The following is a 57,671-nucleotide window of genomic DNA, read 5'->3' on the forward strand; positions in this document are numbered from 1 at the left end:
CCCGCGGTCTGCCCCCGCAGCTCGGTGTCGCCGTGAACCCCGGCGGGGCCGTCGGGGTGCCGCTGCCGCCGGCCGCCGTCGCCGAGCTCTGCCGGGCCGGGCGCACCCCGCTGGACGGCCCCGCGAGCGGCGGGAGGGTGCGGCTGTACGAGCCGGACTGGAAGGAGGACCCCGTCGACTTCCTCTCCGCGGTGTCCGCCGAGTTCCAGGGCACCGGCGTGGTGGACACCGCGCGCCGGACGCTGGCCAGCATCGAGGGCGACAGCCCCGTCCTCATCGTCGGCGTCGAGGCCGCCGTGCGGGACGCTGCGGCGCAGAGTGCCCCGATGGACGCCCTGGGCCGCGCCCTGGGCCGGGTCCAGGTGCCCTGGCCGGTCAATCTCGTCCTGCTCGACCTGACCCAGGACCCGGTCGCCGACTGGATGCTGGAGAAGGTGCGCCCCTTCTACCGGCGCGACGCGTACTGAGAGCCGGGACCCCTGGCGCCACGTGGCGTCAAGCCGGTGTCAGGGGCGGCGCATAAGCTGGTTGGATGACGAGGCCGCCCCGTGTGCCCGGGAGTGGCGCCACAGCACCGCGCGGCATGCGGGAACAGCGGAACGAAGAGGGGCGGGACCCAGTGAGTGCGTCAGGCACCGCGGCGGCCGGGCAGGTCGAGCACATGCTTCGCCAAGTGACCCCCGGGCGCCTCGACGCGTACGAGGCGCTGCTGCGCTCCCTGGCGGACGGCCAGGTCTGGATGCTGCTCTGGCACGGCACGGCGGGCTCCCCCGACGCCCAGTACGGCAACATGGAGGTCGGCGGGACGGGTTACGCCCCGTGCGTGACCTCCGCCCAGGAGCTCTCGGCCAGCGGCTGGAACAGGGCCCACGAGGTGACCACGGGCCGGGACATCGCCCGTTCCCTCTTCCCCGACCGCTGGGGGATCTGGCTCAACCCGCACGCCCCCGGCGGCGGCGTCGGCATCCCGTGGCTGGATCTGCGGCGCATCGCCACCGGCCTCGACCGGATGCCCGCGGGGCCGCTGCGGCTCACCGAACCCGCCATCGAGCTCCCGCAGTTCTACGCCCTGCTGTCGCAGAACGCCCACCGCACCTCCGCCGTCCGCGCGCTGCGCCGTGCCTGGGTGCAGCCCGCGCTGGGCGCGCCGTACCTCGCGATCGGGCTCGACCTCTACGACAACGGCCGGCCGGCCGTCGACGCGGCCCGCGCGATGATGCAGCAGTCGATCGGCGTGGTCCCCGACGGGCTGCCCGTCTCCACGGTCTCGCTGTCCGACGAGTACGACCCCGTCGCGATGTGGCTCAACGCCAACGCCCGGCCGTTCTACGACCGCGAGGCGCACGCCCCGGCCCCCGCCGTCCCGGGGTACGGCTACCCGCCCGCCACCGGCCCGGCGCCGCGCGCGTACTGAGAAGGCGTCAGCGGGCCCAGGGGCCCCCGGCGGGGGCATTGATGACCTCTTCAACACCCCTGGGCGTCATGCCCGTTATGGCGCATTGGTGACCAGGGGATCCGCTCACCAAGCACAGCTGTCCGGATAACGGAAGACACTTGGCAGCATCACGTTTGAGCAAACATTCCCTGTCAGGTCTGGCGGGTGATCGCAAAGTGGTTGAAGACTCCACACAGCAGGTGCTCCATGCCCGGCGAACCCCTCTTTCAAACAGGGTGAGTTCGGCATGTGCGGTCGCATCTGTCATGTTTTGTTAGAGCCGCTACAGCGGCGGTCACAGGCCGGCCACCGTCGGCCGAGAGGGGTCTCCAGCGCAATGACGGCACCTATCGAGACCACCAGGGCGGATGCGCAGCCCGAAGCGGTGCTGGAAGGCGCGGGCCGCAAGGAGATCGAGGGCCGCTCGCTCGGCCGCATCGCCTGGACCCGCTTCAAGCGGGACAAGGCCGCGATGGCCGGTGGCATCGTTGTCGTCCTGCTGATCCTCACCGCGGTGCTCTCCAAGCCGCTCCAGTCCCTCCTGGGGCTCGACCCCAACGCGTTCAACCAGGACCTGGTCGACCCGGTCATGCTGGCGCCCAAGGGCTCCCTGGGCGGTATCAGCTGGGACCACCCCCTCGGGGTCGAACCGCAGACCGGCCGCGACATCCTCGCGCGCATCCTGGAGGGCTCCTGGGTCTCCCTCGTGGTGGCCGTCGGCTCCACGCTGCTCTCCGTCGCCATCGGCGTCGTCATGGGCGTCGTGGCCGGGTTCTACGGCGGCTGGGTGGACAGCTTCATCAGCCGCATGATGGACACCTTCCTCGCCTTCCCGCTGCTGCTCTTCGCGATCTCCATCTCCGCCTCCTTGCAGGGCGAGGCCTTCGGGATGGAAGGACTCACGCTGCGGATCGCCGTCCTGATCTTCGTGATCGGCTTCTTCAGCTGGCCCTACATCGGGCGCATCGTCCGTGCGCAGACCCTGTCGCTGCGCGAACGGGAGTTCGTCGAGGCCGCCAGGTCGCTGGGCGCCCGCGGACCGTTCATCCTCTTCCGCGAGCTGCTGCCGAACCTGATCGCGCCGATCCTCGTGTACGCGACGCTGCTGATCCCCACGAACATCCTCTTCGAGGCCTCCCTGTCCTTCCTCGGCGTGGGTATCGCCCCGCCGCAGGCGTCCTGGGGCGGCATGCTCACGCAGGCGGTCGACCTCTACGAGGTGGACCCGATGTTCATGGTCATCCCCGGTATGGCGATCTTCATCACCGTGCTGGCCTTCAATCTGCTGGGGGACGGGCTGCGTGACGCACTCGACCCTCGTGGCAAGTAATCGCGGCAGTGCCGCACCGGACTAGCGAGGGGGCTTTCCTCAGCATGCAGAACAGAAAGACAGCAGCGGCCATAGCCGTGGCCGTAGCGGTGTCGCTCGGCGCCTCCGCCTGCAGCGGCAGCGACTCGGACGGCAAGGGCGGCTCCGGCGGCGGCAACGCCAAGGCCGACGCGGCGCTGACCTCGATCGTCAACCCGACCGACAAGAAGGGGGGGACGGTCACCTACGAGCACGCCAGTGGTCCCGACTCCCTGGACCCGGGCGACACGTACTACGGCTGGGTGCAGAACTTCTCCCGCCTGTACGGCCGTTCCCTGGTCACCTTCAAGCCGGCCGCCGGCGACGAGGGCCTGAAGGTCGTCCCCGACCTGGCCACCGACCTCGGCAAGCCCAGCGCCGACGCCAAGACCTGGACGTACACGCTCCGCAAGGGTGTGAAGTACGAGGACGGCACCGAGGTCACCTCGAAGGACGTCAAGTACGCCATCGAGCGCTCCAACTTCGCGCCGGAGGCCCTGTCCAACGGCCCGACGTACTTCAAGGCCTACCTCGAGGGCGGCGACAAGTACAAGGGCCCGTACAAGGACAAGTCGGCCGAGGGCCTCAAGTCCATCGAGACCCCGGACGACTACACGATCGTCTTCAAGCTGAACAAGCCGTTCGCGGACATGGACTACCTCGCCACCTTCTCGCAGACCGCACCGGTCCCGCAGAAGGCGGACAAGGGCGCCAGCTACGTCCAGAAGATCGTCTCCTCGGGCCCGTACAAGTTCTCCGCGTACGACGAGGGCAAGGGCGCGACGCTGGTCCGCAACCCGGAGTGGGACCCGAAGACGGACCCGATCCGCAAGGCGCTGCCGGACAAGATCGAGCTCAAGTTCAACGTCAACGCCACCACGATCGACGACCACCTGCTGGACGACACGATCACCGCCGGCATCGAGGGCACGGGCCTGCAGTCCAAGACCCAGCCCAAGGTCCTGGCGAAGGCCGCCGAGAAGGCGAAGACGGACAACCCGTACGGCGGCGTCCTGCAGTACATGGCGCTGAACGTCAACGTGAAGCCGTTCGACAACGTCGAGTGCCGCAAGGCCGTGCAGTACGCGGTCGACAAGCAGAGCCTGATCGACGCCATCGGCGGCTCGGTCAAGGGTGACCCGGCCACCACGGTCATCCCGCCGAGCGTCGCCGGGTACAAGAAGTTCGACCTGTACCCGACCGAGGGCAACAAGGGTGACATCGCCAAGGCGAAGGAACACCTGACCAAGTGCGGTCAGCCGAACGGCTTCAAGACCACGCTGACGGCCCGCTCGGACCGCCCCGACGAGATCCTCGCGGCCACCCAGCTCCAGAACAGCCTGAAGAAGATCGGCATCACCGCCGAGATCAAGCAGTTCCCGGCCAACAAGTACTTCACCGACTTCGCGGGCGTCCCGAACTGGGTCCACAAGAACAACGCGGGCATGATGATGATGCAGTGGGGTGCCGACTGGCCGACCGGCTTCGGCTTCCTCGACCAGATCGTCAACGGCACGGCCATCAAGCCCTCCGGTGGCACCAACCTGATGGAGCTCAACGACAAGGGTGTCAACGACCTCCTCGTCAAGGGCATCGGCACCGTCGACACCGCGGCGCGCAACGCCACGTGGGGCGAGGTCGACCAGAAGGTCATGGAGAACGCCTCGGTCGTTCCCCTCGCCTACCGCAAGAGCCTGCTCTACCGTCCGGACTCCGCGGCGAACGTGACCGTCACGAACGCCTACCTCGGCATGTACGACTACGTGCTGATGTCCTCCACCAAGTAACACCTGTTCATCGACGGCATCCCTTGAAAGGCAGGTGAAGGCGCCGGGCCGGCGGGCCACCCCGTCCGCCCGCCCGGCGCCGCACGGCTGTGGCTGCGTACATCATTCGACGCGTATTCGCCGCGGTGTTGCTGCTGCTGGTGGTCAGCGCAGTCACGTTCGCGATCTTCTTCCTGGTTCCCCGGCTCGGCGGCCAGACCCTCGACTCGATGGCGGCCCAGTACGTCGGGAAGAGCCCCGACCCGGACGTCATCGCCGCGGTCAAGAAGAACCTGGGGCTCGACCAGCCCCTGTACCTCCAGTACTGGCACTTCGTGAAGGGCATCGTCGTCGGTGCCGAGTACCAGTTCGGTCCCGACCCCGTCACCTGCAACGCCCCGTGCTTCGGGTACTCCTTCAAGACCCACACCGAGATCTGGCCGCAGATCGTCGACCGCATCCCGGTCACGCTGTCGCTGGCCGTCGGCGCGGCCGTCATCTGGGTCGTCTCCGGCATCGCCATCGGCGTCGTCTCCGCGCTGAAGCGCGGCTCGATCTTCGACCGGCTCTCCATGGGCGTGGCCCTCGCCGGTGTCTCGCTCCCCATGTTCTTCACGGGGCTCGCCGTGCTGGCGCTGTTCGGCAACGGGGAGTACGTCCCGTTCGCGGACAGCCCGCTCGAATGGGCGGGCAGCCTGGTCCTGCCCTGGTGCACGCTGGCCCTGCTGTACTCCGCGCTCTACGCCCGGCTCACCCGCGCGGGGATGCTGGAGACGATGGGCGAGGACTACATCAGGACCGCCCGGGCCAAGGGGCTGGAGGAACGCAAGGTGGTCGTCAAGCACGGCCTGCGCGCGGCCCTCACCCCGATCATCACCATCTTCGGCATGGACTTCGCGCTGCTGCTCGGCGGCGCGGTCATCACCGAGACGGTCTTCTCCTTCCAGGGAATGGGCGCCTTCGCCATCAAGGGCGTGACCGAGGCGGACCTTCCCAAGGTGATGGGCGTGACCCTGGTCGCCGCCTTCTTCATCGTCATCTGCAACCTGCTGGTGGACCTCGTGTACGCCGCGATCGACCCCCGGGTGAGGCTCTCATGAGCGAGGCAAGCAAGAAGGACTCCCCGGCGGCGGACACCGTCCCGGCGCAGCGGTCCGGCGACGACAAGGAATTCCTGTCCGTACGCAACCTCAGCGTCCACTTCGACACCGACGACGGCCTGGTCAAGTCCGTCGACGGCGTCAGCTTCGACCTGAAGGCCGGCCAGACCCTCGGCATCGTCGGCGAGTCCGGTTCCGGCAAGTCCGTGACCTCGCTGGGGATCATGGGCCTGCACACCTCGGAGCGGGCCCGGATCAAGGGTGAGATCTGGCTCGACGGCGAGGAGCTGATCGGCGCCGGCCCCGAGCGCGTACGGAAGCTGCGCGGCCAGAAGATGGCCATGATCTTCCAGGACCCGCTGTCGGCCCTGCACCCGTACTACAGCATCGGCGCGCAGATCGTGGAGGCCCACCGGGTCCACCACAAGGTCGACAAGAAGGCCGCGAAGAAGCGCGCGATAGAGATGCTCGACCGTGTCGGCATCCCCGAACCGCACCGCCGTTACGAGGACTTCCCGCACCAGTTCTCCGGCGGTATGCGCCAGCGCGCGATGATCGCGATGGCCCTGGTCAACAACCCGCAGCTGCTGATCGCCGACGAGCCGACGACCGCCCTCGACGTCACCGTCCAGGCGCAGATCCTCGACCTCATCCGCGATCTCCAGAAGGAGTTCGGCTCCGCGGTCGTCATGATCACCCACGACCTCGGCGTCGTCGCCGAGATCGCGGACAGCCTGCTGGTCATGTACGCGGGGCGCTGCATCGAGCGCGGCAGCGCGGAGAAGGTCTTCTACCAGCCCCAGCACCCCTACACCTGGGGGCTGCTCGGCTCGATGCCGCGCATCGACCGGGAGCAGACCGAGCGGCTCATCCCGGTCAAGGGCTCGCCGCCCAGTCTCATCAACGTCCCGTCGGGCTGCGCCTTCAACCCGCGCTGCCCGTACGCCGACGTCCCCGCGGACAACATCACCCGCACCGAGCGCCCGGAGCTGAAGATGGTCAGCGACGGGCACTACTCCGCGTGCCACATGTCGCGTGAGCAGCGGGAAAAGATCTGGACCGAAGAGATTGCGCCGAAGCTGTGACTGATCTGAAGAAGAAGGCCGCCGAGGCGTCGGCGGCGCAGTCGGACGGGTCCGGGCCGGAGCCGCTCCTCAAGGTCGACGGCCTGGTCAAGCACTTCCCGATCACCAAGGGCGTGCTGAAGCGCAAGGTCGGGGCGGTCCAGGCCGTGGACGGGCTCTCCTTCGACGTGCGCCCCGGGGAGACCCTGGGCGTCGTCGGTGAGTCGGGCTGCGGCAAGTCGACCATGGGCCGGCTGGTGACCCGGCTCCTGGAGCCGACCGGCGGCACGGTCGAGTTCCAGGGCCGCGACATCACGCACCTGTCCCCGGGGAAGCTGCGGCCGATGCGCCGCGACATCCAGATGATCTTCCAGGACCCGTACGGCTCGCTGAACCCGCGCCACACGGTCGGCGGCATCGTCGGGACCCCGTTCCGGCTCCAGGGCGTCAAGCCCGAGGGCGGAGTGAAGGCGGAGGTCCAGCGGCTGCTGGAGCTGGTCGGCCTCAACCCCGAGCACTACAACCGCTACCCGCACGAGTTCTCCGGCGGCCAGCGCCAGCGCATCGGCATCGCGCGGGCGCTCGCCCTGAAGCCGAAGCTGGTCGTCGCGGACGAGCCGGTCTCGGCGCTGGACGTGTCGATCCAGGCGCAGGTGGTGAACCTGCTGGACGACCTCCAGGACGAGCTCGGGCTCACGTACATGATCATCGCGCACGACCTGTCGGTCATCCGCCACGTCTCGGACCGGATCGCGGTCATGTACCTCGGCAAGATCGTCGAGCTCGCGGACCGTACGTCGCTGTACGAGGCGCCGATGCACCCGTACACGAAGGCGCTGATGTCCGCGGTGCCCGTGCCGGACCCGCGCCGGCGCGGTGCCAAGAGCGACCGCATCCTGCTCAAGGGCGACGTGCCGTCGCCGATCTCGCCGCCGAGCGGCTGCCGCTTCCACACCCGGTGCTGGAAGGCAACGCAGGTCTGCGGGACGACCGAGCCGCCGCTGCTCCAGCTGAAGACCGGGCACCAGGTGGCGTGCCACCACCCGGAGAACGGCGAGGACCAGGCCCCGGGGGACGCGCCGCTCGTCGCGGACGTGATCACGGTGAAGTCCGCCGCCACCGAGGAACCGGCCGTGGTGGAGGAGGCTCCCGAGCCCGCCGCCGAGGAACCGGCCGCGGTGGAGGAGGCTCCCGAGCCCGCCGCCGAGGAACCGGCCGTGGCGAAGAACGAGCCGAAGGACGAGCCGAAGGGCAAGCCGGAGGACGAGCCGAAGGAGTAGTACCGGCACAATTGCCCGGTGCTCAACGAACTCTTCACCCCCTCCGTCCAGCATGCGCTCGACATCGTCGGGATCTTCGTCTTCGCGATCTCGGGCGCCCTGCTCGCCGTACGCAAGAACTTCGATGTCTTCGGCATCGCGGTCCTCGCCGAGGTCACAGCGCTGGGCGGGGGGATCTTCCGTGATGTGATGATCGGCGCCATCCCCCCGGCGGCCTTCACGGATCTCGGCTACTTCGTGACCCCCCTGATCGCCGCCGGCCTGGTCTTCTTCCTGCACCCGCACGTGGAGCGGATCCAGGTCGGCGTCAACGTCTTCGACGCGGCGGGGCTGGGGCTCTTCTGCGTGTCCGGCACGATCAAGGCCTACGAGTACGGGCTCGGCCTCACCTCGTCCGCCGCCCTCGGGCTGGCCACCGCGGTCGGCGGCGGTGTGCTGCGCGACGTCCTGGCCAACGAGGTGCCCTCGCTGCTGCGCTGGGACCGCGACCTGTACGCCGTGCCCGCGATCGTCGGCGCCGTCATGGTGGTCCTCTGCATCCGCTTCGACGCCCTCGGCGCCTACACCAGCGGTGCCGCCGCGATCACCGCCTTCGTCCTGCGGCTGCTGGCCATGCGCTTCCACTGGAGGGCCCCGCGCGCCTACAACAGGCGCTCGGCCCGGGCCGAGGAGACATCGGCCGTCATCTGAGCGAAACAAAAAGCTACCGCTCAGTAATACGATCGGTGTAGCGTGCATTCCATGGCACAGGCAGCAGCGCAGGAGTCGCCCGCGGTACGGGCGACCATCGGTGACAGTGAATTCGACCGCGACACCGCCGTCACGCTCCGGGAGGAAGGCGTCTACGACGCGGAACTCTCCGCGGGCTGGACGATCATCCACGCGGTCAACGGCGGCTATCTGCTCGCCATGGTCGGGCGCGCGCTCGGCCAGGCGCTCCCGCACGCCGACCCCTTCTCGGTCTCCGCGCACTACCTGACGGCCTCCGTCCCCGGCCCCGCCGTGATCCGCACCCAGGTCGTCCGCACCGGCCGCACGCTCTCCACCGGCCAGGCCTCGCTCGTCCAGTTCGCGGAGGACGGCACGGAGATCGAGCGCATCCGGGTGCTGGCCACCTACGGCGACCTGGACGGACTGAGCGAGGAGGTCCGTACGACCGCCGAGCCGCCCGCCATGCCGCCCAGGGAGCAGTGCCTCGGCACGAGCGACGGCACGGCGCCGATCCCCGGCAGCTCGGCCATCACCGAACGGCTGGACATCAAGCTCGACCCGGCGACCGTCGGCTGGGCCGTCGGCGCGCCGTCGGGCAAGGGCGAGATGCGGGGCTGGTTCGGGCTCGCGGACGGCCGCGACGCGGATCCGCTGTCGCTGCTGCTCACCGTGGACGCGCTGCCGCCGACCTCGTTCGAGCTGGGGCTGAAGGGCTGGACGCCCACCATCGAGCTCACCACCCACATCCGCTGCCGCCCGGCCCCCGGCCCGCTGCGCGTCTCCATCACCACCCGCAACCTCGCGGGCGGCTTCCTGGAGGAGGACGCGGACGTCTGGGACAGCGCCGGCCGTCTGGTCGCCCAGTCCCGCCAGCTGGCCCGCGCGCCCCGAGGCTGAGCCGCCGGGCCGGGCGCCCGGCCCCACCATCATGACGGGAGGGGCCGAGCGCCCGGCCCTCTCCCGTCATGATGGTGCCGTGAAGTCCGACCGGCTGCTCTCCGTCCTGCTGCTGCTCCAGACCCGTGGGCTGGTCCCCGCCGGTGAGCTGGCCGAGCGCCTCGAAGTCTCCGTACGCACCATCTACCGGGACGTCGAGGCGCTCTCGGCCGCCGGTGTGCCCGTCTACGCGGAGCGGGGGCGCAACGGGGGCATCGCCCTGCTGCCGGGCTTCCGTACCGATGTCACCGGGCTCACCGCCGACGAGGCGCGCGCCCTGTTCGTCCTCGCGGCGCAGGGGGCCCACGCGGCGCTCGGGCTGGACGACGCGCTCGGCTCCGCCCTGCGCAAGGTGATGGCCGCGCTCCCGGCCCCGCACCGGCCCGCCGCCGAGCAGACCAGCCGGCGCATCCTGGTGGACCCGGTCCGCTGGATGAGCGGCCCCCGGGCCGCCGTGGACGTGGGCGAGCTGCACGACGCGGTCTTCGCCGACCGGCGGCTCCTGCTGCACTACCGGCACAGCGGCACGGACACCCCGCGCGTCTACACCGTCGACCCGTACGGCCTCGTGGTGAAGGCGGGCGTCTGGTACCTGATCGCCGACCTGGAGGGCGCGCCCCGGCTCTTCCGCGCGGACCGGGTGCGGCGGGCGGCCGTCACCGAGGAGCCGGTGGTGCGCAGGGCGGGCGTGGAGCCCGCCGACGTATGGGAGGAGCTGCGCCGGCAGGTCGAGGAGCGGCCGGGGGACGTACGGCTCCGGGTGCGCGTGCACCGGTCCCGGCTGGACCTCTTCGTACGCCTCCACGCCGGGGTGCTGACCGGGCCGCCGGTCCCCGAGCAGGAGCGGGCGGGGGAGTGGCTGCTGGCCGAGCTCGCCGTGCCGGAGCTGGGCTGGGCGCGTTCCCTGCTCTCCTTCGGCCCGAACCTCGAAGTGCTGGAACCCCCGGAGGCCCGCCGCGTGCTCGCCGAGGCCGCGGCGGCCGTCACGGAGCTGTACGCAGGAAACGGGTGAGGGCCGCCGTGAGCTCGGCGGGCGCGTCCTCCTGGACGAGGTGCCCGGCCCCCTCGATCAGCCGCAGCTCGGCACCCGGGATCATCCCGGCCAGCTCATGGCCGCGGGCCACCGGGATCCAGGTGTCCTCCGTGCCCCAGCACACCAGCACAGGCAGCTCCAGCTCCCCGTAGCGGTGCTGGATCTCGTCGGTGAACCGCTGGTCGTTCTGGGCGATCTGCCGGTAGAACGCGGGCTGCCCGGCCTCCGTGCACCAGGGGGCGACGAGCCGGTCCAGCACCGCCGGGTGCAGCCCCCGGTGGCTCGCCGAGCCGACGTACTCGCGCACCAGCGCCCGGTGCAGGTCCGGCGGCAGCTCCCCGAAGACCTCGGCGTGCCCGCCGAGCAGCCGGTACGCGGGCGAGCCCCAGGGGGCCAGCGCCACCGGGTCGACGAGGGCCAGGCGCCGGTAGCGGGCGCCGTGCAGGAGATGGGCGCGCAGGGCGACGCATCCCCCGAAGTCATGGGCGGCCACGGCCGGTTCGTCGAGCTCCCAGTGTTCGAGCAGCTCGGCGAGCACCCAGGCGTGGGCGCGGAGCGACACGTCCTGGCCGGCGTACTGCGCGGAGGTGCCGTACCCGGGCAGGTCCCAGACGTACACCCGGTGGTCCTGCGCCAGGCCCCGGGCGATGCCGCGCCAGACGTACGAGGAGAAGGGCGTGCCGTGCACCAGGACCACCGGCGGGGCCTGCTCCGGGCCCAGCACGTCCCAGCGCACCTCGCCCGAGGAGCTGTCGAAGGTCCGGTCCAGGCTCCAGTCGCTCATGAACCCGACCCTACGGCCTCGCCGTCCAGCCAGTGGGCCCGCCCCAGCGTGACCAGCCGCAGCCGGCGCCGCGCCACCCGGACGACCTCCCGCTCGCCGTCCGGGCCGGCGTCCAGAAGGGCCGAGGCGGTGAGCACCATGTGGTCGACGTACAGCCCGCCCAGCATCAGGAGGTCCTCCCGGCTCCAGCCCGCCGACCCGGGCTCCGTGCCGAGGGCCCGGGCGACCTCCTCGGCGAAGCCGCTCAGCTGGGCGGCGATGGCGTCACGTACCTCCCGGACACCGCCGTGCTGTTCACGGGCGATGAAGCGGAAGTGGGCGGGCTGCGCGGTGACATGACGGGCTATCAGCTCGACGCTGCGGTCGAGCCGCTCCTCGCTGTCCCCGGTGTCGGCGAGGATCGCGCCGATCATGCCGTGCAGGCTGCCCAGGGCCTCCTCGACGAGGGCGACACCCAGGGCCGCCGTGCCGTCGAAGTGGCGGTAGAAAGCGGTCGGGGTCATGCCCACGGCCCGTGTCACCTCGCGCAGGCCCAGGCTGCTGAGGCTCTGGTGCTCCAGCAGCTCCAGGGCCGCGTCGAGCAGTGCCTGGCGCGTCCTCAGCTTCTGGGCCTGGCGGACGCCGATGGTGTGACTCATGCCATTCAGTAAACAACCGTTCTCCGAGTCTTGGAAGGGGTGGAGGGTTTAGACTCAAGAGTCAGTGAACAGTCGTACTCTCAAAGCTCGCAGAAAGGCCGGACATGTTCGTCCTCGTCGCCGCACTGCTCCTGCTGGGGGTCGTCCTCGGAGCGGTCGCGCACCTTCCGCTGCCCGTGACCCTGACCGCCGCGGCCGTGATCGGCCTCTGGCTGGCGGTCTTCGGTGTCCGTGAACGCCTCGCCCGCCGCACCCGCTGACGAAGGAGACGCACCATGACTCTCACCACCGCACGCACCGCCCTGCGCGAGGCCGTCTCCGGTGACTCGCGTTCCGACGAAGCCCGTCCCGATGAGGTCCGTGCCGTCGACTCCCGTGCCGTCGACTCCCGTGCCGGTGAGGCCCGTTCGGCCGGAGCCCCCTCCGGCGAGGAGCCCTCGACGCCTTCCACCCCGGGCCGTCCCGCGACCCGGGAGGCCGACGGGCTCGCCGTCGCCTCGTTCGTGCTCGGGCTGCTCGGCCTTCTCGTGATGAACATCCTGCTGGGGCCCGTCGCCATCGTCATGGCGCTCATCGCCCTCGCCCGCTCGACCGCCCGGCGGGGCCGCGCCCTGCTCGGACTGGGCCTCGGCGTCGCCGACCTGATCGTCCTGGCCGTCCTGGTCACGCAGAACGGCACCGTCTCCTGGAGCCTCGCCGGCTGACCGCGCTCAGGCGCGGACCGAGCGCCAGATCCGCTCGGGCAGCAGGCGCGCCGCCTCGTCGAGGTCGACGTCGTCGATGCCCGACAGTGACCGCCGCGCCACGGCGACGACGGGGCCCATGAACAGGGACTCGACCAGCGGCAGGGGGAGCGGAGCCAGCTCCCCGGACTCGGTGTGGAGCCTGATCCACCCTCCCACCTCCGAGACCCTGGCCTCCTGGGCGTCGCGGAACTCCCGGCCCCGCGTCATGCTCCTGCGGTCGGCCAGGGGGGAGTGCAGGAGCAGGGCGGGCTCACGATGCTCCTGGACGAACGTCAGATAGGCCCGCACGGCCGCGGCGACGCCCTCGCGCGCGGTGCCGGATTCCCGCAGGGCCGCGGTCAGTTCGCCCAGCAGCCGGTCCAGCCAGCGGTGGCTGAGCGTGGCGATCAATCCGTCGATGCTGCCGAAGTGGTGGTACAGGCTGCCGAGGCTGACACCGCTGTCCCGGACGACGGCGCTGACCGTGAGACCCTGCTCGCCGGACGCGGCGAACACCCGCAGCGCGGCATCCAGGAGCAGGTCGGACGTGACTTCGCCGCGTTGCTGCTTGGGGCTCATCGAGCATCGTTCCTGTGGTTCCGGGGCGGGCGCTTCCGCGTGAATTTCTGGAGCGAGTTTCCAGAAGACGCTTCCGCATCCAGTATCCACTGGTCAGACTTCCCCGGGAACCGAAAGAGTGTCACGGGGGAGACGGCGTGGGCGTGTTGGACCTGACGGGCAGTGGTGCCAAGCCACTGGAGCCGGACGACCCCGCACAGATCGGCGGAATTCCGCTCGCGGGACGGCTCGGCTCCGGCGGAATGGGGCGGGTCTACCTCGGGGTCCACGAGGGGCGGTACGTCGCCGTCAAACAGGTGCTGCCCTCGATCGCCGGGGAGGACCAGGACTTCGTACGCCGCTTCGGCCACGAGCTCGACAACCTCTCCCGGCTGCCCGCCGAGGCCACCGCCCCCCTGATCGCCAGTGACCGCGACGCCCGGCCGCCCTGGCTGGCGACCGCGTACGTCCCCGGGCTCACCCTGAGCGAGGCCCTCAGGCTGCACGGGGGACCGCTGCCCGCCGACACCCTCCGGTTCCTGCTGCGGGAGGCCGCCGCGGGTCTGATGGCCGTGCACGAGCTGGACATGGTGCACCGCGACCTCAAACCGTCCAACGTCATGCTGACGGTCGACGGCGCCACCGTCATCGACTTCGGCGTGGCCCGCGCCACCGAGCAGAGCCAGCTGACCAGGAGCGGCATGGTGGTCGGCACCCCGGCGTACATGGCTCCCGAACAGGCCACCACGAGGCGGGACCTGACGGGCGCCGCCGATGTGTTCGCCCTGGGCTCGGTCCTCGCGTACGCGGTCAGTGGCAGCCCGCCCTTCGGGGACGAGTCGGGCCCCGCCGTGCTCTACCGCATCGTGCACGAGGAACCCGACCTGGACGCGGTGCGGCGGCTGGACCCCGCGCTCGCCGACGTCGTCGCGGCCTGCCTGGCCAAGGACCCGGAGGACCGCCCCACGGCCGCCGAACTGGTCCGCCGCGCCCTGGAGCAAGGGCCGTTCACGTCCCCTCCGTGGCCCGATTCCCTCAGCGGGAACCTCGCCGCGAAGGCGGCCTTCGCGGCGCAGGTCCAGAAGATCGAACTGCCGCCGCCCGTCTCCGTGGAGACGCGGAACCTCGGGCGCGGGGCCCGCCCGAAGTTCCGCGAGCGGCCGAGGCGGACCCGTCTCCTCCTCACCGTCGTCCCGGTCGTCGTGACGGTGGGCGGAGCGACACTCGCCGTACAGCTCCTGCCCCATGTCTCGGCGCCGGACGACCACCAGGCCGCCGGCCCGTCCGTCTCCGTCACCGCCCCCGTCCTGCCCGGTGCCTCCTCCTCCGGAGCGGGCCCGTCCGGCTCGGCGTCACCGGGTAAGTCGCCGACCGGCGGGGACAAGGACGGGAAGGACGGGGGAGGGGACAAGGAGACGGACGGGTCCGTGTCCCCCGCCACGGGCGCCGGGGATGCCGGCGGCGGTGCCCAGGAGGGCTCCGGCGGATCCTCCTCGGCCGGCGGGAGCTCCGGCGGTTCGGACGCGGGGGGCGCAGGTGACTCCGGCGGCACGGGGGCGTCGGGCGGCTCCGACGCGGGAGGAGGCACCACACCCTCCGGGGCCCACCGCTATCGCAACGGCGGGAACGGCAAGTGCCTCGCCGCCCCGTTCAACGGCTACCCGAGCACCGGCAACTGCGACGGCTCGGGCACCGTCTGGAGCGTCCGGAGCGTGTCCGGCGGATCCTTCCAGCTCGTCCAGGAGTCGGGCAGGTCGTGCCTCAGCGCCGGCGCGGGAGGGGTCCTGCTGCTCTCGTGCAACGAGGACGCCTCACGCCAGTGGCGGTCGGGACCGGGAGGCACCTTCGTGAGCGTCGGCACCGGGGGCTGCCTCGGAACGGGGAACGGCGGCGGCCTCCTGGCGGACAGCTGCTCGGGAGCGGCGGCCCAGCGCTGGACGGCCGTCTGAACACCGCCTGGCCCCTGCCCGCGGTTCCTCCGGGCCGCCACGGGCCGGGGGCCCGCCGTGCCGGGTGCCGCCCCCGGCACACCCCGGGCCACGGGCTCGTAGAATCGTCACCACCATGGCTTACCTCGACCACGCCGCGACCACGCCGATGCTTCCGGAGGCGATCGCGGCGATGACCGCGCAGCTCGCCGTCACCGGCAACGCGTCCTCACTGCACGCCGCCGGGCGCCGGGCCCGCCGTACCGTCGAGGAGTCCAGAGAAGCCCTCGCCGACTCCCTCGGCGCACGCCCCAGCGAGGTGGTCCTGACCTCCGGCGGCACCGAGGCCGACAACCTCGCCGTCAAGGGCCTCTACTGGGCCCGCCGCGACGCCGACCCCCGGCGCACCCGGGTCCTCGCCAGCCCGGTGGAGCACCACGCCGTCCTCGACGCGGTGGACTGGCTCGCCGAGCACGAGGGCGCCACCGTCGAATACCTCCCGGTCGACACGTACGGGCGGGTGCACCCGGACGCGCTGCGGGAGGCGCTCGCGCGTGATCCCGACGATGTCGCCCTGATCACCGTGATGTGGGCCAACAACGAGATCGGCACCATCATGCCGATACGTGAACTGGCCGAGGTGGCGCGCGAGTTCGGCGTCCCCATGCACGCCGACGCGGTCCAGGCCTACGGGCAGCTGGAGGTCGACTTCGCCCGCTCCGGGCTGGCCGCCATGACGGTCAGCGCGCACAAGATCGGCGGCCCGTTCGGCATCGGCGCCCTGCTGCTCGGCCGGGACCAGGCCCCGGTGCCCGTCCTGCACGGCGGCGGCCAGGAGCGGCAGGTGCGCTCCGGCACCCTCGACGTCCCCGCCGTGGCGGCGTTCGCCGTGGCCGGACGGCACGCCGCCGACGGGCGCGAGCGCTTCGCCCGTGAGATCGGCGCACTCCGGGACGAGCTGGCCGCAGCCGTGCTGAAGGCGGTCCCCGACGCCCTCCTCGGCGGTGACCCGGCCCCCGGCGGGCGGCTGCCCGCCAACGCCCACTTCACCTTCCCCGGCTGCGAGGGCGACTCCCTCCTGCTGCTGCTCGACGCCCAGGGCATCGAGTGCTCCACCGGGTCCGCGTGCACCGCCGGCATCGCCCAGCCCAGCCATGTGCTGCTGGCCACCGGCACCGACCCCGAGCTGGCGCGCGGCACCCTCCGCTTCTCGCTCGGCCACACCTCGACCCACCGGGACGTGGAGGAGGTCGCGCGGGCGATCGGCCCCGCGGTCGAGCGGGCCAGGACGGCGGGGCTCAGCTAGCCCGCGGCCCCTCGGTCCCGCCCGTGGACGCGGCCCGGACCAGCTTCATGTAGCGGGTCCAGTCCCAGTGCGGTCCGGGGTCGGTGTGGTCCGTGCCGGGCACCTCGACGTGCCCGATGATGTGCTCGCGGTCCATCGGGATCCCGTACCGCTTGCATATCGCCGCCGTCAGCCGCGCCGAGGACTCGTACATCGCCGCGGTGAAGTCCTGCGGGCGGTCGACGAAGCCCTCGTGCTCGATGCCGACGCTGCGTTCGTTGAAGGAGCGGTTGCCCGCGTGGTACGCCACGTCGAGCTCGCGGATCATCTGCGTCACCCGGCCGTTCTGCCCCACGATGTAGTGCGTCGCCGCCTGGTGCGCCGGGTCCTGGAACACCTTGACCGCGCTGGCGTAGCTGCCCTGGGTGACATGGATGATCACCCGATCCACGCCGTAGTCGTCGGGGCGGTCGGCCCGTCGCCAGTTGGCCTCGGAGGCCGCGACCCAGCTCGCCGGTGCGTAGTCCAGCTCGCCTGCCTTGCGGGGCTTCTCCACGCCCGGCACCCGCCACCAGACACGCCGGATCTCCCCCGCGGCCAGCGCGGCCGTGCCGGCCGCGGCGGCCCCGCCGCCGATCAGCAGCGAGCGGCGGCTGATGCCGTGACCGGGGCCTTTGCCCGGTGACCCGGCACTCCCGTTGTTCCCCATGTGCTCCTCAACGCATATCCGCGAGCATTCGGTTCCCGGAGCCCCGTACTCTGGAGAAGCTATGACTCAGACCTCCCAGCGCCCCCTCCGTGTGCTCGCCGCCATGTCGGGCGGAGTCGACTCCGCCGTCGCGGCGGCCCGAGCCGCCGAGGCGGGCCACGACGTGACCGGCGTGCACCTCGCCCTCTCCGCGAACCCGCAGTCCTTCCGTACGGGCGCGCGAGGCTGTTGCACCATCGAGGACTCCCGGGACGCCCGCCGCGCGGCGGACGTCATCGGCATCCCGTTCTACGTCTGGGACCTGGCGGAACGCTTCCGCGAGGACGTCGTGGACGACTTCGTCGCGGAGTACGAGGCCGGGCGCACGCCCAACCCCTGCCTCCGCTGCAACGAGAAGATCAAGTTCGCCGCGCTGCTCGACAAGGCGCTGGCCCTCGGCTTCGACGCGGTCTGCACCGGCCACTACGCCACCGTCGTGCTGAACGAGGACGGAACCCGGGAGCTGCACCGCGCCTCGGACATGGCCAAGGACCAGAGCTACGTCCTCGGTGTCCTCGACGAGAAGCAGCTCGCCCACGCGATGTTCCCGCTGGGCGACACCCTCACCACCAAGGACGAGATCCGGGCCGAGGCCGAGCGCCGGGGCCTGGCGGTCGCCAAGAAGCCCGACAGCCACGACATCTGCTTCATCGCGGACGGCGACACCCAGGGCTTCCTGGCCGGACGCCTCGGCGGCCCGGCGGAGGGCGACATCCTCGACGAGTCCGGGGCGAAGGTCGGCACCCACGAGGGCGCCTTCGGCTTCACCATCGGCCAGCGCAAGGGCCTGCGCATCGGCCACCCCGCCCCCGACGGCAAGCCCCGCTACGTCCTGGACATCTCCCCGGTGAACAACACGGTGACGGTGGGCCCGGTGGAAGCCCTCGACGTCACCGCCCTCACCGCGATCAGGCCCCGCTGGTGCGGCACCGCCCCCGCCGGCCCCGGGACGTACACCGCGCAGCTGCGCGCCCACGGCGGCGAGACCGAGGTGACGGCCGAGCTCACCGACGGCACCCTGAACGTCACCTTCACCGAGCCGGTCCGCGGCGTGGCCCCGGGCCAGGCGGTCGTGCTGTACGACGGCACCCGGGTGGTCGGGTCCGCCACGATCGCGACGACGGTGCGCAAGGAGAAGGCGGCCTCCGCCGCCGGCTGACGGACGTCCGGGCCGGCCGGGTCGCTCCCCTGCGACGACCCGGCCGTATCGGCGGCTCCCGCGCCGAGGGCCGGCCTCAGGAGGCCGTGCGCAGGAACGAATCGCGGGCGAAGAAGTCCGACAGCACCGGCGCGATCGCGTGCGGCGCCAGTTCGCGGGTCTGGCCCGTCAGGGTGCGGTGCCGCGCCCGGGGGATCGCGTCCGCGAGGGCGCGGGTCGTCCGATGCGCCTGCTCCATGCTGAAACCGCCGGTCACCACCAGGGTGCGCGCCGTCACGGAGGCGAACCTCGCGCCGGGCACCGATCCGTCGCCCAGCAGGGCGTCGTCGTACGCCAGGGTGTGGGCCAGCCCTTCGAGGCCGGACCACAGCGGCGCGCGGCGCATCCGGGCCACCGTCTCCTCCGGGACACCGGTCCGCGACAGGTACAGCGCGACGGCGCCGCCCCGGTCGCCCGCCGCCAGCAGCCGGTGCAGCAGGGCCGTGCAGCGCGACTTGTACAGCAGGCCGGCGGCACCCGGGGTGTACGGCGGCTCGTAGACGGCGAGCAGCTCCACGGGCAGCCCCGCGGCCTGCGCCTCCAGGGCCAGCGCCCCGCCCGACAGCATGCCGAACACCGAGACGCGCCCGCCCGCCGCGGCGGCGACGGCCGACAGGTCCTCGATCTCGCGGCGTGGGCTGTACGGCCCGCCGTCCCCGCTCGCCCCGCGCCCCCGGCGGTCGTACGTCACGACCGTGAATCGCGGGGCCAGCAGAGCGGCCAGCGGCGCCTCGTCGGCCGCGGTGCTCAGGGCACCGCCGACCAGGATCACCGGCGGCCCGTCACCGTGGCGGCGGTACGCGATCGACGTGCCGTCACGGGAGAGAGTCTTGTCCATGCGAGGGTGGACTGCCGGGCCCCGCGGAACTCATCGGCGGTACGGAGAAATATTTCTGACGGTCAGTCGGGCGGGATCAGTCGGGGACGACCTCCGTGGCGTAGAAGCAGAAGTGGTCCTTGATCGCCGCTACTTGGTCCTTGGGCTCCGGGTAGGCCCATACGAGGTCCGCCGCATCCGGCACCGACCAGTACGAGGCGTCACCCTTGAACGGGCAGTGCGTACGGGTGTCCGAGGGCGTCAGCAGATCCGTACGCACGTCCTCGGGCGGCAGGTAGTAGCGGTCGGGGCAGCCCGTCTCGCGCAGCACCAGGGGGCGGCTGCTCTCGGCGAGCAGCTGCCCGCCGTGCACCGCGCGCACGTGCACGTCCTCGGGCCCGACGGTGATGGTGTGTCCTGTGAGGGAGGTCATACGAGGTTCAGCCGAGAAGGAGCCCGGTTTCTTCCCGGGCCGGGGACCGGTCGTACGGTGTCCGCATGAACATCTGCGTCTTCCTCTCCGCCGCCGACCTCGACGACCGCTACACCGTGCCCGCGCGTGAATTCGCCGAGCTGCTCGGCCGGGGCGGGCACACCCTGGTCTGGGGCGGATCGGAGAGCGGGCTGATGAAGGTCGTCGCCGACGGCGTCCAGGAGTCCGGCGGGCGGCTCGTCGGGGTGTCGGTGGACTTCCTCGCGGCGAAGGCGCGGACGAACGCCGACGAGATGGTGATAGCCAAGGACCTGGCCGAGCGGAAGGCGCTGCTCCTGGAGAAGTCCGACGCCGTCGTGATCATGGTCGGCGGGACGGGGACGCTGGACGAGGCGACGGAGATCCTGGAGCTGAAGAAGCACGGCAAGCACACCAAGCCCGTCGTCCTGCTGAACACCGCCGGGTTCTACGACGGGCTGCACCAGCAGTTCCGGCGCATGGAGGACGAGGGCTTCCTGCCGCTCCCGCTGACCGAGCTGGTCTTCTTCGCCGAGGACGGTGTGGGGGCCCTGGCCTACCTGGAGGAGTCGGCCGGCCTGCAGTGACGCGAGCGCCCGCGGTGACGGGAGGCGCCCCCGGTGATGCGAGCATGAGGGCATGCCTACTCATCTCATCACCGGCGCCGGCTCCGGCATCGGAGCGGCCGTCGCCCGCCGGCTCCTGGAGCGCGGCGACGACATCGTGCTGCTGGCCCGGGACGCCGGGCGCGCCAAGGAACTGGCCGCGCTCCACCCCGGGGCCCGCACGCTCGTGGGCGACCTCGGCAACCCCGACCGGCTCTCCTGGGCCTTCGGGCAGCAGACGATGCCCGAGCGCCTCGACTCGCTGCTCCACATCGCGGGCGTCGTCGAGCTCGGCACCGTCGGCGACCTCACCCCCAAGGCCTGGCACTTCCAGCTCAACGCCAACCTGGTCTCCCCGGCCGAGCTGACCCGCCTCCTGCTGCCGCAGCTGCGCGTCACCCAGGGCCACGTCGTCTTCGTGAACTCCGGCGCCGGTCTCGCCGCGCACGCGGAATGGAGCGCGTACGCGGCGAGCAAGCACGGGCTGAAGGCCCTCGCCGACTCGCTGCGCCACGAGGAGCACGGCAACGGCGTCAGGGTCACCTCCGTCTACCCCGGCCGCACCGCCAGCCCGATGCAGGCCAAGGTCCACCGGCAGGAGGGCAAGGAGTACGACGCCTCCCGCTGGATCGACCCGGAGTCGGTGGCCACCACCATCCTGCTCGCGCTCGATCTGCCCAAGGACGCCGAGGTCAACGACCTGACGGTCCGCCCCGGCCGCTGAGACCCCGCCCCCCGGGCCCGTAGGCTTTCCGTGTGAGCGAGAAGAGCGGGTTCAGCGCGAGTGCAGCCACCGGGATCGGGTCCATGCCGGGGGGAGACGCCCGGGAGGCGGCCAAGACCGTCACCGGGTCCTTCGCGGACGGCCAGGGCATGCCGTACCTGGCCGAACTGCCCGCCCGGGGCCCCGGCGCGGACATGATCGGGCGGACCGTCGGGCTGCTCGTCGAGATGTACGGGCATGTGGAGCCCAGCGGCTGGCGGATCAGCGACCGCCCCGGCCGCGACACCCGCCGGGCCCGCTCCTGGCTCGGCGAGGACCTCGACGCACTGGAGGAGTTCACCCAGGGCTACGAGGGGCTGCTCAAGGTCCAGGCCGTCGGGCCCTGGACCCTGGCCGCCTCGCTCGAACTGCGCGGCGGCGAGGCCATGCTGGGCGACCCGGGGGCCTGCCGCGACCTGGCGGGCTCGCTGGCCGAGGGGCTGCGCTCCCACCTCGCCGAGGTGCGGCGCCGGGTGCCCGGCGCCGAGGTGGTGCTCCAGCTCGACGAACCCTCCCTGACCGCCGTGCTCCAGGGCCGGGTCAGGTCGGCGAGCGGCTACCGCACCTACCGGGCCGTGGACCGCCAGACCGTCGAGGGAACACTGCGCGAGGTGCTCGCGGTCGACGGCGACGGGCTCACGGCCGTCCACTCCTGCGCGCCGGAGGTGCCGTTCGCCCTGCTGCGCCGCGCGGGGGCGGGCGCCGTGTCCTTCGACTTCTCCCTGCTCACCGAGCGTGAGGAGGAGTCGATCGGGGAAGCCGTCGAAGGCGGCACCCAGCTCTTCCTCGGCGTGGTTCCCGGCGTCGACGGCGCCTCGACCGCATTGTCGGACCCGGGCGGTAGCGTCAGTGAGGTCAGGACGTTGTGGAGCAGGCTGGGGCTGAATCCGGGGACTCTCAGCGAGTCCGTCGTGATCACCCCGTCCTGCGGGCTGGCGGGAGCGTCACCCGCGTACGCGCGCGCCGCGCTCGCCCACTGCGCCCGGGCCGCGAGGTCGCTCGCGGACAACCCTGAGTAACGGGTCGAAGTGTCAACGGGGCAACGGGAGGAACAGGCGATGGCCGGCGAACAGCAGGTGGGGCAGGTGACCGGTGTGCCGGCGGAGGTGCGGGAACAGCACGCACTCCTCGCCGAGCAGATCGAGGAGCACCGCTTCCGGTATTACGTGAAGGACCAGCCGGTCGTCGACGACGCCGAGTTCGACCGGCAGATGCGCGCGCTGGAGGCGATCGAGGAGGAGCACCCCGGGCTGCGGACGCCGGACTCGCCGACCCAGAAGGTCGCCGGTCCGTACACCACGGAGTTCACCTCCGTCGAGCACCGCGAGCGCCTGCTCTCCCTGGACAACGCCTTCGACGACGCCGAGCTCGCCGCCTGGGCCGACCGCGTGGCCAAGGACGTGGGCGGGGGCGGATACCACTTCCTGTGCGAGCTCAAGGTGGACGGTCTCGCGGTCAACCTCACCTACGAGCACGGCAGGCTGACCCGCGCGGCGACCCGGGGCGACGGACGCACGGGGGAGGACATCACCCCCAACGTCCGTACGATCGCGGACATCCCGCTGCGCCTCAAGGGCGACCGCGTCCCCGAGCTCGTCGAGGTCAGGGGCGAGGTCTTCTTCCCCATGGAGGCCTTCGAGGGGCTCAACGCCCGGCTGGTCGAGGCCGGCGACAAGCCCTTCGCGAACCCGCGCAACGCGGCCGCGGGATCGCTGCGGCAGAAGGACCCGAAGGTCACCGCGACCCGCCCGCTCCACATGGTGGTGCACGGCATCGGCGCCCGCGAGGGCTTCGACATCGAGCGGCTCTCCCAGGCGTACGACCTGCTGAAGGAGTGGGGCCTGCCGACCGCCAAGCACAACAAGGTGGTCGGATCCCTCGACGAGGTACGGGAGTTCATCGCCTGGTTCGGCGAGAACCGCCAGTCCGTGGAGCACGAGATCGACGGTGTCGTCGTCAAGCTCGACGAGATCCCGCTCCAGGGCAGGCTGGGCTCCACCTCGCGCGCGCCGCGCTGGGCGATCGCCTGGAAGTACGCGCCGCAGGAGGTCAACACCAAGCTGGTCAACATCCGCGTCGGTGTCGGCCGCACCGGCCGGGTCACCCCGTACGCCCAGGTCGAACCGGTCGAGGTGGCGGGATCGGAGGTCGAGTTCGCCACCCTCCACAACCAGAACGTGGTGAAGGCCAAGGGCGTCCTCATCGGCGACACCGTGGTGCTCCGCAAGGCGGGGGACGTCATCCCGGAGATCCTCGGGCCGGTCGTCGATCTGCGCGACGGCAGCGAGCGGGAGTTCGTCATGCCGTCCGAGTGCCCCGAGTGCGGGACGGCGCTGCGCCCCATGAAGGAGGCCGACATCGACCTCCGCTGCCCCAACGCCCGCTCCTGCCCCGCTCAGTTGCGGGAGCGCCTGGCCTACCTCGCGGGCCGCAAGTGCCTGGACATCGACCACTTCGGCTATGTGGCGGCCGCGGCCCTCACCAAGCCCCTGGAGCCCGCCGAACCGCCGCTGCTGGACGAGGGCGATCTCTTCGGGCTGACGGTGGACCAGCTGCTGCCGATCCGGGCGTACGTCCTGGACGCGGACAGCGGACTGCCCAAGCGTGACCCGAAGACGGGCGAGGAGAAGATCGCCACGGTCTTCGCCAACCAGCAGGGCGAGCCGAAGAAGAACGCCCTCGGCATGCTGGAAGGCATCGCGGCGGCCAGACAGGCCCCGCTCGCCCGGATCCTCACCGGGCTCTCCATCCGCCATGTGGGTCCGGTCGCCGCCGTCGAGCTGGCCCGGCAGTTCCGCTCCGTCGACCGGATCGACGAGGCGTCCGAGGAGGAGCTGGCCGCGGCGGACGGGGTGGGCCCCATCATCGCCGCCTCCGTCAAGCAGTGGTTCGCCGAGGACTGGCACCGCGAGATCCTGCGCAAGTGGCGGGAGGCCGGGGTCCGGATGGAGGACGAGGGCGCGGGCGAGGACGAGGGGCCGCGGCCGCTGGAGGGGCTCACCGTCGTGGTCACGGGCACGCTGGCCGGCCACACCAGGGACGGGGCCAAGGACGCGCTCCAGAGCCTGGGGGCGAAGGTCACCGGATCCGTCTCGAAGAAGACCTCATTCGTCGTGGTGGGGGACAACCCCGGGTCGAAGTACGACAAGGCGATGCAGCTGAAGGTGCCCGTCCTCGACGAGGAGGGCTTCGCGGTGCTCCTGGAGCAGGGGCCGGACGCGGCCAGGGAGGCAGCCGTCCCCGCCGAGGAGGTCTGATCGAGGCGCGATCGAGACGCGGGCGACGCGTGTTCGGGCGCCGGAGGGGAAGCAATCGGACAGGAGAGGACACGGGCACCCGGTCCACCCCGTACGCATCACCCGTTCGGCGCTTATCAGACAGTGGGCGACACAGGACCGCATTCGGGCAAGAGCTGCAGAGCGCTGCCCGCAGGAGCCCTCGTCGGCCTACTGTTGAACGAGCACCTGCCGTGCCCGGCCGCGTGGTGGGATTCGGGTCGTGGTGGCATGGGAGCGGGGGCCACCGTGGGACATCGGCACCGCCGGCTGTGAGAGGGACGGAATGAAACCGACCGAGAGCGCCGCACCGGTGTCGCGGCTGCAAGGTTTCGCGGGCCTCACGTCCAGGGTGGGCGCCGTCGTCGTGGCGGTCGCGGCCGCGCAGCTCGCGACCGGCTTCTACCGGACGGTCCACGACGGACACGCGCTCTTCCCCGCCGGCACCGCCGGCTGGGCGCTCGCCCTGCTCACCGGGATCGTCGTGGGCCACCTGGTGGCCCTGGGCCGCGACCGCTGGTGGGGCGGCACCGGTTCCGGCGCGGCCCTCACCCTCGCCGTCCTGCTGCTCTACGGCTGGGTGGCCGCCGGACTGGTCAGCCTCGTCGTCGTGGTGCTCGTCGGCATGGCCAGGCGGCACCGCTGGTGGCAGGGGCTGCTGCACGGGGCGGTGGACATACTCGGCATCGGGGCGGCCGCCCTCGTCCTGGCCGCCTTCGGTGTGGTGCCCAGCGTCGAAGTGCCCTGGCGGCCACTCCACTGGGGCATCGCCGCCCTGCCGGAAGTGCTGCTCGCCGCCGGCACGTACCTCCTCGTCACCCGCTTCCTGCTCTGGTACGCCAGGGCGTCGCAGGGCGGAGGGCTTCCGACGATCGCCCGCACCGCGCTGCTGCGCCAGGGGCTCGTCGCGGTCGCCCTGCTCGGCATCGCCCCGCTGATCTGCGTGGTGGCCTCGGCCAAGCCCGTGCTGCTGCCGCTCTTCGCCGTCCCGCTGATCGCCCTGGACTCCACGCTCTGGATCGCCCGCGCACGGGCCGAGGAGCAGCTGAGGGATCCGCTCACCGGCCTGCCCAACCGGCAGTGGCTCCTGGAGCGGACGTGGACGGCGCTGGAGGAGGCCGACGGCACGGGCACCCGTACCGCCCTCGTCCTCATCGACCTCGACCGCTTCCGGGCCGTCAACGACACCCTGGGCCATCTCGCCGGTGACCGGCTGCTGCTCCAGATAGCGGAGCGGCTGCGGCTGGCCCTGCCGCGCGGCGCGGAGGCCGCCCGGCTCGGCGGTGACGAGTTCGCCGTACTGCTGCCGACCGCCGACTCCACCACCAGCGCCCAGCGGGTCGCCCGCCACCTGGTCGCCGAGCTCTCCTCGCCCCTCGACCTCGACGGGCTCACCCTGGTGCTGGAGGCCAGCGCCGGCGTCGCCGTCCACCCCGACCACGCGCTGGACGCCGAAGGACTGCTCAGACGGGCGGACGTGGCCATGTACCAGGCCAAGCGCGACCGTACGGGCGTGGAGGTCTACGAGTCCAAGCGCGACAGCAACACCCCGGACCGCCTCGGTCTGCTGGGCGATCTGCGCCGCGCCCTGGACGCCCACGAGGTGGAACTCCACTACCAGCCCAAGGTCCGCTTCGACGGCCAGGTGGCCGGCCTCGAAGCGCTCGTACGCTGGGTGCATCCGGAGCGCGGGCGGGTCCCCCCGGACGAGTTCATCGCGATCGCCGAGTCCTCCGGGCTGATGCCCCACCTCACCGAGTACGTGCTGGAGACCGCGCTGGCCCAGGTGGCCCGGTGGCGGGGGCAGGGGCTGTTCGTCCCCGTCGCGGTCAACGTCTCGCCGCGCGACGTCCACACCCCCGGCTTCGCCGGCAGCGTCGCCGCCCGGCTCGCCCGGCACGGCGTCCCCGCCGGCGCGCTCCAGCTGGAGATAACCGAGCACGTCCTCCTGGAGGACCCCCAGCGGGCGGCCGACACCCTGGCCGGGCTGACCGGGCACGGGGTGAAGATGTCCCTCGACGACTTCGGCACCGGCTACTCCTCCCTCGTCCATCTGCGGAAGCTGCCGGTCAGCGAGCTCAAGATCGACCGGTCGTTCGTCGCACGGCTGGCCGTGGACAACGAGGACGCCGAGATCGTCCGCTGCACCATCGACCTGGCCCATTCGCTCGGCCTGATCGTCGTCGCCGAGGGCGTCGAGGACGACGAGACCTGGGAGCGGCTGCGTGACCTGCGCTGCGACGCGGTGCAGGGATGGCTGGTCGCCGCCGCGATGCCGCCGCAGGAGACCACGGCCTGGCTGCGGGCGCGGGGCGAGCACGGGTGGCGGCGCCCCTCGGAGCTGGAGGCCGCGGCCGCGCAGGCGGTGGCCCCCGAACAGGCGCCCCGGTCCGCGGGACGCGCGCTGAACCCGGGCCCGGCGACGGCCTGAGGGGCGGGGCGGGGTCCCGGAAGGCGGTGTGTCCTTCGGCGTGTCCCGCGACCCCATAAGATTGGGCCAAAACCACACACCAACCCCTGAGGATCGCTGCATGCCTGGCATCACGCGCGAGGAGGTCGCCCACCTCGCCCGGCTGGCGCGTCTGGAGCTGAAGGGCGAAGAGCTCGAACACTTCGCCGGTCAGCTCGACGACATCATCGGCGCGGTCGCCCGCGTCTCCGAGGTCGCCGACCAAGACGTACCGCCGACCTCCCACCCGCTGCCGCTGACCAACGTCATGCGGGCGGACGAGGTCCGTCCGTCGCTCACCCCCGAGCAGGCGCTCTCCGGCGCCCCGGCCCAGGAGCAGCAGCGTTTCAAGGTGCCGCAGATCCTGGGGGAGGACTAACAGCCATGACGGACATCAGCACCATCATCAAGCTCACCGCGGCCGAGATCGCCGCGAGGATCGCCTCGGGCGAGCTGACGGCCGTCGAGGTCACCGAGGCCCACCTGGCCCGGATCGACGCCATCGACGAGAAGGTCCACGCCTTCCTGCACATCGACCGTGAGGGCGCGCTCGCGCAGGCCCGCGCCGTCGACGCCAAGCGTGAGGCGGGCGAGAAGCTCGGCCCGCTGGCCGGCGTCCCGCTCGCGCTCAAGGACATCTTCACCACCCAGGACATGCCGACCACCGTCGGCTCGAAGATCCTGGAGGGCTGGGTCCCGCCGTACGACGCGACCCTCACGAAGAAGCTGAAGGCGGCCGACGTCGTCATCCTCGGCAAGACCAACATGGACGAGTTCGCCATGGGGTCCTCCACCGAGAACAGCGCCTACGGCCCGACCGGCAACCCCTGGGACCTCACCCGCATCCCGGGCGGCTCCGGCGGCGGCTCCTCCGCCGCGCTGGCCTCCTTCGAGGCACCGCTGGCCATCGGCACGGACACCGGCGGCTCCATCCGCCAGCCCGCGGCCGTCACCGGCACCGTCGGCGTCAAGCCCACCTACGGCGGCGTCTCCCGCTACGGCATGGTCGCCTTCTCGTCCTCCCTCGACCAGGGCGGCCCCTGCGCCCGTACGGTCCTGGACGCGGCGCTGCTCCACGAGGTCATCGGCGGCCACGACCCGCTCGACTCGACGTCCATCGACGCACCGGTCCCGCCGGTCGTCGAGGCCGCGCGCAACGGCTCCGTGGAGGGCATGCGCGTCGGTGTGGTCAAGCAGTTCGCGGGCGAGGGCTACCAGGCCGGGGTCGTCCAGCGGTTCAACGAGTCGGTCGAACTGCTGAAGTCCCTCGGCGCCACGGTCGTCGAGCTGGACTGCCCGTCCTTCGACCTCGCCCTGTCGGCGTACTACCTGATCGCGCCGTCCGAGTGTTCCTCGAACCTCGCGCGCTTCGACGCCATGCGCTACGGCCTGCGGGTCGGCGACGACGGCACCCGCTCCGCCGAGGACGTCACCGCGCTGACCCGCGAGGCCGGCTTCGGCGACGAGGTCAAGCGCCGCATCATCCTCGGTACGTACGCGCTCAGCTCCGGCTACTACGACGCGTACTACGGCTCGGCCCAGAAGGTCCGCACCCTCATCACCCAGGACTTCGAGAAGGCGTTCGAGCAGGTGGACGTCATCGTCTCGCCGACGACGCCGACCACCGCCTTCCCGATCGGCGAGCGCGCCGACGACCCGATGGCGATGTACCTCGCGGACCTGTGCACCATTCCGACCAACCTCGCCGGCAACTCCGCCATGTCGCTCCCCTGCGGCCTGGCCCCGGAGGACGGCCTGCCGGTCGGGCTGCAGATCATCGCCCCCGCCATGAAGGACGACCGGTTGTACAAGGTCGGAGCAGCCGTCGAGGCCGCCTTCGTGGAAAGGTGGGGACACCCGCTGCTTGAGGAGGCTCCGTCACTATGAGCGCAATGGCTAAGAAGGCCAAGAACTTCAAGAAGTCCAAGACCGGCGCGTACGTGTCCATGGGTACCACCGCCTTCGGCGCGCTCAGCGTCTACAAGCAGGTGAAGATGGCCCGCCAGGAGAACGACACACTGCGGCTGATCGACGCCGCCGTATCCGCCGCCGCGATCGTGACCGGACTCGCGATCCTGTACCGCGAGCTCAAGCGTCTCGGCGACGACGACGTCCTGCTGGGCTGAGAGGGAAAGTTTCAGTGACTGTCATCGACCTGGAGTCGTACGAGGATGCCCTCGCGACGTACGACCCCGTCATGGGCCTCGAGGTCCATGTGGAGCTCGGCACCAAGACCAAGATGTTCTGCGGATGCTCCACCGAGCTGAAGCAGGACGCGAACTCGCAGACCTGCCCGGTCTGCCTCGGGCTGCCCGGCGCGCTGCCGGTCGTCAACGAGATCGGCGTCGAGTCCGCCATCAAGATCGGTCTCGCGCTGAACTGCGAGATCGCCGAGTGGTGCCGCTTCGCCCGGAAGAACTACTTCTATCCGGACATGCCGAAGAACTTCCAGACCTCCCAGTACGACGAGCCGATCGCCTACGACGGCTATCTGGACGTCCAGCTGGAGGACGGCGAGATCTTCCGCGTGCAGATCGAGCGCGCCCACATGGAGGAGGACACCGGCAAGTCGACGCACGTCGGCGGTGCCACCGGCCGTATCCACGGCGCCTCCCACTCGCTGCTCGACTACAACCGCGCGGGCATCCCCCTCATCGAGATCGTCACCAAGCCGATCGAGGGTGCCGGCGCACGCGCCCCCGAGGTCGCCAAGGCGTACGTCGCCGAGCTCCGCGAGCTCATCAAGGCGCTCGGCGTCTCGGAGGCCCGGATGGAGATGGGCCAGATGCGCTGCGACGTCAACCTGTCGCTGCGCCCCAACGGCACCGAGAAGTTCGGTACGCGCTCCGAGACGAAGAACGTCAACTCGCTGCGCTCCGTCGAGCGTGCCGCCCGCTTCGAGATCCAGCGGCACGCCGCCGTGCTGAACTCCGGCGGGACGATCGTGCAGGAGACCCGGCACTTCCACGAGGAGGACGGCTCCACCACGGCCGGCCGCATCAAGGACAACGCCGAGGACTACCGCTACTTCCCCGAGCCGGACCTGGTGCCGGTCGCCCCTTCCCGCGACTGGGTCGAGGAGCTCCGCAAGGCGCTCCCCGAGCTGCCCCGGCTGCGTCGCAAGCGGCTGAAGGAGGAGTGGGGTGTCAGCGAGCACGACATGCAGTCCATCCTCAACGCGGGCGCGGTCGACCTGATCGTCGCCACGACCGACGCGGGCGCCCCGTCCGACCAGGCACGCAAGTGGTGGATGGGCGAGCTCGCCCGTAACGCCAACGAGACCGGCCGCAGCCTGGACGAGCTGCCGGTCACCCCGGCGCAGGTCGCCCGGGTGGCGGAGCTCGTCGCCGGCGGCGACCTCAACGACAAGCTGGCGCGCCAGGTCCTCGAGGGTGTCCTCGCGGGCGAGGGCGACCCGGACACCGTCGTCGAGAAGCGCGGTCTGAAGGTCGTCTCGGACGAGGGCGCGCTGTCCACGGCCGTCGACGAGGCCATCGCGGGCAACGCGGCCATCGCGGACAAGATCCGCGGCGGCAAGGTCGCCGCGGCCGGTGCGCTGGTGGGCGCGGTCATGAAGGCCACCCGTGGCCAGGCGGACGCGGCGCGCGTGCGTGAGCTGATCCTGGAGAAGCTCGGCGTCGAGGGCTGATCCCGTCGGGCCCCTGGGGGCGGCGCATCCGTGGTCCGGATGCGCCGCCCCTTCTTTTCGCGCTCTTCTCTTTTCGCGTGCCTCGCGCTTGGACTTTCCGTGACGGCCTGTTGGACGTTCATCGTCAGGCCGTACGGCGGTCTTCCGGCCGCCACCCCGCCTGGCTAGTTTCCCGCTGTAGGAACGTAACCGGGAGGCTCAATTGACCACGGACATGTCACGGCGGCGGCTCTTCGCGCTCGGGGGCGGCGCACTCGGCGCCGCTGCGGCGGGATCGTTCCTGCCCCCTTCGCTCCAGGCGGCGATCGCCGCGCAGCCGGTGGGGGAGCGGTCCGGCGGGGCGGGACTGGACGCCATCGAGCATGTGGTGATCCTGATGCAGGAGAACCGTTCCTTCGATCACTACTTCGGGACCCTGCGCGGAGTGCGCGGCTTCGCGGACCGCAACGCGATCGAGCTTCCGTCCGGCAGGCCCGTCTTCGCGCAGCCGGGGCCCCTGGGCTCCACCGTGCTGCCGTTCCCCGTGCGGGAGGCCGCACAGACGCAGAAGAAGGACCTCCAGTACATCGGCGCCCTCGACCACTCATGGGACGGCGGCGCCAAGGCCTGGGCCGGCGGCTGGATGGACGGCTGGGTCACCGCGAAGACCGCCGCGACCATGGCGTACTACGACCGAGGCGACCTCCCGCTGCACTACGAACTCGCCGACACCTTCACCGTCTGCGACGCCTACCACTCCTCGATCCACTCCTCCACCAGCCCGAACCGCAATCACCTCTGGAGCGGGCGGACGGGCTACGAGGCGAACGGCGAGCGGGCCGTCGGCAACGACGCGTACGACGAGGGCACCCATCCCGGATACGACTGGGGCACGTATGCCGAGCGGCTGGAGAAGGCCGGGCGGAGCTGGAAGACGTACACGGAGTGGGAGAACTTCACCGACAACCAGATCGAGTTCTTCGCCACCTTCAAGGCCGTCGCCCGCAAGGCCCTGGCGAGGACCGGCGGCCACACCTACATGGAGTCCTTCTACGCCACCGTGCGCGACGCGGACGACGCGGACGACGCGGCCGAGCGGGAACGGCTGCTGGGCCTGCTCGACGAGGGCGTCGCGGCCCTGACGACGGCCGAGCGCAGTCTCTTCGAGCGGGGGCTGCGCCGGGTGGAGACGGGCACGCTCGCCGACGCGTTCGCCGAGGACGTGGCGGCGGGGACCCTGCCCGAGGTCTCCTACCTGGTCCCGTCCGCGATGGACTCCGAGCACCCGAGCGTCTCCTCGCCGGTGCACAGCGCCACGATCGTCTACAAGGTGCTGGACGCGCTCGGCAGGCACCCCGAGGTGTGGCGGCGCACCGTCGTCCTCATCAACTACGACGAGAACGACGGGTTCTTCGACCATGTGCCGCCGCCGGTCGCCCCGGCGGAGGTGACCGAGGAGCACTGGGAGGGCAGGCCCACGGGGCTGGGCGTGCGGGTCCCGCTGCTCGTCGTCTCGCCCTGGTCGGTCGGCGGATACGTCTGCTCGGAGGTGTTCGACCACACCTCGGTGATCCGCCTCCTGGAGCGCTGGACCGGCGTCGAGGAGCCCAACATCAGTGCCTGGCGGCGTCAGGTCACCGGCGACCTCACCTCGGCCTTCGACTTCAGCCGTGCGCGGCGGCAGCCCGGGACGGAACATCCCGCCGCGATCCCGCCCTTCGAGGGGCGCTGGCAGCCTGTGCCGCCGGCCGTCCAGCACATGCCCGCCCAGGAGCCCGGCGCCCGGCCGGCCCGGCCCCTGCCCTACCAGTGCGACGCCCAGGCCACCCGCGTGGACGGGGCGCTCCGGGTGACCCTCAGCAGCACGGGCCGCTCCTCCGCGCACTTCGCGCTCTACCCCTACGCCCGGGAGTTCCCCGCTCCGCAGCACCGCGACGTCACGGGCACGGCGCGGTGGACGGTGCCGCTGACCGGCGACGGGTACCGCTTCACCGTCACCGGCCCCAACGGCTTCCGGCGGGAGTTCGAAGGGGCGGCCGAGGGCGGGGCCGAGGTCTCCTCGCGCATCGACGCCCACGAACGGGATCTGCACCTCACGCTGCGCAACACCGGCAGGCGGACCCTGACCTACACCGTGCGGCCCCTCGGATACGTCGACGAGGACGACCTGCGCGGCTGGACCCGGACGGTCAAGGTCAAGCCGGGCCGCAGCCGTACGGTCGTGCACTCGGCGGCGGACGCCCACGGCTGGTACGACCTGGAGGTGACGGCCGACGGGACGGGCTCCTTCCGGCGCCGGCTGATGGGCCACATCGAGAACGGCCGGCCGAGCGTCTCCGGCTGACGGGCGCGGCGTACGGCGGACGGGCGGCGGCGTACGGCGGACGGGCGAAAGGCGGACCGGCGGGAAAGGGGCGGCCGTACGGCGAACGGGGCGGGGAAGAGCCGTGTGACCATGGCCACGAAAGCGGCAAAGGGGCAGGAATGGCTGACAGAGTGAGGCTCCCAGGTCAGGTGACTTCGTGGGATGTCCCGTCATGTCCCGCTACGGTCCACGAACCCCAGGAGCGCCTCCGTTGGCCGCCCTCGCACGCTGGTGTCTCACGCACCGCCTCGCCACCGTCCTCATCTGGCTGATCGCCCTCGGGGGCACCGCCACCGCCGCGGGGTTCGCGGGATCCGCGTACTCCGACGACTACGAGGTGCCGGGCACCGAGTCCGGGCGGGCGGGCGAACTCCTGCAAGCGGGGTTCGACGACCTCGGCGGCGAGACCGGTGACATCGTCTGGCACACCTCCGGCTCCACCGTCCGTGACCCCGGCGTCGAGCGGACGATGACCAGGACGCTGGAGGAGATCCGCGCACTGCCGGGCGTCGGTGACGTCAGCGGCCCCTACGGGCCGCAGGCCCAGGGGCGGATCAGCGCGGACGGCCGCACCGCCTACGCCACGGTCACCTTCGACCACCGCGCCGGCGAGATCCCGCCGGAACAGGCGCGGGCCGTCGTCGACACCGCGCGGGAAGCCGAGGGCGAGGGACTCCAGGTCGAGGCCGGCGGAGCCGCCGCCGCGCTGACCGAAACGCCCGGCCTCCATCTGAGCGAGGCCGTCGGGGTGGTCGTCGCCGCGGTCGTCCTCTTCCTCGCCTTCGGTTCCCTCGCCGCGAGCCTGCTGCCCATCGCCACCGCCCTCGTCTCCGTCGGCACGGCGTACGCGGGCATCGTCCTGCTCGGCCACGTCATGACCGTCGCCGACTTCGCGCCGATGCTGGGCATGCTCATCGGGCTCGGTGTCGGCATCGACTACGCCCTTTTCATCGTCACCCGGCACCGGCGGGGCCTGCGGCGCGGCCTGTCCGTGCACGAGGCCGCGCGGAACGCCGTCGCCACGACGGGGCGCGCCGTCGTCTTCGCGGGAGCCACCGTCTGCGTCGCCCTGCTGGGCATGCTGGTCCTGCGGCTGGGCTTCCTCGACGGAGTCGCGATCGCCGCCTCCCTCACCGTGGTGCTGACCGTCGCCGCCTCCGTGACCCTGCTGCCCGCGCTGCTCTCCTTCATCGGCACCCGGGCCCTGGGCCGGCGTGAGCGGGGGCGGCTCGCCGAGCACGGGCCGCAGGGCGAACGGGCCACCGGGTTCGCCGTCCGCTGGTCGGCGTTCGTGGAGCGGCGCCCCCGGCTGCTGGGAGCGCTCGCCGCCGCCGTCATGGCGGTGCTCGCGATCCCCACCCTCTTCCTGCACCTGGGCACCTCCGACCAGGGCAACGGCCCCGCCACGGCCACCACCCGCCAGGCGTACGACCTGCTGGCCGACGGCTTCGGCCCCGGCGTCAACGGGCCGCTGACGATAGCCGCGCACCTCGACGGGGCCGACGACCGGCTCGCCCTGGACGGCCTGCCCGCCGTGCTGCGGGGCACCGACGGAGTCGCGTCGGTGAGCCCCGTGACGTACAACGGCAGCGGCGACACGGCGTTCGTCACCGTCGTCCCCGATTCCGCACCGCAGTCGCAGCGGACCAGCGAGCTCGTCGACCGGCTGCGCGACGACGTGCTGCCGCCGGTGCGGGAGAACACCTCGCTCCGTACGTACGTGGGCGGGGTGACGGCCGGGTACGACGACTTCGCCGGGATCATCGTCGGCAAGCTGCCGCTCTTCGTCGGGGTGGTCGTCGGGCTCGGCTGTCTGCTTCTGCTGCTGGCGTTCCGTTCCCTCGCCGTCCCTCTCAAGGCCGCCGTGATGAACGTGGCCGCGGTCGCCGCGTCCTTCGGCGTCGTCGTCGCGGTCTTCCAGTGGGGATGGGGGAGCGAACTGCTGGGGCTCGGCAGCGCGGGCCCCGTCGAACCGTTCCTCCCGGTGATCATGGTCTCGGTGCTCTTCGGGCTGTCCATGGACTACCAGGTCTTCCTCGTCGGCCGGATGTACGAGGAGTGGCTGGAGACCGGCGACAACCAGCGGTCCGTACGCGTCGGCCTGGCCGAGACCGGCCGGGTGATCAACTCGGCCGCGGTGATCATGATCTCGGTCTTCCTCGCCTTCGTGCTCAGCGGCGACCGCGTCATCGCGATGTTCGGCATCGCGCTCGCCGCCGCCGTCGCGCTCGACGCCTTCGTCCTGCGCACCCTGCTGGTGCCCGCCCTGATGCACCTGCTCGGAGGCGCGAACTGGTGGCTGCCCGCCCGGCTCGACCGGCTGCTCCCGCGGCTCAGCATCGAGCCGCCGGACAGCGCACCCGGGGCGGAAATTCCGGGGGACCGCGCGGCGCCCCGTGCGAAGATCCCGGGGGAGCGCGCGGGCGACGAGGCGCCGGTGGCCCCTCAGCGCGTGCACTGAGACAGCACGAGACCGAGGAGATTCACTGTGTTCACGGTGTCACTGGGCGACGACGGGGCGGAGCTCCGGCCGATCGAGCCCTGGCAGGCGGCGGAGTTCCTGGCGCACATGGACCGGGCGCGCCCCCTGGTCGACCCCTGGATCCCGTTCGCCGCGGCGGCCACGGACCTCACCTCCGCGCGCGCCCTGCTCCAGCGGTACGCGGACAAGCAGGCCGCCGACACCGGCCGGCTCTACGGCATCTGGCTCGACGGCACGCTGGTCGGCGGAGTCCTGTTCCGGATATTCGAGGCGGACACCGGCACCTGCGAGATCGGCTGCTGGCTGGAGGCCGCCGCCGAGGGCCGGGGCCTGGTGACCCGCGCCTCACAGAAGCTGATCGACTGGGCCTTCGGCGTACGGGGCATGCACCGCGTGGAGTGGCGCGCCTCCTCCGCGAACAAGCGCAGCGTCGCCGTGGCCGCACGGCTCGGGATGACCCGCGAGGGGGTCCTGCGCGAGGCCTATCCGTACCGGGGCAAGCGCCACGACGAGGAGATCTGGGCCGTCCTGTCCTCCGAATGGCGTAAGCGGCAGGGCTGAGGGCGCCGGTGTTAAGGAGGTTCTCATACGGGACCCCTAGCGTGCGGCACATGAACACCTCCCCCACCACTCCGACCACCGACGACACCGAGGAGAAGAAGGCGGCCGACGGGGCCGCCACCGCACCGGACGTGACGAAGCAGGCCGGCCCGGCGGATGACGCCGTCCCGGCCGGCGTCGCACCGGGCGTGACCCCGTCGGACGTGACCGCCATGGACGTGGCCGCGACGGACGCGGCGGCGGAGGACGGCCTGGAGGCCGACCTGGAGCCCGATCCCTACGACGAGGCCGAGGCGGCCGCGGCGTCCGGGGTCGGCACCGGAGCCGCAGCGGTCGTCGCCGCCGGGCTCGGAGTCATCTCCCTCTCGGGGGCCTGGACCGGCCGCGTCGCCGCCGAACGCGAGACGCTGATCGGCCAGATCAAGACCTCCGGCGGCGGCAGCGCCGCCCAGCAGATCTCCGAGATCTACGGCGACGCGTGGCACACCACCGCCCTCGTCAACGGGATCTTCGCGCTGCTCGCGCTGCTCGTCGGCGTCTTCGTCCTGGTCCGGCCCTCCTTCGGCACCCCCTCCCTCCACCCGCAGGCCGGCTGGGTCCGCTCCGTCGCCGTGGCGGGCATGGCACTCGGGGTCCTGGGCCTGCTGATCTCGGTCGGCATGTACCTCGACCTCTTCGTCGCCCTGCCCTCCGCGGCGGGCTGAGGCCCTGCCGAGGCCGGCTGAGGTCCTGCTCAGGACGGCTAAGGCATCCGTCACCCGGGCCTAAGGCCCCCCCACCCGCAGAGATGCGGCACTCGCCCGATGTGGCGGCACCCCCTGGCACACGAGAGTGGGGGCACGGCAAGAAGCCGTGCCCCCACTTTCACTGTTCCACCAGGGAGATGAACATGTACGAGTACGAACTCCACCGGCTCGCCGTCGCCGAGCTGATCCGCAGGGCCGACGAGCAGCGCACCGTCCGCCGGGCGGTCCTCGCCCGCCGCGCAGGACGGGACGACACGGAAGGGAAGGTGGAGAGGACCCGGAGCTGGTTCACCCGTGCCGCGTAGCGGTGGGCCACGAACGGAAATCCACTGCCGGGGTGTCGTACGCGTATGCGATGCTCAGCGGCGTGGAGACCAACACCGTCAGCCCCGTCTTCGTCGGCCGAGCCGGTGAACTCACCGCGCTCACCGAGACGCTCGCCCGCGCCGCCGGCGGAGAACCGCAGGCCCTGCTCGTCGGCGGTGAGGCGGGCGTGGGCAAGACCCGGCTGGTCGAGGAGTTCGTCAAGGCCGCCTGCCGCCGGGACGCCGTGGTGGCCGTCGGCGGATGTGTGGAGATCGGGGCCGACGGCCTGCCCTACGCCCCCTTCGCGGCGGCGCTCCGCGCCCTGCGCCGGGCGCTGCCGGAGGAACTGACCGAGGCGCTGGCAGGGCAGGAGGGCGAGCTCGCCCGGCTGCTGCCCGAGCTGGGCGAGGCCGACCGGGCCCCGGACGACGAGCAGGGCACCGCCCGGCTGTTCGAGCTCGCCGCCCGGCTGCTGGAGCGCGTCTCCGCCGCCCGTACGGTCGTCCTCGTCCTGGAGGACCTGCACTGGGCGGACGCCTCCACCCGCCATCTGCTCGCCTACCTCTTCCGCACCCTGCGCACCGGCCGCCTCGTCGTCGTCGGCACCTACCGCGCCGACGACGTCCACCGCCGCCACCCCCTGCGCCCGCTCCTCGCCGAGCTGGACCGGCTCCGCACGGTCCGCCGGATCGAACTCGACCGCTTCAGCCGCGCCGAGGTCGGCCGGCAGCTCACCGGGATCCTGGCGATGGTCCCCGACGCCGCGCTGGTCGACGACATCTTCGAACGCTCCGACGGCAACGCCTTCTTCGTCGAGGAGCTCGCCCGCAGCGTCGAGTGCTGCGGTGACGGCTCCGGGCTCTCCGACTCCCTCCGCGACCTCCTCCTGGTCCGCGTCGAGGCACTGCCCGAGGACGCGCAGCGGATCGCCCGGATCGTCGCCGAGGGCGGCTCCACGGTCGAGCACACACTCCTCGCGGCCGTCGCCGGCCTCTCCGAGGAGGGCCTCGACGAGGCGCTGCGGGCGGCGGTCGGCGCCAACCTGCTGCTGCCCGCCCCCGACACCGACGGCTACCGCTTCCGGCACTCCCTGGTCCGCGAAGCCGTCAGCGACGACCTGCTGCCCGGCGAACGCACGCGCCTCAACCGCCGTTACGCCGAAGCCCTGGAGGCCGACCCGTCGCTCGTACGGGCCGACGAGCGCGCCGCGCGCCTCGCCAGCTACTGGTACGCCGCGCACGACGCGGTCAAGGCGCTGCCCGCCGTGCTCCAGGCGGCGGTGGCGGCCCGGCGCCGCTATGCGTACAGCGAGCAACTCCGGCTGCTGGAGCGGGCCATGGAGCTCTGGGACGACGTCCCCGAGTCGGTGCGCGACACCCTGCGGCCACTCGACCACGCCGAGGCCTATCCGCGGTGCGGCCGCAAGGCCGCGGACCCGCTGCGCTACCTCGACCTGATGGCCGAGGCCACGGTGGCCGCCCGCTTCGGCGGCGACCGCGAACGGGCCCTGGCCATCGCGAAGAAGGCCCTGCGCATCCTCGACCGGGACATGAAGCCGTTGCGGGCGGCGTGGTTCTGGGTGCAGCGCTCCCTGCTGACGCAGAGCCTCTCCCGGAGCGACGGCCGGCAGGAACTGGCCACCGCCGAGGAGCTGGTGCGCGGCCTGCAGCCGTCCGCCGTGCACGCCGACGTCCTGGCGTCCGTCGCCAGCTGGGGCGCCCTGCACAGACCGGGACCCGAGACGCTGGTCGCGGCCGACCGGGCCGTGGAGTACGCCCGGCTCGTCGGCGAGGAGTCCATCGAGCTGCACGCCAGGCTCACCCGCGGCTGGCTCACGATCGACGCCGGTGACGTCGAGGAGGGCGTAGCCGAGATGTACGCCGTCCGCGACCGGTCCGAGGAACTGCACCTGGTGGGCGTGATGAGCCGCGCCGCCGTCAACCTGCCCTCCTCGCTGGAGTCCTGCGGCCGCTCCCTGGAAGCGGTGGCGGCCGCCGACCACGGCATCCGGATCTGCCACAGCCACGGGGTCCCCGAGTCCGAGGCCTGGGCACGGGCCAACCAGGCGCAGTCGTACTTCTCGCTGGGGTACTGGGAGGAGAGCCGGGCGGCGGCGGAGGCCGCGGCCCCGCTGGCCAGGTCCCGCAAGTCGAACGCCCTGGTGGCCGCGCGCCGCACCGATCTGGCCCTGGCCACCGGCGACTTCGAGGAGGCCGAGGAGCAACTGGCCCTCAACCGCCGCCACCTCGGCCACGACCCGCAGCCGCAGCACCTGATCTGTCCGGTCCGGCACGCCATGGTCCTCGCGGCCCACCGGGGCCGGCTCCCCGAGGCGCGGGCCGAGTTCGAGGCGCAGTCCGCGACGGGCCTGCCGCCCGGGACCCAGCGCTACTCCCTGCCGCTGCTCCACGCAGCCGCCGCGATCGAGGCCGACGCACGCGGACTGCCCGCCACCGACGCCGGGCGGCCGGCGGTGCTGGAGCGGATCCGGGGCCACCTCAAGCGGCTGCCGATGCTGGTGCCCGTCTGGGCGGCGTACGGCCTGCTCATCGAGGCGGAGCTGGCCCGGGCGGAAGGGGCCGACACCCCGGACCACTGGTGCCGTGCCGCCACCGCCTTCGCCCCGCTCCAGCGCCCCTACGAGCTGGCCCAGATCCGCCACCACTGGGCGGAGGCGATCCTCACCGCGTCCGGCGACCGGACACCGGCCGCGGCGCTCCTGCGCGAGGCCCACACCGTGGCCGTACGGCTCGGGGCGCGCCCCCTCGTGGAGAGCATCGAGCTGCTGGCCGGGCGGGCCCGGGTCGCGCTCACCGGGCCGGACACCCCGGCCGAGGAGGAAGCGGACGGACCCGCCCCGGCGGTGGACGCGATCGAGTCGTTCGGGCTGACCTCACGGGAGCAGGAGGTGCACCGGCTGGTCGCGGAGGGATACACCAACCGCCGGATCGCGGAGGCGCTGTACATCTCGCCGAAGACCGCCAGCGTGCACGTCTCCAACATCCTGGCCAAGCTGAGCGTCTCCAGCCGGGGCGAGGCGGCCGCCCTGGCCCACCGCTTCCGGCTGTACGCGGCGGGGTGAGACGCCCGGAGGCGACCGGGACGCCGGCTACCGCACCTTCAGCAGCAGGATCCTGTCGTCGCCCGCCTTCGCGGTGCCACGGCCGTCCGTGTTGCTCGTGACCAGCCACAGCTTGTCGCCACCGGCGGCGAGCACCGTGCGCAGGCGGCCGTACTTCCCGTCGAGGAACGACTGGGGGGCCGCCAGCGGCTTTCCGTCCGCCTCGCCCGACAGGGGGATCCGCCAGAGTCGCTCACCGCGCAGCCCGGCCATCCAGATCGACCCCTCGGCGTACGCGATGCCGCTCGGCGAGGCCTCGGAGGTCTTCCACTGGGCCACCGGGTCGACGTAACCCGACGTGCCCTTCTTCCCCTCGACGTCGGGCCAGCCGTAGTTCCCGCCCGGCTCGATCAGATTCAGCTCGTCCCAGGTGTCCTGGCCGAACTCGGACGCCCAGAGCCGCTTCGAGCCGTCCCAGGCCAGGCCCTGCACATTGCGGTGCCCGTACGAGTAGACGACCGAATCGGCCTCCGGATTGCCGTGCACCGGCTCACCGTCGGGCGTCATCCGCAGGATCTTGCCCGAGGGCGACGCCTTGTCCTGGGCGAGGCCCGTGTCACCCGTTTCGCCCGTGCCCGCGTACAGCATGCGGTCCGGGCCGAACGCGATCCGCCCGCCGTTGTGGACGGCGCCCTTCGGGATGCCCCGCAGAATGGTGTCCGGGGCCCCCAGCTGCTGGCCCGCGGGCTTCGCCTCGTCGTACTGGAGACGGGCGATGCGGTTGTCCGACTCGGTCGTGAAGTACACGTAGATCAGGTGGTCCGCACCGAAGGTCGGGGGGACGGCGAGGCCGAGCAGGCCGCCCTCACCGGCGGGCGCGACCCCGGGCACCGACCCCAGCAGGGTCTTCCCACCGCTCTTCCCGTCGATCCGCGTGATCGTCGCGTCGTCGCGCGAGCCGACCAGCAGATCACCCCCGGGCAGGGCGGCCAGGCCCCAGGGGGACGCCAGGCCGTCCGTCAGCGTCCTCTCCACCTCGACGGAGCCCTTGGCCGGCGGCAGGTCGGCCGACGGACTCGCCGAGGCCGGAGCGGACGTGGCGCCCGCCGGGGGCGAGGAGGCGCCGTCACCGGCCGCCGGGCCGTCGCCGGACGAGCAGGCGGACAGCAGGAGGGAGGCGGAGGCCAGCAGGGCCACGACCCCCCTGCGCAGTACGGGAGTTTGCACAGCACCGATCCTTTCGACGGTCGCACGACTACTGTTCCTACCCCGCCGCCCGACCCCGGGTCCCCGATCTCCGCCCATTCTCCCGCTTCCGGCGCTCCCGTTCAGTCCCACGAGCGCTCAGTCCCGGAGCGTTCAGTCCCACGAGCGTTCAGTCCCACGAGCGCTCAGTCCCGGAGCATTCAGTCCCACGAGCCGAGGGCCCGCGGCAGCCCCGCGATCTCGGCCAGGTCCCGGTCCGTGAGCACCAGCCCCGCCGCAGCCGCGTTCTCCACGGCCCACTGCTCCCGCTTCGCGCCGGGCACGGGCACCACATGCGGGCCCTGCCGCAGGACCCACGCCAGGGCCACCTGCGCGGGAGTGGCGCCGTGCCGCTCACCGACCCTGCGCAGCCCCGCCACCACCGGCTGGTTGGCGGCCATCATCTCCGCGGTGAAGCGGGGGTGCCTGGCCCGCGGATCGTCCGGCTCGAACCCCTGGCCCGGCTTGAGCGTCCCCGTGAGGTAGCCGCTGCCCAGCGGCATCGCCGCCAGCACCCCCACACCCCGGGCCGCACACCACGGCAGCAGATCCTCCAGCGCCTGGGGCGACCACACCGAGAGCTCCGCCTGGACCGCGCTGACGGGAAAGACCTGCTGCATCCGCTCCAGCTGCCGGAGGGTCCCGTCGTACATCCGCGCGCCCGGCCCGCGTCCCGCCTGGGCGCCCACCGCGCACAGGCCGAGGGCCCGCACCTTGCCCGCCGTCACCAGGTCCGCCATCGCGCCCCAGGTCTCCTCCACCGGCACCTCGGGATCCGCCCGGTGCAGCTGGTAGAGATCGATCACATCGGTCTGGAGCCGCCGCAGCGAGGCGTCGCAGGCCCTGCGCACATATCCGGGGCGCCCGTTGGCCACGATGTGCTGATCGCCCACCAGCAGACCGCACTTGGTGGAGAGGAAGGCCTCGGACCGCCGGCCCCTGAGCGCCCGCCCGACGAGCAGCTCGTTGGTGAAGGGCCCGTACATGTCGGCGGTGTCGAGCAGTTGGACGCCCGCGTCCAGCGCGGCGTGCACGGTCCGCAGCGACCTGTCACCGCGCTGCTGCGACGTGGTGTACGCCCAGCTCATCGGCATACAGCCCAGCCCGACCGCACCCACGGCGAGCGCCGCCGCACCGATAGTCCTGCGCTCCAACTCCCCGAACCCTCCCTCGGTCCCGTGATCACGGAACCACCCGCACCCCAAAGTAACCTCTGCCGTTCCCGGCCCTTCGCATAGCCTCCTGACCATGACTTCGACATCTGCCACCGACATCTGGCTGCCGTTCCCCGCCGACGAGATCGACGGTCTTCCCGAGGGTCTCGACTACCGTTTCTGGGACGGCGGCCGGGAGTACCCCGCGGACCCCGCCGACTGCGCCTTCTACGTCGTCCCGTACATGAAGGGCTCCGAGGTCGCGGTCCGGCCGCTCAAGGACATGAGCGCCGTCCAGGTCGTCCAGACGCTCTCCGCGGGCATCGACCACGTGGAGCCGGGACTCGGTCTGCTGCCCGCCGGGGTGCGGCTGTGCAACGCCAAGGGGGTGCACGAGGCCTCCACGGCCGAACTCGCGCTCGCCCTGGTCCTCGCCTCGCTCCGGGGGTTCCCCCGCTTTACGGAGGGCCAGGAGAAGGAGGAGTGGCGGTCCGGCTTCTACCCGGCGCTCGCCGACAAGTCCGTCCTCGTGGTGGGGTACGGATCGATCGGCGCGGCCATCGAGGACCGGCTCGAACCCTTCGAGTGCGCGCGGGTGGTGCGCGTCGCACGCTCCGCACGGACAACCGCGCGCGGCCCCGTACACGCGATCGACGAGCTTCCCGCGCTGCTCCCGGAGGCCGACGTCGTCATCCTGTCCACTCCGCTGAACCCGTCCACACAAGGGCTGGTGGGCCCCGGCTTCCTCGCCGCGATGCGGGACGGCGCGCTGCTGGTGAACGTCGCGCGCGGCGGTGTCGTCGACACCGACGCCCTGCTGACCGAACTCGAGTCCGGGCGGCTGCACGCCGCGCTCGACGTGACCGATCCCGAACCGCTCCCCGCCGGCCATCCGCTCTGGCATGCTCCCCACACACTGATCACCCCCCATGTGGGCGGCAGCACCTCCGCGTTCCTGCCCCGGGCCAAGCGTCTGCTGGCCGGACAGCTCACCCGGTTCGCCGCGGGCGAGGAGGTCGGCAACCTCGTGCTCACGACCGGCTGACCACGCTCCGGAGCGGACCGGGCGCACCGGGTACCGACAACACCCCAGGTGGTAACGGAGAGTAGAGAAGCTATGTCCCTGAGTGACGGCTCTGGTGTATCGTCCCCAGGAGGGCAGCGCCGTGGAAGGGACGGCGTCGGGGAGGAAGCGCAACGCGAGGGGGCGACGGGCGATGTTCGGCCAGTGGAGAGACGATCCGACGCGACGGGGCGGGCAGACGGGACCAGCGGCGGCGAGGGCGCCGGGGACCGCCCGCGGGGCTCTCCGGTGAGCGCCCTCGGGACCCTGCTCTCCCGGCAGCCGGCCACCGGGCGGTCGGTGGGACTGCGCTCCCAGCTCGCCCTGGGTGCCGTCTGCGCCGGATACGCGGTGGGTGCGGCTCTCGGCTGGGGGTCACCCGGAGTCGCCCTGTTCATGGGGGACTTCGGCCTCTGCGTCGCCGCCCTGATCGCCGCGGTCTCCTGCTTCCTGTACGCGCGCTCCGGCGGGAGCCGGTTCCGGCCCGCCTGGCTCCTCTTCTCGCTCTCCTCGGCCATGGCCGCCGGAGGAAACGCCGTCTGGGGGTGGTACGAGGTGGTGCTGAGGCGCCCGGTGCCCGCCCCCTCCCTCGCGGACCTCTTCTTCCTCTGCTTCGCGCCGCCCGCCATCGTCGGGCTGCTCGTCCTGGCCAAGCGCCCCGTCACCCGCGCGGGCTGGGTCTGCCTCGTGCTGGACGCCTGGCTGATCGGCGGATCCCTGCTGACGCTCTCCTGGAGCCTCGCGCTGGCGCACACCGCCCACGTCGCCAACGCCGCGGGGGAGAGCGTCGCCAGAGCCGCGCTCTCCCTGGCCTATCCGCTGCTCGACATCGTGCTGGTCTCCATGGTCCTCGCGCTGCACTTCCGCCGGATCAACGTGAACCGCTCCGCGGTCAACACCGCCATCGCCGGCCTCGCCCTGACCGTGCTGTGCGACGCCCTGTTCACGGCGCCGCTGCTGCGCTCGGCGTACAGCTCGGGCCAGTTGCTGGACGCGGGATGGTTCGCCGGTTCGCTGCTCCTCGCGTACGCGCCCTGGGGCGTCCGTCGCAGCCAGGACAACGCTGTCGAGGCCCCGGAGCCGCGGGCCGTCAGCCGCCCGATCGCCGGGTCCCTCGCCGCGCTCACGCCCTATCTGGCCGCGGCGGTCTGCACGCTCGGCATCCTGTACAACGTCGTGGAGGGCCGCAGGGTCGACCGGGTCGTGGTCCTCACCGGCTGCACGGTCGTCCTCGCCCTGGTCCTCCGCCAGGCGATCATGCTCCTCGACAACATCGCGCTCACCCAGGAACTGGCCCAGAAGGAGAACCACTTCCGGTCCCTGGTGCAGGGCTCCAGCGACGTCATCATGATCGCCGAGCCCAGCGGCACGCTCCGCTACGTCAGCCCGGCGGCGGCCGGGGTCTACCACCGCGACGCCGAGGACCTCGTCGGCGCGGAGCTGTCCTCGATCATCCACCCCGACGATCTCGGGGGAGTGGTCCACGAGTTGCGGCGCTTCCTCGCCGTACCGTCCCGGGAGGAGCCCACCACCCGGATCGAGTGCCGTTTCAGATCGGGCACCGGGGACTGGCTCCACGTCGAGTCCACCGTCAACCGCCACCAGGGCGGTCTGCTGCTCAACAGCCGCGACGTGACCGAGCGGGTCAGGCTGCAGGCGCAGCTCCAGCACAACGCCGAGCACGACCCGCTCACCGACCTGCCCAACCGCGCCCTGTTCACCACCCGGGTGGGACAGGCGCTCGGCGGCCGCAGGTCCGGGGACCCGGGCACCGCCGTGCTCTTCATCGACCTCGACGGCTTCAAGGCGGTCAACGACTCCATCGGCCACCAGGCGGGCGACGAGCTCCTCATCCAGGCCGCGCGCCGCCTCCAGGAGTCCGTGCGCGCCTCGGACACCGCCGCCCGGCTCGGGGGCGACGAGTTCGCCGCGCTCATCGTCGGCGACGGCACCCGCGACCAGGCCGCCAGGGAGTACCAGGTCCACGAGATCGCCGACCGGCTGCGCCTCAGGCTCTCCCAGCCGTACCGGATCGGCACCGGCGAGGTCCGGGTGGCCGCCTCCATCGGGGTCGCCTTCGCCGAGCCCTCCATCACGCCCAAGGACCTCATGCGCAACGCCGACCTCGCGATGTACCGCGCGAAGGCCGGCGGCAAGGACCGGGTCGAGCTGTACGCCCCCCAGATGCAGGCGGACGTGGTGCGCCGCTCCGAGCTCGCAGCCCGGCTCCGCACCGCGCTGCGGGAAGGCGAGTTCGCCCTGCTCCACCAGCCCGTGGTCCACCTGGCCAGCGGCACGGTCGCGGCCGTCGCCGCCCAGGCCCGCTGGCGCTCCGCCCAGGGCATCCTGTTCACCCCCGCTGAGTTCCTCCGCGTCTCCGAGGACAGCGAGAGGGCCGCCGAGCTGGGCACCTGGCTGCTGGAGGAAGCCGTCGAGCAGGCCGCGGACCGCTCCAGGGCCGGACACCCGGTCTCCGTCTCCGTACGGGTGTCGGCCGCCCGGCTGCTGGACCGTACGCTGCCCCCGGGGTCCGTCGAGGCGCTCCTCACCCGGCACGGGCTGCCCTCCGGCGCCCTGATGATCGAGGTGGCCGACAGTGACCCCCGGGTCTCCTGCGACGAGCTGGAGCAGCGGCTTGTCGCGCTGCGCCGCCTCGGCGTCCGTATCGCGCTCGACGGCTTCGGCAGCGGGTACGCCGCGGTCAACGCCCTGCGCCGGCTCCCCATCGACGTGCTGAAGCTGGACCGGTGCCTGGTCGAGGGCGTCGTCGAATCGGCCAGGCTGCACAAGATCACCAGCGGACTGCTGCGCATCGCCGGGGACCTCGGCATGCAGTCCGTGGCCGACGGTGTGGACGGGCCCGAGCAGGTGCGCGCCCTGCGTGCCATGGGGTGCACGCACGGGCAGGGGATGGCCTTCGCCGGGCCGCTCGACGAGTACCGGCTGCGGCGCACCCTGATCCGCGGGAAGTACCCGGTCCCGGGCATCGGAACGGCCGCCCGGCCGGTCCTCGCGGGTGGCGCGATCCCGCTCCAGAGCCGCTCACATGATGAGACTCCCGTCCCACCCACTTGACACCGTGTGCGTGCCGGAGAGAGGGTCAATGCCATGCGCACCCGAATTCTCGTACTTGGAAAGCGCGTCGGCTGAAGCAGGGTCACTCATGGACACCCTGCGGACCGCACCGGCGCGCTCCCCTCGCTTGCCTCACGGCACGAGGGGTTTTTTGTTGCACCGGGACCTCTCAAAACCCCGCAAAAACACCGCATAAACCCTCAGCTTCGAGAAGAGAATGCCGATGACCGAGCAGGCCACCGGGGCCCAGCACCCGCAGCCGCGGGCCCGTAACGGCGGACCGTCCACCGCCACCGTTGAGCACCTCACGGGCGCGCAGTCCCTCATCCGTTCTCTCGAGGAAGTCGGCGCCGACACCGTATTCGGGCTCCCCGGCGGCTGCATCCTTCCGGCGTACGACCCGCTGATGGACTCCACCCGGGTCCGCCACATCCTGGTCCGCCACGAGCAGGGCGCGGGCCACGCGGCCACCGGCTACGCGCAGGCCACCGGCAGGGTCGGTGTCTGCATGGTCACCTCGGGTCCCGGTGCCACCAACCTGGTCACCCCGATCGCCGACGCCGCCATGGACTCCGTGCCCATGGTCGCGATCACCGGCCAGGTGGCCTCCGGGGCGATCGGTACGGACGCCTTCCAGGAAGCCGACATCTGCGGCATCACCATGCCGATCACCAAGCACAACTTCCTGGTCACCCGCGCCGAGGACATCGCGCACACGATCGCCGAGGCCTTCCACATCGCCTCCACCGGCCGCCCGGGGCCGGTCCTCGTCGACATCGCCAAGGACGCGCTGCAGTCGAAGACCACCTTCAGCTGGCCGCCGACGATGGACCTGCCCGGCTACCGGCCCGTCACCAAGCCGCACGCCAAGCAGATCCGCGAGGCCGCCAAGCTCATCACCCAGGCCAAGCGCCCCGTGCTCTACGTCGGCGGCGGCGTCATGAAGGCCGGTGCCACCGCGGAGCTGAAGGTCCTGGCAGAGCTCACCGGAGCGCCCGTCACCACCACCCTGATGGCGCTCGGCTCCTTCCCCGACAGCCACCCGCTGCACGTGGGAATGCCCGGCATGCACGGTTCGGTCACCGCCGTCACCGCGCTGCAGAAGGCCGACCTGATCGTCGCGCTCGGGGCCAGGTTCGACGACCGCGTCACCGGCAAGCTGGACAGCTTCGCCCCGTACGCCAAGATCGTCCACGCGGACATCGACCCGGCCGAGATCGGCAAGAACCGCGCCGCCGACGTCCCGATCGTCGGTGACGCCCGCGAGGTCATCGCCGACCTCGTCCAGGCGGTCCAGGTCGAGCACACCGAGGGCAACACCGGCGACTACGGCGCCTGGTGGAAGGACCTCAACCGCTGGCGCGAGACCTACCCGGTCGGCTACGACCTCCCGGAGGACGGCAGCCTCTCGCCGCAGCAGGTCATCGAGCGCATCGGCGAACTCGCCCCCGAGGGCACGATCTTCGCGGCGGGCGTCGGCCAGCACCAGATGTGGGCCTCGCACTTCATCCGCTACGAGCAGCCCAGCACCTGGCTCAACTCCGGCGGCGCCGGGACCATGGGCTACGCCGTCCCGGCCGCCATGGGCGCCAAGGCCGGCATGCCCGAGCGCGCTGTCTGGGCGATCGACGGCGACGGCTGCTTCCAGATGACCAACCAGGAACTCACCACCTGCGCGCTGAACAACATCCCGATCAAGGTCGCCGTCATCAACAACGGCGCGCTCGGGATGGTCCGCCAGTGGCAGACCCTGTTCTACAACCAGCGGTACTCCAACACCGTGCTGCACTCGGGCCCCGACGCGGACGGCAACGCCGCCAAGGGCACCCGCGTCCCGGACTTCGTCAAGCTGTCCGAGGCCATGGGCTGCCACGCCATCCGCTGCGAGGACCCGGCCGACCTGGACAAGGTCATCGCCGAGGCCAACGCGATCAACGACCGCCCGGTCGTCATCGACTTCATCGTCCACGAGGACGCCATGGTGTGGCCGATGGTCGCCGCCGGCACCTCCAACGACGAGGTCATGGCAGCACGGGGCGTCCGCCCCGACTTCGGCGACAACGAAGACGACTGAGACAGAGAGAGACCGACTCCATGTCCACCAAGCACACGCTCTCCGTCCTGGTCGAGAACAAGCCCGGTGTCCTCGCCCGGATCACGGCCCTGTTCTCCCGGCGCGGGTTCAACATCGACTCGCTCGCGGTCGGTACCACCGAACATCCCGACATCTCACGCATCACCATTGTCGTGAACGTCGAGGGCCTGCCCCTGGAGCAGGTGACCAAGCAGCTCAACAAGCTGGTCAACGTCCTGAAGATCGTCGAACTCGAGCCCGCCGCAGCGATCCAGCGCGAGCTCGTCCTGGTGAAGGTCCGCGCGGACAACGAGACCCGCTCCCAGATCGTCGAGATCGTCCAGCTGTTCCGCGCCAAGACCGTGGACGTCTCCCCGGAGGCCGTCACGATCGAGGCGACAGGGGGTGCCGACAAGCTGGAGGCCATGCTCAAGATGCTCGAACAGTTCGGCATCAAGGAGCTCGTCCAGTCCGGCACCATCGCCATAGGGCGCGGCGCGCGCTCGATCACCGACCGTTCCCTGCGCGCCCTCGACCGCTCGGCGTAACCCTCACGGGCCGCCTCGCCGCTCGTATGGCGAGACCCGGCAACGTATCCGACGCACCCCGCCGTACGGTGGGACGCAACACCTGCACACAAGGAGAAGACCCAGTGGCCGAGCTGTTCTACGACGACGATGCCGACCTGTCCATCATCCAGGGCCGTAAGGTCGCGGTCCTCGGTTACGGCAGCCAGGGGCACGCCCACGCGCTGTCGCTGCGTGACTCGGGTGTCGACGTCCGTGTCGGTCTGCACGAGGGCTCGAAGTCCAAGGCCAAGGCCGAGGAGCAGGGCCTGCGCGTGGTGACCCCGTCCGAGGCCGCCGCCGAGGCCGACGTCATCATGATCCTCGTCCCGGACCCGATCCAGGCCAAGGTCTACGAGGAGTCCGTCAAGGACAACCTCAAGGACGGCGACGCGCTGTTCTTCGGCCACGGCCTGAACATCCGCTTCGACTTCATCAAGCCGCCGGCCAACGTCGACGTCTGCATGGTCGCCCCGAAGGGCCCGGGCCACCTGGTCCGCCGCCAGTACGAGGAAGGCCGCGGCGTCCCGTGCATCGTGGCCGTCGAGCAGGACGCCTCGGGCAAGGGCCTGGAGCTCGCCCTCTCGTACGCGAAGGGCATCGGCGGCACGCGCGCCGGCGTCATCAAGACGACCTTCACCGAGGAGACCGAGACCGACCTGTTCGGTGAGCAGGCCGTCCTCTGCGGTGGCACCGCCGCCCTGGTCAAGGCCGGTTTCGAGACGCTGACCGAGGCCGGCTACCAGCCGGAGATCGCGTACTTCGAGTGCCTCCACGAGCTGAAGCTCATCGTCGACCTCATGTACGAGGGCGGCCTGGAGAAGATGCGCTGGTCCATCTCGGAGACCGCCGAGTGGGGCGACTACGTCACCGGCCCGCGCATCATCACGGACGACACCAAGGCCGAGATGAAGAAGGTCCTGGCCGAGATCCAGGACGGCACCTTCGCCAAGAACTGGATGGCCGAGTACCACAACGGCCTGCCCAAGTACAACGAGTACAAGAAGGCCGACGGCGAGTCCCTGCTGGAGACCACCGGCAAGGAGCTCCGCAAGCTCATGAGCTGGGTCGACAACGAGGACGCCTGAGTTCTCGCCGAGGGGCAGGTCCGCACCGGGCCTGCCCCTCGGCACACGGCCGTCGGGCAGGTCCGCACGGGTCCGCCCCACGGCCGACGGCCGGCCTCACACCCCGTGTCACTGCGGGGAGAGGCGGGGTGGCAGGAGGCGGCGCGTACGTCCGTACAGGCCGTCCACCCCGTGCGGGTGATCCTTCCACCGGGGCGCAGTATGTGCCCGGCCGCATGACTACACTCTCACCAACACATACACGCGTCAGGGCCCACAGTGTCGTGCGTCTTCCACGCGGCTAGCCCCTCCACCGCCTGCGGCCGTCGGGACGGCCGTCCGCACTGGACTTGTGAGGACACACGTGAGCTCGAAACCTGTCGTACTCATCGCCGAAGAGCTGTCGCCCGCCACGGTCGACGCCCTGGGTCCGGATTTCGAGATCCGGCACTGCAACGGCGCGGACCGCGCCGAACTCCTCCCCGCGATCGCCGACGTCGACGCGATCCTGGTGCGCTCCGCCACCAAGGTCGACGCCGAGGCCATCGCCGCCGCGAAGCAGCTCAAGGTCGTCGCCCGCGCGGGTGTCGGTCTGGACAACGTCGACGTCTCCTCGGCCACCAAGGCCGGCGTGATGGTCGTCAACGCGCCGACGTCCAACATCGTCACCGCCGCCGAGCTCGCCTGCGGTCTGCTCGTGGCCACCGCGCGCAACATCCCGCAGGCCAACACCGCCCTGAAGAACGGCGAGTGGAAGCGGTCCAAGTACACGGGCGTCGAGCTCAGCGAGAAGACCCTCGGCGTCGTCGGCCTCGGCCGGATCGGCGTCCTGGTCGCCCAGCGCATGTCGGCCTTCGGCATGAAGATCGTCGCGTACGACCCCTATGTGCAGCCCGCCCGCGCGGCGCAGATGGGCGTCAAGCTCCTCACGCTGGACGAGCTGCTCGAGGTCTCCGACTTCATCACGGTGCACCTCCCCAAGACCCCCGAGACGCTCGGCCTGATCGGCGACGACGCGCTGCACAAGGTGAAGCCCTCCGTGCGCATCGTCAACGCCGCGCGCGGCGGCATCGTCGACGAGGAGGCGCTCGCCTCCGCCCTCAAGGAGGGCCGGGTCGCCGGCGCCGGTCTGGACGTGTACACCAAGGAGCCCTGCACGGACTCCCCGCTGTTCCAGTTCGACCAGGTCGTCTGCACCCCGCACCTCGGCGCCTCCACCGACGAGGCGCAGGAGAAGGCGGGCATCGCCGTCGCCAAGTCCGTCCGCCTGGCGCTGGCCGGTGAGCTCGTGCCGGACGCGGTCAACGTCCAGGGCGGGGTCATCGCCGAGGACGTGCGCCCCGGCCTCCCGCTCGCCGAGAAGCTCGGCCGGATCTTCACCGCGCTCGCGGGCGAGGTCGCGGCCCGCCTCGACGTCGAGGTGTACGGCGAGATCACCCAGCACGACGTGAAGGTGCTCGAACTCTCCGCGCTCAAGGGCGTCTTCGAGGACGTCGTCGACGAGACCGTCAGCTACGTCAACGCCCCGCTGTTCGCGCAGGAGCGCGGTGTCGAGGTCCGCCTCACCACCAGCTCCGAGTCGCCGGACCACCGCAATGTGGTGACCGTCCGCGGCACCCTGTCGAGCGGCGAGGAGGTCGCGGTCTCCGGCACGCTGGCCGGCCCCAAGCACCTCCGGAAGATCGTCGCCATCGGCGAGCACGACGTCGACCTGGCGCTCGCCGACCACATGGTCGTCCTGCGTTACGAGGACCGTCCCGGCGTCGTCGGCGCGGTCGGCAAGATCCTCGGCGAGGCCGGGCTGAACATCGCCGGCATGCAGGTCTCGCGGCAGGACGCGGGCGGTGAGGCGCTGGTCGTCCTCACCGTCGACGACACCATCCCGCAGTCGGTCCTCAACGAGATCGCGGACGAGATCGGCGCCACGTCGGCCCGCTCGGTGAACCTCACCGACTGACCGGACTCCGTCCACACGACCGCGCCCGGCGGACAGAGCGAGACCTGTCCGCCGGGCGCGGTCGTACGTGCCCTCAGAGGCGGGCCCGCTTCAGCGCCATGTGCAGCAGCAGCCGGTCCTCGCCGTCGTTCAGGTCGAGGCCGGTGAGCTGCTGGACCCGGGCGAGCCGGTAGTAGAGCGTCTGGCGGTGGATCCCCAGCTCCGTGGCCGTCCGGCTCGCCTGGCCCGCGCAGTCCAGGAACACCTCGGCGGTACGGGCCAGTTCGGCGTGGGGCGGCGCGAGCAGCGGACGGACCGCCGGGTCCGGCACGAGGTCCGGGGTGCGGGGGAGGGCGGCCAGCAGGCGGTACGGGCCGATGGCCGACCAGTCGGCGACCGGGCCGAAGCGGGCCTCCGCCGAGGCGGCGCGGGCGGCGGACAGCGCCTCGTGCCAGGAGTCGGCCAGCTCCGCCAGGCCACGGCGGGCGGCGGCGAGGCCCCCGGTCGCTCCGGGCCCGGCGGCGGTGCGCAGCCGCTCCGCGGCCGTCGTCGCCGGGTCGCGCGCCTCGGCGGAACGCAGCCGGACCAGGGCGGCCAGGGCCTGACCGCCGGCCCAGGGCACCGTGGCGAGGGCCGCCGCCGACGGCACCGTACGCACGGCAGGGGTTCCGCCCGGCCACGGGGTCACGCACACCACCGTGTGCAGCCCGTCCGCGTCGGCGCCCAGGGCTTCGTGCAGCGCGGCCACCGCCATGTCGCGCTGCCAGCCGCGCCCCGCGACGAGCACCGCCCCGAACTCCCGCGACAGGTCCGCGCCGGCCCGCTCCTCGTCGGCGAGCAGCGCGCCGATCCGGGCCGCCACGTCCATCGCCGCGGCCAGCTGCCCGTCGGTCGGCCCCGGGTCCGCGTCCAGCAGCCAGACGTACCCCAGGACGACACCCCGATGGCGTACCGGAAGGCAGATGCGGTCCAGGAACACCCCGGCCTCCGGGGCCGCCGGGATGCGGACCGGGCCCGTCGCCCGGGTGATGCCGAAGCCCTCGAACCAGGCGCGGACCGCCGGGGTGGAGCGCCGGGTGAGGATCGAGCGCGTACGGACGGGGTCCATGGCGGTGTCGTCGTCGCTGTCGTGCGCCCCGAAGGCGACCAGGCCGAAATCGCGGTTCTCCAGGGTCGCGGGGGCGCTGAGCAGCGCGGAGATCTCGTCGACCAGCTCCTGGTAATCGCCCTTCACCCCGCCATTCTCGCACCCCTTCAGACATATGTCTGAGATCCAGTACACGGATGCGTGACAGCTGTCGATGGCAGGCGGGTACACGGGTCCCTAGATTTCACAGTGGTTCTCCGTGCCGTCCCGGTCCGTTCACATCCGTACCGTTCCGGCCTCGTTCGTACTCCGTGGAGGTGCCCCGTGCTGGGTCCCGTGATTCTCGCCGCGTCACGCAGCGACAAGATGCGTCGTTTCATCTCGGCCGCGCCCGGCACCAAGCAGGTCGTCGACCGCTTCATCGCCGGTGAGGGCGTCGACCAGGTCGTCCCCGTCATCCAGGACGCGGCCGCCAAGGGCCTGGAGGTCACCCTCGACGTCGTGGGCGAGGACATCACCACCCCGGAGCAGGCCGCCGCCGCGCGCGACGCCTATCTGGAGCTCATCGGCCGCCTGAAGGAGCTCGGGCTCGGCGCCCGCGCCGAGATGTCCGTCAAGCTCTCGATGTTCGGCCAGTCCCTCCCGTCGCCCGCCACCGCCCTCGACGGAGAGCCCTCCGGGCCCGCCCCCGAATTCCCGGGCGGCCATGAGCTGGCCCTCGCCAACGTGCGCCCCGTCGTCGAGGCCGCCGCCGCGATCGGCACCACGGTCACCCTGGACGCCGAGGACCACACCACCCTCGACTCGATGTTCGCCATCCACGAGGAGCTGCGGAAGGACTTCCCGCAGACCGGCTGCGTGATCCAGTCCTACCTCTTCCGCACCGAGGCCGACGCCCGCCGCCTCGCCGCCGCCGGCAGCCGGGTCCGCCTGGTGAAGGGCGCCTACAAGGAGCCCGCCTCCGTCGCGTACCAGAGCAAGCCGGAGATCGACAAGGCGTACGTCCGCATCCTGAAGACGCTGATGCTGGGCGAGGGCTACCCGATGATCGGCTCCCACGACCCCCGTCTCATCGCCATCGGCCAGGAGCTCGCACGCCAGGCCGGGCGCAAACTGGACGAGTACGAGTTCCAGATGCTGTACGGCATCCGCAGCGAGGAGCACGTCCGGCTCGCGGCCGAGGGCCACCGGATGCGCGTCTACACGGCGTACGGCACCGACTGGTACGGATATTTCATGCGCCGCCTCGCGGAGAAGCCGGCCAACCTGCTGTTCTTCGGCCGCTCGATCCTCACCAAGGGCTGAGCGGCCCCCGGGCCGACCCACACCCCCCGCCGACATCAAGGAGACAAGGCACTCATGGACGCCGTCACCCAGGTCCCCGCGCCGGTCAACGAGCCGGTCCACTCCTACGCCCCCGGTTCCGCCGAGCGGGCCCGCCTGGAGGCGAAGCTCAAGGAGCTCGCCGAGAACCCGATCGACCTGCCGATGACCATCGGCGGCGAGAAGCGCATGGGCGGCGGCGAGCGCGTCGACGTCGTGCAGCCGCACAACCACAAGGCCGTCATCGGCACCTTCGCCGGTGCCACCGAGCAGGACGCCCAGGACGCCGTGGACGCGGCCCTGGCCGCCGCTCCGGCCTGGCGCGCCATGTCCTTCGACGACCGCGCGGCGATCATCCTGCGCGCGGCCGAGCTGCTGTCCGGCCCCTGGCGCGAGACGCTGGCCGCCTCCACGATGCTCGGCCAGGGCAAGACCGCCCAGCAGGCCGAGATCGACTGTCCCTGCGAGCTCGTCGACTTCTGGCGCTTCAACGTGCACTACGCGCGCCAGATCCTCGCCGAGCAGCCCCCGGCGAACTCGCCCGGCGTGTGGAACCGCATGGACCACCGCCCGCTGGAGGGCTTCGTCTACGCGATCACGCCGTTCAACTTCTCGGCCATCGCCGCCAACCTGCCCACCGCGCCGGCCCTCATGGGCAACGTCGTGGTGTGGAAGCCGTCCCCCACGCAGACCCACGCCGCCGTGCTGCTCATGCAGCTCCTGGAGGAGGCCGGGCTGCCCAAGGGCGTCATCAACCTGGTCACCGGCGACGGCATCGCCGTCTCCGAGGTCGCGCTGAACCACCGCGACCTGGCCGGTGTCCACTTCACCGGCTCGACCCCCACCTTCCAGCACCTGTGGAAGACGGTCGGCAACAACATCGCCAACTACCGCACCTACCCGCGGCTCGTCGGCGAGACCGGCGGCAAGGACTTCGTCGTCGCGCACCCGAGCGCCGACCGCGCCGTGCTGAAGACCGCGCTGACCCGTGGCTCCTTCGAGTACCAGGGCCAGAAGTGCTCCGCGTCCTCCCGTGCGTACGTCCCGGCCTCCATCTGGAACTCCGGTTTCAAGGAGGAGTTCGCGGCCGAGGTCGACTCCATCACCATGGGTGACGTCACCGACCTGTCGCACTTCATGGGCGCCGTCATCGACGCGCGTTCCTTCGCGAAGAACAAGGCCGCGATCGACCGCGCCGCGGCCGACCCGACGTGCACGATCGTCGCGGGCGGCACGTACGACGACTCCGTCGGCTACTTCGTCCGCCCGACGGTCATCGTCTGCGACGACCCGGCCAACGAGGTCTTCACCACCGAGTACTTCGGCCCGATCCTCGCCGTGCACGTCTACGAGGACGAGAAGTACGACGCCATGCTGGAGCAGATGGAGTCGGTCTCCGACTACGCGCTGACCGGCGCCGTCATCTCCAACGACCGCGCGGCCGCCGCGTACACGATGGAGAAGCTCCGCTACGCCGCGGGCAACTTCTACATCAACGACAAGTCGACCGGTGCCGTCGTCGGCCAGCAGCCCTTCGGCGGCGGCCGGGGCTCCGGCACCAACGACAAGGCGGGCGCCCCGCAGAACCTGCAGCGCTGGACGCTGACCCGCGCCATCAAGGAGACGCTGGTCCCGCCGACCGAGTACACCTACCCCCACCAGGGCTGATCCCCGGCAGGGCCGACGCCCCCAGAACTCCGCCTCCCGACCGGCTCCCCCCGCCGGCCGGGAGGCGGTTTCCATGTCCGGGCCGGTCTCAGCCCTTCACGGTGAACCCTGCGCGCAGCAGGACGTCGTCGCTGGAGGACGGGCCGACCAGCAGCTCGAAGGCGCCCGGCTCGACGACCCGCCGGCCCGCCGCGTCCACGAGGGTGCACTCCGCGACCGGCAGCTCCAGCAGGACCTCGCGCTCCTCACCCGGGGCGAGCGTCAGCTGCCGGTAGGTCTTGAGCTCCTTCTCGGCCCAGGTCACCGACGTCACGGTGTCGCTGACGTACACCTGCACGGTCTCCACGGCCGGGCGTTCACCCGTGTTGTGGACGGTCACGCGCGCCCGCACCGTGTCGTCCACCCCGACGTCCGCCGTGAGCACCTCCAGACCGGAGTAGGCGACGGTCGTGTAGCTGAGGCCCTCGCCGAAGACGAACGCCGGACGCTGGGTGAGGTCGGCGTACCGGGAGCCGTGCTGGCCCCGGATCTGGTTGTAGTACGTCGGCTGCTGGCCCGCGTGCCGGGCGAAGGAGAGGGGCAGCCGGCCCGTTGGCTCGACGAGCCCCAGCAGGACCTCCGCCACCGCGCGGCCGCCCTGCATGCCCGGGTTGAACGCGTGCAGGATCGCGGCGGCGCCGAGGGCGGAGGGCGGGAGCACCAGCGGCTTCGAGCTGATGACCACGACGACCAGCGGCTTGCCGGTCGCGGCCAGCGCGTCGAGCAGCGCGACCTGGTCACCGACGAGATCCAGGGTGGCGGTGGACTTGCCCTCGCCGACCAGCTCGATGCGGTCGCCGACCACGGCGACGACGTAATCGGCGGCCTCGGCGGCGGCGACCGCCTCGCCGATCAGTGCGGCGTCCGGTTCGGCGGGGATGACCACCTCGGGGCGGGGCTGGCCGTCGGGGAAGAACTGCCCCTCCGGGTCCGCGCCGACATGGAGGATCCTGGCGCCCGGCGCGTACGAGACGGTCCAGTCGGCGGGCGCGTGCGCGCGGAAGCCGTCGAGGACGGTACGGATCATGGCGCGCGGCTGGCCGTCCGGGAGCCAGTCCACCTGGCCCGACGAGCCCGCCCAGTCGCCCAGTTGGGTCTGCGCGTCGTCCGCGTTCGGTCCGATCACCGCGACCGTACGGGGACCGGGGGCACCGGTGGCCCGGCCGTCGTCGCCCGCCGTCGCCCCGCCGGCCAGCGGCAGCGTGCCGTCGTTGGTCAGCAGCACCAGCGAGCGCCTGGCCGCCTCCAGATTCAGTGCGGCGTGGGCGTCGCTGCCGATGAGTTCGGTCTGGCGGGCGGCGTCGGGGCGGCGCGGGTTCTCGAACAGG

Annotated in this window: 48 protein-coding genes (2 of these 48 running past the window's edge); 38 read left to right on the forward strand and 10 right to left on the reverse strand. The window is 71.7% G+C overall.

What is annotated here, in order from left to right; all coding sequences use genetic code 11:
* The 10 genes from ACZ607_RS16400 to ACZ607_RS16445 form a co-directional block, all read left to right on the forward strand.
* Positions 1–467, forward strand: partial view of an enhanced serine sensitivity protein SseB gene (locus ACZ607_RS16400; protein WP_469735363.1) — the 3' portion only. It extends 310 nt beyond the left edge of the window; the window shows 467 of its 777 coding nt (coding positions 311–777); its start codon lies beyond the left edge, outside the window; its stop codon occupies positions 465–467.
* A 152-nt stretch (positions 468–619) separates the two neighbouring features.
* Positions 620–1,414 (forward strand): enhanced serine sensitivity protein SseB C-terminal domain-containing protein, encoded by a 795-nt coding sequence (locus ACZ607_RS16405; RefSeq protein WP_469735364.1) that lies wholly within the window; start codon positions 620–622, stop codon positions 1,412–1,414.
* 358 nt (positions 1,415–1,772) lie between these two features.
* Positions 1,773–2,765, forward strand: coding sequence for an ABC transporter permease (locus ACZ607_RS16410; protein WP_469735365.1), 993 nt, complete (start codon positions 1,773–1,775; stop codon positions 2,763–2,765).
* 44 nt (positions 2,766–2,809) lie between these two features.
* Entirely contained in the window at positions 2,810–4,570 is a 1,761-nt protein-coding gene (locus ACZ607_RS16415; protein WP_469735366.1) for an ABC transporter substrate-binding protein, read from the forward strand.
* Between the two features lie 89 nt (positions 4,571–4,659).
* Positions 4,660–5,649 (forward strand): ABC transporter permease, encoded by a 990-nt coding sequence (locus ACZ607_RS16420; RefSeq protein WP_469735367.1) that lies wholly within the window; start codon positions 4,660–4,662, stop codon positions 5,647–5,649.
* A complete protein-coding gene (locus ACZ607_RS16425) occupies positions 5,646–6,734 on the forward strand; it encodes an ABC transporter ATP-binding protein (RefSeq protein WP_469735368.1) in 1,089 nt (362 codons plus the stop codon). The genes ACZ607_RS16420 and ACZ607_RS16425 overlap by 4 nt, the downstream gene beginning before the upstream one ends.
* On the forward strand, positions 6,731–7,993 hold the full coding sequence (locus ACZ607_RS16430; protein ID WP_469735369.1) for an ABC transporter ATP-binding protein: 1,263 nt from the start codon (positions 6,731–6,733) through the stop codon (positions 7,991–7,993). The genes ACZ607_RS16425 and ACZ607_RS16430 overlap by 4 nt, the downstream gene beginning before the upstream one ends.
* Before the next feature lie 18 nt (positions 7,994–8,011).
* Entirely contained in the window at positions 8,012–8,683 is a 672-nt protein-coding gene (locus ACZ607_RS16435) for a trimeric intracellular cation channel family protein (protein ID WP_469735370.1), read from the forward strand.
* Positions 8,684–8,734: 51 nt separating this feature from the next.
* On the forward strand, positions 8,735–9,601 hold the full coding sequence (locus tag ACZ607_RS16440; protein ID WP_469735371.1) for a thioesterase family protein: 867 nt from the start codon (positions 8,735–8,737) through the stop codon (positions 9,599–9,601).
* A gap of 79 nt (positions 9,602–9,680) precedes the next feature.
* Positions 9,681–10,652: a helix-turn-helix transcriptional regulator gene (locus ACZ607_RS16445; RefSeq protein ID WP_469735372.1), complete on the forward strand. Its 972-nt coding sequence runs from the start codon at positions 9,681–9,683 to the stop codon at positions 10,650–10,652.
* Here the strand turns inward: ACZ607_RS16445 and ACZ607_RS16450 are convergent.
* Positions 10,624–11,457 (reverse strand): alpha/beta fold hydrolase, encoded by an 834-nt coding sequence (locus ACZ607_RS16450; RefSeq protein ID WP_469735373.1) that lies wholly within the window; start codon positions 11,455–11,457, stop codon positions 10,624–10,626. The genes ACZ607_RS16445 and ACZ607_RS16450 overlap by 29 nt on opposite strands.
* Complete coding sequence (locus ACZ607_RS16455; RefSeq protein WP_469735374.1) at positions 11,454–12,095, reverse strand: TetR family transcriptional regulator; 642 nt, start codon at positions 12,093–12,095, stop codon at positions 11,454–11,456. The genes ACZ607_RS16450 and ACZ607_RS16455 overlap by 4 nt, the downstream gene beginning before the upstream one ends.
* Positions 12,096–12,199: 104 nt before the next feature.
* Here ACZ607_RS16455 and ACZ607_RS16460 point away from each other — a divergent pair, with 104 nt between their 5' ends.
* On the forward strand, positions 12,200–12,355 hold the full coding sequence (locus ACZ607_RS16460) for a hypothetical protein (RefSeq protein ID WP_099174352.1): 156 nt from the start codon (positions 12,200–12,202) through the stop codon (positions 12,353–12,355).
* A 15-nt stretch (positions 12,356–12,370) separates the two neighbouring features.
* Positions 12,371–12,799 (forward strand): DUF4190 domain-containing protein, encoded by a 429-nt coding sequence (locus tag ACZ607_RS16465; protein WP_469735375.1) that lies wholly within the window; start codon positions 12,371–12,373, stop codon positions 12,797–12,799.
* A 6-nt stretch (positions 12,800–12,805) separates the two neighbouring features.
* On the opposite strand, the gene ACZ607_RS16470 is transcribed toward ACZ607_RS16465, so the two are convergent.
* Positions 12,806–13,399 carry a TetR/AcrR family transcriptional regulator gene (locus ACZ607_RS16470; protein ID WP_469735376.1) on the reverse strand — a complete coding sequence of 198 codons (594 nt, stop codon included), beginning with the start codon at positions 13,397–13,399 and terminating at the stop codon, positions 12,806–12,808.
* Between the two features lie 143 nt (positions 13,400–13,542).
* Here ACZ607_RS16470 and ACZ607_RS16475 point away from each other — a divergent pair, with 143 nt between their 5' ends.
* Entirely contained in the window at positions 13,543–15,327 is a 1,785-nt protein-coding gene (locus ACZ607_RS16475) for a serine/threonine-protein kinase (protein ID WP_469735589.1), read from the forward strand.
* Between the two features lie 115 nt (positions 15,328–15,442).
* Positions 15,443–16,612 (forward strand): cysteine desulfurase family protein, encoded by a 1,170-nt coding sequence (locus tag ACZ607_RS16480; protein ID WP_469735377.1) that lies wholly within the window; start codon positions 15,443–15,445, stop codon positions 16,610–16,612.
* Here ACZ607_RS16480 and ACZ607_RS16485 read toward each other — a convergent pair.
* A complete protein-coding gene (locus tag ACZ607_RS16485) occupies positions 16,605–17,300 on the reverse strand; it encodes an N-acetylmuramoyl-L-alanine amidase (RefSeq protein WP_469735378.1) in 696 nt (231 codons plus the stop codon). The genes ACZ607_RS16480 and ACZ607_RS16485 overlap by 8 nt on opposite strands.
* A gap of 61 nt (positions 17,301–17,361) precedes the next feature.
* Between ACZ607_RS16485 and mnmA the strand changes: the two genes are divergently transcribed.
* The gene (mnmA, locus tag ACZ607_RS16490; RefSeq protein ID WP_469735379.1) at positions 17,362–18,498 is read left to right on the forward strand and encodes a tRNA 2-thiouridine(34) synthase MnmA; all 1,137 of its coding nucleotides are present in this window, start codon (positions 17,362–17,364) and stop codon (positions 18,496–18,498) included.
* Positions 18,499–18,574: 76 nt separating this feature from the next.
* Here the strand turns inward: mnmA and ACZ607_RS16495 are convergent, their stop codons facing one another.
* Both ACZ607_RS16495 and ACZ607_RS16500 read right to left on the reverse strand, forming a co-directional pair.
* Entirely contained in the window at positions 18,575–19,375 is an 801-nt protein-coding gene (locus ACZ607_RS16495; RefSeq protein ID WP_469735380.1) for an alpha/beta fold hydrolase, read from the reverse strand.
* Between the two features lie 76 nt (positions 19,376–19,451).
* A complete protein-coding gene (locus ACZ607_RS16500) occupies positions 19,452–19,787 on the reverse strand; it encodes a DUF427 domain-containing protein (protein WP_469735381.1) in 336 nt (111 codons plus the stop codon).
* A 65-nt stretch (positions 19,788–19,852) separates the two neighbouring features.
* On the opposite strand from ACZ607_RS16500, the gene ACZ607_RS16505 reads away from it, so the two are divergent.
* The 15 genes from ACZ607_RS16505 (at position 19,853) to ACZ607_RS16575 (ending at position 40,067) form a co-directional block, all read left to right on the forward strand.
* Complete coding sequence (locus ACZ607_RS16505) at positions 19,853–20,392, forward strand: LOG family protein (protein WP_469735382.1); 540 nt, start codon at positions 19,853–19,855, stop codon at positions 20,390–20,392.
* A 52-nt stretch (positions 20,393–20,444) separates the two neighbouring features.
* A complete protein-coding gene (locus ACZ607_RS16510) occupies positions 20,445–21,134 on the forward strand; it encodes an SDR family oxidoreductase (protein ID WP_469735383.1) in 690 nt (229 codons plus the stop codon).
* Positions 21,135–21,166: 32 nt separating this feature from the next.
* Positions 21,167–22,192: a methionine synthase gene (locus tag ACZ607_RS16515; RefSeq protein WP_469735384.1), complete on the forward strand. Its 1,026-nt coding sequence runs from the start codon at positions 21,167–21,169 to the stop codon at positions 22,190–22,192.
* Between the two features lie 39 nt (positions 22,193–22,231).
* Entirely contained in the window at positions 22,232–24,430 is a 2,199-nt protein-coding gene (gene ligA / locus ACZ607_RS16520) for an NAD-dependent DNA ligase LigA (protein ID WP_469735385.1), read from the forward strand.
* 304 nt (positions 24,431–24,734) lie between these two features.
* Positions 24,735–26,879, forward strand: a complete 2,145-nt coding sequence (locus ACZ607_RS16525) for a putative bifunctional diguanylate cyclase/phosphodiesterase (protein ID WP_469735386.1) — start codon at positions 24,735–24,737, stop codon at positions 26,877–26,879.
* A gap of 100 nt (positions 26,880–26,979) precedes the next feature.
* Positions 26,980–27,276 (forward strand): Asp-tRNA(Asn)/Glu-tRNA(Gln) amidotransferase subunit GatC, encoded by a 297-nt coding sequence (gene gatC, locus ACZ607_RS16530; RefSeq protein ID WP_014153935.1) that lies wholly within the window; start codon positions 26,980–26,982, stop codon positions 27,274–27,276.
* Positions 27,277–27,281: 5 nt separating this feature from the next.
* Positions 27,282–28,784, forward strand: a complete 1,503-nt coding sequence (gene gatA / locus ACZ607_RS16535; RefSeq protein WP_469735387.1) for an Asp-tRNA(Asn)/Glu-tRNA(Gln) amidotransferase subunit GatA — start codon at positions 27,282–27,284, stop codon at positions 28,782–28,784.
* Complete coding sequence (locus ACZ607_RS16540) at positions 28,781–29,023, forward strand: hypothetical protein (protein WP_147959628.1); 243 nt, start codon at positions 28,781–28,783, stop codon at positions 29,021–29,023. The genes gatA and ACZ607_RS16540 overlap by 4 nt, the downstream gene beginning before the upstream one ends.
* Positions 29,024–29,037: 14 nt before the next feature.
* On the forward strand, positions 29,038–30,546 hold the full coding sequence (gene gatB / locus ACZ607_RS16545; RefSeq protein WP_469735388.1) for an Asp-tRNA(Asn)/Glu-tRNA(Gln) amidotransferase subunit GatB: 1,509 nt from the start codon (positions 29,038–29,040) through the stop codon (positions 30,544–30,546).
* Positions 30,547–30,748: 202 nt separating this feature from the next.
* A complete protein-coding gene (locus ACZ607_RS16550) occupies positions 30,749–32,869 on the forward strand; it encodes a phosphocholine-specific phospholipase C (protein ID WP_469735389.1) in 2,121 nt (706 codons plus the stop codon).
* A gap of 232 nt (positions 32,870–33,101) precedes the next feature.
* Entirely contained in the window at positions 33,102–35,351 is a 2,250-nt protein-coding gene (locus ACZ607_RS16555) for an MMPL family transporter (RefSeq protein ID WP_469735390.1), read from the forward strand.
* 27 nt (positions 35,352–35,378) lie between these two features.
* Positions 35,379–35,933, forward strand: coding sequence for a GNAT family N-acetyltransferase (locus ACZ607_RS16560; RefSeq protein ID WP_469735391.1), 555 nt, complete (start codon positions 35,379–35,381; stop codon positions 35,931–35,933).
* A 50-nt stretch (positions 35,934–35,983) separates the two neighbouring features.
* Positions 35,984–36,637, forward strand: a complete 654-nt coding sequence (locus ACZ607_RS16565) for a hypothetical protein (RefSeq protein ID WP_469735392.1) — start codon at positions 35,984–35,986, stop codon at positions 36,635–36,637.
* A gap of 185 nt (positions 36,638–36,822) precedes the next feature.
* Positions 36,823–36,984 carry a hypothetical protein gene (locus ACZ607_RS16570; protein ID WP_469735393.1) on the forward strand — a complete coding sequence of 54 codons (162 nt, stop codon included), beginning with the start codon at positions 36,823–36,825 and terminating at the stop codon, positions 36,982–36,984.
* A gap of 50 nt (positions 36,985–37,034) precedes the next feature.
* The gene (locus tag ACZ607_RS16575) at positions 37,035–40,067 is read left to right on the forward strand and encodes a helix-turn-helix transcriptional regulator (RefSeq protein ID WP_469735590.1); all 3,033 of its coding nucleotides are present in this window, start codon (positions 37,035–37,037) and stop codon (positions 40,065–40,067) included.
* 27 nt (positions 40,068–40,094) lie between these two features.
* Here ACZ607_RS16575 and ACZ607_RS16580 read toward each other — a convergent pair whose 3' ends face one another.
* Both ACZ607_RS16580 and ACZ607_RS16585 read right to left on the reverse strand, forming a co-directional pair.
* The gene (locus ACZ607_RS16580; RefSeq protein ID WP_469735394.1) at positions 40,095–41,273 is read right to left on the reverse strand and encodes a PQQ-dependent sugar dehydrogenase; all 1,179 of its coding nucleotides are present in this window, start codon (positions 41,271–41,273) and stop codon (positions 40,095–40,097) included.
* 179 nt (positions 41,274–41,452) lie between these two features.
* Positions 41,453–42,409, reverse strand: coding sequence for an aldo/keto reductase (locus ACZ607_RS16585; protein WP_469735591.1), 957 nt, complete (start codon positions 42,407–42,409; stop codon positions 41,453–41,455).
* Between the two features lie 130 nt (positions 42,410–42,539).
* Here ACZ607_RS16585 and ACZ607_RS16590 point away from each other — a divergent pair, with 130 nt between their 5' ends.
* From ACZ607_RS16590 to serA, 6 genes are all read left to right on the forward strand, one after another.
* Complete coding sequence (locus ACZ607_RS16590) at positions 42,540–43,490, forward strand: 2-hydroxyacid dehydrogenase (protein ID WP_469735395.1); 951 nt, start codon at positions 42,540–42,542, stop codon at positions 43,488–43,490.
* A gap of 267 nt (positions 43,491–43,757) precedes the next feature.
* Positions 43,758–46,583: a putative bifunctional diguanylate cyclase/phosphodiesterase gene (locus ACZ607_RS16595; protein WP_469735396.1), complete on the forward strand. Its 2,826-nt coding sequence runs from the start codon at positions 43,758–43,760 to the stop codon at positions 46,581–46,583.
* 217 nt (positions 46,584–46,800) lie between these two features.
* Positions 46,801–48,657 (forward strand): acetolactate synthase large subunit, encoded by a 1,857-nt coding sequence (locus ACZ607_RS16600; RefSeq protein WP_469735397.1) that lies wholly within the window; start codon positions 46,801–46,803, stop codon positions 48,655–48,657.
* Between the two features lie 20 nt (positions 48,658–48,677).
* The gene (gene ilvN / locus ACZ607_RS16605; protein WP_099174327.1) at positions 48,678–49,205 is read left to right on the forward strand and encodes an acetolactate synthase small subunit; all 528 of its coding nucleotides are present in this window, start codon (positions 48,678–48,680) and stop codon (positions 49,203–49,205) included.
* A gap of 104 nt (positions 49,206–49,309) precedes the next feature.
* Positions 49,310–50,311: a ketol-acid reductoisomerase gene (ilvC, locus tag ACZ607_RS16610; protein ID WP_469735398.1), complete on the forward strand. Its 1,002-nt coding sequence runs from the start codon at positions 49,310–49,312 to the stop codon at positions 50,309–50,311.
* 343 nt (positions 50,312–50,654) lie between these two features.
* Positions 50,655–52,247, forward strand: a complete 1,593-nt coding sequence (gene serA / locus ACZ607_RS16615) for a phosphoglycerate dehydrogenase (protein ID WP_469735399.1) — start codon at positions 50,655–50,657, stop codon at positions 52,245–52,247.
* Positions 52,248–52,320: 73 nt separating this feature from the next.
* Here the strand turns inward: serA and ACZ607_RS16620 are convergent, their stop codons facing one another.
* Complete coding sequence (locus ACZ607_RS16620; protein WP_469735400.1) at positions 52,321–53,460, reverse strand: PucR family transcriptional regulator; 1,140 nt, start codon at positions 53,458–53,460, stop codon at positions 52,321–52,323.
* A gap of 177 nt (positions 53,461–53,637) precedes the next feature.
* Between ACZ607_RS16620 and ACZ607_RS16625 the strand changes: the two genes are divergently transcribed.
* Positions 53,638–54,618, forward strand: coding sequence for a proline dehydrogenase family protein (locus ACZ607_RS16625; protein WP_469735401.1), 981 nt, complete (start codon positions 53,638–53,640; stop codon positions 54,616–54,618).
* A 54-nt stretch (positions 54,619–54,672) separates the two neighbouring features.
* Positions 54,673–56,304: an L-glutamate gamma-semialdehyde dehydrogenase gene (gene pruA, locus ACZ607_RS16630; RefSeq protein WP_469735402.1), complete on the forward strand. Its 1,632-nt coding sequence runs from the start codon at positions 54,673–54,675 to the stop codon at positions 56,302–56,304.
* Between the two features lie 88 nt (positions 56,305–56,392).
* Here the strand turns inward: pruA and ACZ607_RS16635 are convergent, their stop codons facing one another.
* On the reverse strand, positions 56,393–57,671 hold the 3' portion of the coding sequence (locus tag ACZ607_RS16635) for an exo-beta-d-1,3/1,6-glucosidase (RefSeq protein WP_469735403.1). 1,043 nt of this gene lie beyond the right edge of the window; the window shows 1,279 of its 2,322 coding nt (coding positions 1,044–2,322); the start codon falls outside the window, past its right edge — the gene reads right to left on this strand; it ends in the stop codon at positions 56,393–56,395.

Source organism: Streptomyces sp. NPDC104381 (genome assembly GCF_055583745.1).

Coding starts and splice junctions, on each gene's coding strand:
- mnmA (WP_469735379.1), top strand. CDS start 17,362: ATGACTCAGACCTCCCAGCGCCCCCTCCGTGTGCTCGCCGCCATGTCG.
- ACZ607_RS16460 (WP_099174352.1), top strand. CDS start 12,200: ATGTTCGTCCTCGTCGCCGCACTGCTCCTGCTGGGGGTCGTCCTCGGA.
- ACZ607_RS16440 (WP_469735371.1), top strand. CDS start 8,735: ATGGCACAGGCAGCAGCGCAGGAGTCGCCCGCGGTACGGGCGACCATC.
- ACZ607_RS16495 (WP_469735380.1), bottom strand. CDS start 19,375: ATGGACAAGACTCTCTCCCGTGACGGCACGTCGATCGCGTACCGCCGC.
- ACZ607_RS16425 (WP_469735368.1), top strand. CDS start 5,646: ATGAGCGAGGCAAGCAAGAAGGACTCCCCGGCGGCGGACACCGTCCCG.
- ACZ607_RS16575 (WP_469735590.1), top strand. CDS start 37,035: ATGCTCAGCGGCGTGGAGACCAACACCGTCAGCCCCGTCTTCGTCGGC.
- gatA (WP_469735387.1), top strand. CDS start 27,282: ATGACGGACATCAGCACCATCATCAAGCTCACCGCGGCCGAGATCGCC.
- ACZ607_RS16500 (WP_469735381.1), bottom strand. CDS start 19,787: ATGACCTCCCTCACAGGACACACCATCACCGTCGGGCCCGAGGACGTG.
- ligA (WP_469735385.1), top strand. CDS start 22,232: ATGGCCGGCGAACAGCAGGTGGGGCAGGTGACCGGTGTGCCGGCGGAG.
- ACZ607_RS16485 (WP_469735378.1), bottom strand. CDS start 17,300: ATGGGGAACAACGGGAGTGCCGGGTCACCGGGCAAAGGCCCCGGTCAC.
- ACZ607_RS16510 (WP_469735383.1), top strand. CDS start 20,445: ATGCCTACTCATCTCATCACCGGCGCCGGCTCCGGCATCGGAGCGGCC.
- ilvN (WP_099174327.1), top strand. CDS start 48,678: ATGTCCACCAAGCACACGCTCTCCGTCCTGGTCGAGAACAAGCCCGGT.
- gatC (WP_014153935.1), top strand. CDS start 26,980: ATGCCTGGCATCACGCGCGAGGAGGTCGCCCACCTCGCCCGGCTGGCG.
- ACZ607_RS16505 (WP_469735382.1), top strand. CDS start 19,853: ATGAACATCTGCGTCTTCCTCTCCGCCGCCGACCTCGACGACCGCTAC.
- ACZ607_RS16600 (WP_469735397.1), top strand. CDS start 46,801: ATGCCGATGACCGAGCAGGCCACCGGGGCCCAGCACCCGCAGCCGCGG.
- ACZ607_RS16465 (WP_469735375.1), top strand. CDS start 12,371: ATGACTCTCACCACCGCACGCACCGCCCTGCGCGAGGCCGTCTCCGGT.
- pruA (WP_469735402.1), top strand. CDS start 54,673: ATGGACGCCGTCACCCAGGTCCCCGCGCCGGTCAACGAGCCGGTCCAC.
- ACZ607_RS16410 (WP_469735365.1), top strand. CDS start 1,773: ATGACGGCACCTATCGAGACCACCAGGGCGGATGCGCAGCCCGAAGCG.
- ACZ607_RS16470 (WP_469735376.1), bottom strand. CDS start 13,399: ATGAGCCCCAAGCAGCAACGCGGCGAAGTCACGTCCGACCTGCTCCTG.
- ACZ607_RS16455 (WP_469735374.1), bottom strand. CDS start 12,095: ATGAGTCACACCATCGGCGTCCGCCAGGCCCAGAAGCTGAGGACGCGC.
- ACZ607_RS16540 (WP_147959628.1), top strand. CDS start 28,781: ATGAGCGCAATGGCTAAGAAGGCCAAGAACTTCAAGAAGTCCAAGACC.
- ACZ607_RS16480 (WP_469735377.1), top strand. CDS start 15,443: ATGGCTTACCTCGACCACGCCGCGACCACGCCGATGCTTCCGGAGGCG.
- ACZ607_RS16565 (WP_469735392.1), top strand. CDS start 35,984: ATGAACACCTCCCCCACCACTCCGACCACCGACGACACCGAGGAGAAG.
- ACZ607_RS16590 (WP_469735395.1), top strand. CDS start 42,540: ATGACTTCGACATCTGCCACCGACATCTGGCTGCCGTTCCCCGCCGAC.
- ACZ607_RS16415 (WP_469735366.1), top strand. CDS start 2,810: ATGCAGAACAGAAAGACAGCAGCGGCCATAGCCGTGGCCGTAGCGGTG.
- ACZ607_RS16525 (WP_469735386.1), top strand. CDS start 24,735: ATGAAACCGACCGAGAGCGCCGCACCGGTGTCGCGGCTGCAAGGTTTC.
- ACZ607_RS16570 (WP_469735393.1), top strand. CDS start 36,823: ATGTACGAGTACGAACTCCACCGGCTCGCCGTCGCCGAGCTGATCCGC.
- ACZ607_RS16450 (WP_469735373.1), bottom strand. CDS start 11,457: ATGAGCGACTGGAGCCTGGACCGGACCTTCGACAGCTCCTCGGGCGAG.